This window comes from Faecalibacterium sp. An192 (assembly GCF_002160175.1).
Classification (GTDB): domain Bacteria; phylum Bacillota; class Clostridia; order Oscillospirales; family Ruminococcaceae; genus Faecalibacterium.
In genome coordinates, this window is record NZ_NFKB01000009.1 from 1 (window position 1) to 55268 (window position 55268).

The following is a 55268-nucleotide window of genomic DNA, read 5'->3' on the forward strand; positions in this document are numbered from 1 at the left end:
AATCCTTCGCGGCTGGCAGACCGTACTTACGCGACGTGACGCGTGGCTAGTATTCTAGGGCTATGCCCGCATATGAAAAACCCCCGGCTATGCCGGGGGATATTTATTCTGTGGGGGAAAGAGGGATTACTCAGCGTGGCAGCCGCCGTTGCCGGCGCAGCCGTGCTTTTCCTCGCTGCCGCAGGCGTGCTCGCCGCAGCTGTGGCCCTGCTCGTGGCCGTGATGGTCGCAGTGGACATCGGGATTGTAGCTGAGGGTGCCGTCCAGCAGAGCCTGGACCGCAGCGTCCGCCTGGCCCGACACGCCGCCGTACAGGCGGATGCCGGCCGAGGCCAGGGCGGCCTGTGCGCCGCCGCCGATGCCGCCGCAGATCAGGGCGTCAGCCTGCAGCTGGCTCAGCAGGCCCGCCAGAGCGCCGTGGCCCTGGCCGTTGGTGCTGACCACCTGGCTGCGCACCACCTGGCCGTTTTCCACATCGTAGACCTTGAACTGGGCGGTGTGGCCGAAATGGGGGAAAACAAAACCATCCTGATAGGTAACTGCAATTCTCATAGTCGTTTCCTTTCTGTTGTGAAAAGCCGGCGCCTCCCGGCGTCCGGCGGGAAGATGTGGTTCTCTGCTATTGTAGCACGGTTTGCCGCCGGATGCCAGTGCCTGGGTCTCATTCGTCGGAACAAAAGCCAAAAGGCGGCAAAAAAGGGGCCCGGCCCGGCGCTTGACAAGCGCGGCGGAATTGTGTATTTTTATTGAAAAAATACCGTGATGCCGGCGCCGGATCAGGCCGGAAGTGACTGCAAAAAACAGGGGATTGGCGGAAGAATGATGAATATATTGATATGCGACGATGAACCCGCCTTTGGGGAGCGGATTCAAAAAGCGGTGACCTCTTTTTTTGGAACAAAAGGGGTGGAAGTCCAGACCCGGGTCTGCACCCGTGCGGAGGAGGCAGAGGCCCTGCCGGATCTGGAACAATATCAGCTGGCGTTCCTGGATGTGGATTTGATCACCGCCAGCGGCATCCAGCTGGGCCGCACCCTCAAACAGAAAAATCACGACATCATGCTGGTGTATATCTCGGCCTATCTGGAATTTGCCACCCAGGGATATACCGTCAGCGCCTTCCGGTATCTGCTGAAGGAGTCGCTGCGCCAGACCCTGCCGGTCTGCCTGGAGGAAGTTTATACCGAATTGTTCATCAGACAGAAGGCCCTGGTGGTGGAGGTCAACCGGGAAGTGGTGCGGATTCCCTATGACCGGATTTATTCTCTGGAAAGCGAAGGCCGCCGGGTGATGGTCTTTGGAGAGACGCCCCATAAACCGCTGTGCATTTATTACGGAAAATTGTCCGAGCTGCCGGAGGAACTGTACCGCAGCGGATTCCTGCGGGTGGGCCGGAGCGCCGTGGTGAATATGCGCTATATTCACAAGATTCTGGGCTATAAAGTCCAGATGGAAAATCAGGTGGAGCTGAGCGTCAGCCGGGCCGGATACGGCGCGATCCGGGGCACCTATCTGGAGTGGAAAGGGCGATTTGGCAATGGATAAACAGTGGCTGATGTATCTGCCCTGCGCGGGGGAATTCCTGGCGGTGCTCCAGATTGAGGCGGCCATGCTGGGCCGCGGCAGATTGTCCTGCCGGCGGGCCGCCGCTCTGGCCATGGGTCTGTGGATGATCTCCCAGGTTCTGTGGGGGGATTATGTCCCATACTCCCCCTGGTCGCTGACCTTCAACGGGCTGCGGTTTGCGGCCGCGTCCCTGCTGTTCGGCGGGAAACTGCTGGAAAAGTTCTTTTCGGTGGTGGTCTGCGGGGTGACGGTGCTGGGCTATGAAAACGTCATGACCTCGCTGGCGGCCACATTCTGGGGCGTCCGGCTGGCGGACGTGTGGCCCATGCCCTTTTCCATCCTGGCCTATGACGTGGTGCTGAACCTGCTGGTCTGGCTTGCCGTCCGCGGGATGAAAAAGTTTGTGGTATACGTTGAGCCCCGCCAGCGGCTGGCGGCCGACATTTATCTCTGCGTGGCCGCCGCCATGAATGTGCTGCTGGCGGCCTTTGACCAGGTTTCGGATGAATACAGCTTTATGCTGCTGCTCTGCGTGGGGCTGCTGCTGTCGGTGGCGGTGTATTTTGTGCTGCTGACCATGTTCAGCGGCCAGACCCTGCGGGCCAGCCGGGCCCAGAGCCGGATGGAAATGGAACAGGAGCGGGCTGACGCCCTGATGGAGTCCTACCAGACCCAGCGGCGGCTGACCCATGAGTTTACCAACCACCTGGATGCAATCCACTTTTATCTGGAACAGCAGGACATGGAGGGGGCCCGGGCCTACCTGGCCAGCGTCTCCCAGAAGATTTCGGCGGGGACCGCGGTGGTGGATACCCACAACCCCCTGATGGATGCCCTCCTGAGCAAGGAATACCATCAGGCCACCGAAAAAGGGGTGATGCTCCACTTTGACCTGTGCGATCTGCGCGGCTTTCCGCTGCGGAACGCCGACCTGGTGACGGTGATGTGCAACCTGCTGGACAATGCGGTGGAGGCGGCGGTGCGGGCCGACCCGCCCCAGATCACCCTCCGCATCCGCCGCACCGGAGAGGAATATATTGTGTCGGTGCGCAACCGGGTGGAACAGGATCTGGACTGGCCCGGCGGCACCCTGCCGCCCACCACCAAAACCGGGCCCGGCCATGGCATGGGCCTGGTGAACGTCTGCAGCGTGCTGGACCGCTGGGGCGGCGAGTATACCCTCAGCTGCAGGGACCGGTGGTTCTGCTTTACCTTCACCCTGCCGGCCCCCGGCCCGGCAGAAGGGGAGGAGATCCGCCCGGCGGAGGCGGCGGGAACAGGAGGACAGCAAGGATGATTTTTTACTTTTCCGGCACCGGAAATTCCCGGTGGGCTGCGCAGCAGCTGGCGTCCTATACCGGGGACAAGGTCTGTGACCTGGCCCGGATGGACAATCTGCCCGACCTGCAGGGGGAGAGCCGCATCGGCCTGGTTTTCCCGGTGTATGCCTGGGGCCCGCCCCAGATGGTGATGGAATTTGCCCAAAACCTGCCCCGGACGGGGGCCTTCACCTTTGGCGTGGGGACCTGCGGCTCGGAGGCCGGCCTGGCCCTGAAAAAGCTGGCGGCGGCCTGCCCGCTGGACAGCAGCTACAGCCTGGTGATGCCCAACAACTATATTCTGGCCGAGGACGTAGAGAGCGACGGCGCCGTCCGGCGGAAACTGGCGGACGCATCCTGGCAGATGGAGCGGATGGCCAGGGAGATTTTGGCCGGTCAGAAGGTCTATCGGGTCAAAGAGGGGCCCATGGCCTGGATCAAGTCGGGGGTGGTGAACGCCGGATTCAACCGGTTCGCCCGGGACACCAAGCCCTTCCACGCCGATGACCGGTGCAACGGCTGCGGCCTGTGCGCCTGGAACTGTCCGGCGCACGCCATCACCGTCACCGACGGCCGGCCCCCGGTCTGGACCGGGAATTGCTGCCAGTGCCTGCGGTGCCTCCATGAGTGCCCCCAGCAGGCCATCCAGTACGGCAGCAAGACTCAAAACCGGGGCCGGTACACCATCTACAAGTATCTGGGCTGACCGGAAATCCACCAAAACGCCTGTCTTTGTGAAAAACAGGCCGCATTTTGGCCCCGCAGGGGCCCCGGCGGGGAAAACCGCTGCACCTGCCGGCTTTTTCAACGCAGATCCGCTGGAGGGTGGAATGCGGCCGGGAGGCAAATGCGCCTCCCGCAAACAAATGACACAAAAAGCGGGCTGAGAACCTTGTTTCTCAGCCCGTCTTTTTTGTGGAGCGGGGAAAAAGGCCGGCGCTCCTCGATTTTGTGTAAAGTCTTGGGGAAAAGGGCAGACCGCGCCTTTTACTGCTCCCACTGCGCCCGGATTTCTTCCAGGGCGTGGGTTTCCAGGCGGGAGACATAGCTCCGACTGATGCCCAGCAGCTGGGCGGTCTCGGACTGGGTCAGGGGCGGCTGGCCGCCCAGGCCGTAGCGCAGCAGCACCAGCTGGCGTTCCCGGGCGGGCAGCGCCTCGATGAGGCCCCGCAGGCGGGATGCGTCGTCTTTCTTTTCACAGGTTTCTTCCATGCAGGCGGTGTCCTGCAGCAGGTCGGAGAGGGTCAGGGCCGAGTCGTCTTTGCCGGTGTCGAGGGATTCCTGCAGAGAGACCGTCGGCCCGACCTTTTTTTCGCGCCGGAACTGCATCCGGATTTCATTTGCTATCCTCTCCCCAGAGAGCCGAATCGGGAGAATCGGCCCCCAAAGCGCCGGATTCCGCCAAATGTCCCGGATGACCGGAGGATTCGCGGGGATTCATCGACCCGGGCCCCACAGTTTCGACGGGGTTTGCCTCCGCGCCGGGGCCGGCGGTCCGCCCGTCCGGGGCCTCGTCCTCCGCGCCAAAAAACACCACGTGGGCCCACGTCCCGTCCCAGACCACCTTTTGCACCAGGGTGCGGAGGGCGGCCCGCTTTTGTTCCACCGACATCCGGTCCATGCTGTCCCGGAAAACCGCCAGCAGCTGCCGCAGCAGGTCCAGTTCGGCCGGGCTGAGGGTGTTCTGCGGGGGAGCGCTTTCCAGCTCCTGAATCCGGGACTGCAGCGCGGCGTCCTGGGCGTGGAGCTCCTCCAGACGCTCTTTCAGGTGGACCGAGGCGGCGCTGCCGCCGAAATCGGCCAGAGCGTCCAGCAGGGCGGTGATTTTGCGCCGGGTGAGAACCTGCTGCTGGCGCAGGTCCTCCAGCATAGGCGGGGATTCCTCCCGGCTGCCGGTGTACGGGCGCTTGCTCTTTTCCAGCAGGGTCAAAAATACGTCCCGGTCGCCCGCCAGCTGTTTGACCTGCTCCACCACGGCGGCGTCCAGCCGGCCGCCGCTGGCGTTGGGACAGCTGCACAGGTTCCGCTTGCTGTGCTCTTTTTGTTTGCACACATAGGCGTAGACCGGTTTGCCGTCGGCGGCCGGCCGGGACAGTTTGGGGTACATGCGGCTCCCGCACCGGCACCAGAGCAGGCCGGTGAGCAGCGCCTCATTGCTGCGGGGCTTGCGGTAGCTCTTGGCCTTGTTCCGCTCCAGAGATTCCTGCACCCGCACCCAGACCCGGCCGGGGATCAGGCCCGGATGCTGCCCCACCGACACAATCCATTCGCTGGGGGGCAGGTAGAGGGTGGCCCGGCCCTTTTCCTGGTCGGTGCGGTTGTAGGCCAGGATGCCCCGTTCCCCGTCAAAATCCCCGGCGGGGGAACACAGGCCGGCCTGCTTGTCCACAAAATACCGGTAGGCGTCCGGGTCGGCCAGGAGATACACGGGATTCTGCAAAATCCCCTTGATGGAAAACCGGGTGAAGTTTCGCCCGGTTTTGGTGTGGATCTGCCGGCGCAGCAGTTCCGCCTCGGTCATGGTGAGGGAATCGGTCTCGCTGTACAGCTGATAGATGGTGCGGACGATGTCCGCCTCCTGGGGGATCAATTTCAGTTTGCAGGCCCGCTTGGTCTTGCCGTCCACCGTCACGGTTTGGACCGCCTCGGAAGTGTAGCCGGTAGGGGTGGTGCCCCCCAGCCAGCGGCCGGTTTTGGCCAGCTCCTGCATATTGTCCCGGATGCGCTCGGCGATGGTCTCCCGTTCCAGCTGGCTGAACACCGACGCAATGTACATCATGGCCCGGCCCATGGGGCTGGAGGTGTCGAAGCTCTCCCGGATGGAGACAAAGTCGATCTGCAGCCGGCCCAGCTCCTGGATGAGGGCGGAAAAGTCGCTGATGCTGCGGCTGATCCGGTCCAGCCGGTAGACCACCACCGCCCGGAACTGCCTCTGCCGGGCGGCCTGCATCATTTTCTGGAAGCCGGGGCGGTTCAGGTTGCCGCCCGAGAAGCCCTCGTCCTCAAAGACCACCGCCCCGTCGGCGCAGCGGTCCCCGAAGGAGGTGCGGATATAGGCCCGGCACAGCTCCACCTGGTTCCCGACGCTTTCCCCCTTGCCGGTGAAGCGGGATTTCCGGGAATAGATGGCGATGACGTTGGGATTTGGCTGTTTCTGCATGGCGGAACTCCTTTCACTGGATGTTATATGCGGGGGAGGGACATCCCATGAAGGAGAGGCCAGGTAAGTCGGCAAAAGAAAATTTGGTTATTGGGATAAGGGGGTGAATACTCGGACATCCCCCAAAAGTTTGGTCTCGGAACCGTCGATTAGGATGGCAGAACGGTCTGTGACGGTGGCGTAAACGATTTTCCTGCGTTCATTCAGGACCCGCTGAATGGCCTGATTTTGCACATCGGTTCCTTCATAGTGGACTTCCAGATAAAAATCTTTGAGAAGTGGGAGTCCGCTATAGTAGGAAAATTCCGGATAGTCTGAATCCGGCGACAGATGGTATTCCTGCAGCTGAAGAACTGCGCCAGCGCTGTAGCCCATCATAATCCCCTGAAAAGAGAGCAGAGTGTTTCTCAAATCAAAGGCGTCAATCCGTTCCAGCATACGGTCGGGCAGCCCGCCCGGGAAATAGACGATGTCAGCTTGGCGAAGGAGTTCTGCGACTTGGGATGGAGTGTCGGTATAGTAGTTGATGATCCGGATGTTGGATTCGGGAATGCCGTAATGCAGGAAGGGGGTGACCATAGCATCGTAATACATGCCGCCATCTTTTCCGTATAAAGTATTCCAGTCTTTCAGGCAATGGACGGCGCTGTCGCGGTAAGAAAAGGCAAGGATAACCACCTTGTTTTCCGGGCGAATATAGCGGCGAAGCTCCGCTGAGAGGAAATCGGAGGAGAAATCCAGAATATCCAACAGAATATGTACCATGAGCGCCTCCTTTGGCGATATTGAATGCTCTGTGAAAAACAGTTGATTTTACTATAGCACAGATAGTGTCTGCAAACAATCTGCTTCCCAGTCATACCAGACAGGCCGTGCACAATAGGATAGAACCAGGCGAACAGGCGGGAGGCGGTGGGGATGAGACGGAGCGCACCCATGCGGGTGGTGGTACATGGCCCCGGCACCGGGGCGGGCCGGCAGGAACTGGCCCGGCGGGCGGCGGAAGTCCACGCCGAATTTGTGGCCGACGCCGTCCGGCGTCTGGACTGTCCGGCCCGGCAGAAGCTGGAACTGCTGCAGGCGGTGATGGACACGGTCCAGAGCGCCTGTCCCTCTGGACAGCCCGGGAAAACCCCGCCCCCTCGCCTCTGAACAGAAAAAGCCGCCCGGAACCCATCCCACAACGGGGAGAGGCCGGGCGGCTGTTTTGTTTGGAATAAACGGGTCAGCGGGAGCGCTTGTCGTACCAGGAGTTCCAGGTCCGGCGGGCGGGCTGGGGGTCCTTGCGCAGGGTGTAGACCAGCAGCACCAGCATCAGCAGGGCAAACAGGGCCATGACCGTCCCCTTGACCGGGGCGCTCTGGCTGTAAAAGAGGACGGCCACGCCGGCAAAAACGGCAATGAAGCCGCCCATAATCAAAATATAGAGAGCCCGGTTCTTTTCCCGCAGGCGGAACAGCACTTCACTCAGGAGAAACGAGGCCAGATCCATCAGCAATTCACCCATACACAGCGCTCCTTCCAACGTCTTTTTTTCATTCTAGCACAGATACGGGAAAAAGAAAAGAGAGGGGACGAATGTGCGTCAGTCACAGTGGAGCCAAAGGGGCGTTGTGAGGGGAAACGGGGCATGTTATAATAAGGCCATCCAACCCACGCGCGCACGCTGCGGCGGGCGGGGAATGCAAAGGAAACAGACCGGAGGAACGCCGTATGAACGTCATCTGTTTTGGGGATTCCAATACCTATGGCTACGACCCCCGCTCCTGGCTGGGGGACCGGTACGACCCCCAAAACCGGTGGGTGGACATTCTGGCCGGGAAAACCGGCTGGAACATCTCCAACCGGGGCCAGAACGGCCGGGAGATCCCCCGGCAGCCCGTTTCCTTTCCGGCGGACACCGGCCTGCTGGTGGTGATGCTGGGCACCAATGACCTGCTGCAGGGCTGCACCCCGGCGGAGGCCGCCGGCCGGCTGGAACGGTTTCTCACCGGGCTGGACCTGGAGCGGGAAAAGATTCTGTTGATTGCCCCGCCGCCGGTGACCTTTGGGGAATGGGTTCAGGACGAGCATTTGATGGACGCTTCCAAAGCGTTTGCCCGGCTCTGCCGGGAGCTGGCGGCGCGGCTGGGAATCCGGTTCGCCGATGCAGGGCTCTGGGGCGTGGGCCTGGCCTGCGACGGCGTCCATTTCACCGAGCAGGGCCACCGGGCCTTTGCAGAGGGTCTATACAAGGAGGTATTTCGATGAAAAAGCGCATTCTGCCTATGTTGTGTTCGGTGCTGATGATGCTCACCGCCTGCGGTGCCGCATCCTCCGACGCCTACAAGAAGATCAGCCAGGAAGAAGCCAAAGAGATGATGGACACCCAGGAGGTTCTGATCCTGGATGTGCGGGAACAGAGCGAATACGACGGCGGCCATATTCCCGGGGCCGTCCTGCTGCCGGTGGGCACCATCGACGAGGAGAGCGCCGCCGCCGTCATCCCTGAAAAGGACTCGGTGGTGCTGGTCTACTGCCGCAGCGGCAACCGCAGCAAAAAGGCCGCCAAGGCCCTGGCCGATCTGGGGTATACCGCCATTTATGACTTCGGCGGGATCACTACCTGGCCCTATGACATTGAGTCCTGACCGAAAAACCGAACAGGAAAACCACCGCCGCCCGGAGGGAAACCTCTCCGGGCGATTTTTGCACGTCGGGACGTCATGCGGGTTTCAAAAAAGAAAATATATTTTCATAAAAATGAGAAACTGAAATAATTACAAACATTTTACAGGGCCTTGGTCGCAGGATTTACATTCCTCTGGTAGACTGTGAATTGTTCCAAGAAGCGAAACAATTCATGGATATCATTGGGAGGTATCATGTATGACGTCCATCCATAAGCAAGCGGCCAACCAGTCGCAGAAGCTGATGATTTTTGTGCTGTCCATGGCCCTTTACGGCCTGGCTACCCTGTTCTCGGAGCTGATCCCCAAGTTTCAGGTGGGCATTGTGGAGTTCTCGGTGGAGTACTTCCTGTTCATCCCCCTGACGCTGGCCATGCTCTTTGACCCCATGTCGGCGGCCCTGGGCGCCGCCACCGGTGAGCTGGTGTTCAGCGAGATCATGCTGGGCCAGTTCGGCGGTCTGGGCGAAGTGGAGAAATTCATCACCGTCACCATCGGCGTCTACGTCGCCGGCCGTCTGGTCCGCGACCCCGCCAACCGCACCATGGTGGGTGCGGCGGCCATCGGCGGCACCGCCATCCAGCTGTTCCTGGGCATGGTGGTGGACATCCTGAAAGTTCAGCTGGCTGTGGATGACTTTGAGGCGGTGGCCGGCCTGCCCGAGAGCGTCTTTGCCACCGAGGGCTTCGCCTTCCTGAACGACCTGCTGTTCTCCGGCATCCTGTTCTGCCTGCTGCCCACCCTCTACCTGGTGCCCAAGCTCCACGGCAAGATCGAGCCCCTGCTGGGCATGGAGCCCCGCACCACCCAGACCGCCCTGGAACCCCTGGGCGCAAAAGCCATCCTGGGCTGCGCTGCGGCCTTTGTGGTGGCTGCCGTCACCCAGCTGCTGGCCAAGAGCGGCATGAGCCTGATCGACTGGGAGGCCGACTGGGCCGAGAGCTCCACCTCCATTGCGGTGGCCATGGTGGCAGCCGCTGTGGTTGTGGTGGCCGTGGTGCTGGCCATGCGGAAACGCACCGAACAGATCCCCGCAGAAAGAGGTTGAACCCATGCACGCGATAGAGATAGATCATCTGACCTATTCCTATCCAGGCGCAGAGCATCCCACCCTCAACGACATCACCGTAACCATTGAACAAGGGGACTTTCTCGCCATCGTTGGAAACAACGGCTGCGGAAAGTCCACTTTTTGCAAGACTCTCAACGGTCTGATTCCTCAGTTCATCAGCGGTGCGATGGAAGGGCGGGTCCTTGCCTGCGGGCTGGATACCCGGGAAACCGATGTGGGCACCCTGGCCCGCAAGGTCGGCTATGTGTACCAGGATTTCGAAAACCAGATCATCCGGCCCACCGTGCTGGACGATGCGTCCTATGCCTGCCAGAACTACGCCATGCCCGATTACCGCCAGCGGGGCCTGGACGCCCTGGAACAGTGCGGCCTGCGGGGCAGGGAAAACGATTTCATCTGGCAGCTGTCCGGCGGCCAGACCCATCTGCTGGCCCTGGCGGGGGCGGTGTCCCTCCAGCCCGACGTGCTGATTCTGGACGAGCCCATCGCCCAGCTGGACCCCGGCCACGCCGACCGGATCTACGCCGTCCTGCGGGAGCTGAACGAAACCTATCACAAGACCATCATCGTCATCGAGCACCACACCGAATACATTGCGGACTTCTGCAAGCATGTGATGCTGATGAAGGACGGCCGGGTCCAGTGGGTGCTGCCCACCGCCGACGCTCTGCAGCGGGTGGACGAGCTGCAGAGCTGCAACATCTTCCCGCCCCAGGTGACCATTGCCGCCCGGCGGATGCAGCAGGCCGGCGCCCTGGCCCCGGATGTGCTCCTCCCCACCACGGTGGAGGCGGGCCGGGCGGTCTTTGCCCCCAAGGCAGAGCCGGACCCCCGTCCGGCAGCCGTCCCGCACCCGGCCGGGCCTGCGGCGGCCGCCTTTGAAAAGGTGTCGGTGTCCTACCGCAGCGTCAAGGGCGCGCCCCACAGCGTCTTTTCGGGTCTGGACCTGGAAATCCACAAGGGGGACAAGGTGGCTCTGATCGGCTCCAACGGCGCCGGCAAATCCACCTTCATGAAGCTTCTGGTGGGCCTGCTGAAGCCGGAATCCGGCGCCGTCCAGCTGAACGGCGTCCGGCTCCACGACGTCAAGCCCGAAGCCCTCTCCCGCCAGATCTCGATGGTCTATCAGAACCCCGAGGACATGTTCATCAAGGACTCCATCGCCAAGGACATCGCCTACGCCATGGAGGCGCGGGGAGTGCCCGACGCCGCCCGGCGGACCGACGAGCTGCTGCAGCGGTTCCGGCTGAGCGACCTGCGGGACCGGGACGGCCGCCTGCTGTCGGGCGGACAGATGCGCCGGGCCAGCCTGGCCATCGGCATCGCCCTCAATCCGGGGATTCTCCTGCTGGACGAGCCCACCGCCAACCTGGACATCGCCACCCGCAAGGAGATTATGCGGACCCTGGAGGACCTGAAAGAGATCACCGAGACGGTGGTCATCGCCACCCACGATATGCAGCTGGTCTGCGAGTGGGCCGAGCGGATTATTGTGCTGTGCGGCGGCCGGGTGGTGGCTGACGGCACCCGGGATGAGGTGTTCGGCAACCGGGCCGTCCTGGAACAGGTGGGCATCCGCCCGCCCGAGATCTTTACCATGGGGCAGGCTCTGGACCCGCACGCTCTGTGCTATACCATCGATGATTTCCTGCGCTGTTTTGAGGGGAGGCCCGCTTGCTGTGAAAATGGTCGATAAACTGTCGGAAAACATCCTGGACAAATTCTCCATGGACTTTCTCCGCAATCAGGTGCTGAAAAACGCCTACGGCAACAACGATACCCTGGTGGCCGCCATGGACCCCCGGATTCTGATTGCCTGGTATCTGTTCTTCGGGCTGGTGCCCTGGTTTGTGAACAGTCTGCCCTTCCTGCTGGGGTGCTTTGTGCTGGTGACCATCACCACCGCCCTGGCCCATGTGGCAGGGCTGGTGCTGTTCCTGTTCGGTCTGGGTGTGTTCTCCCAGACGGGGTACCTGCTGGTGGTGACCTGGCTGTTTGGCGGCGACGCCTCCGCCATCGCTCCGCTGCTGGTGCTGACCCTCAAGGTGGCCACCGTCTCGCTGGCGTCGGTCACCGTCTTTTCCGGGATGGACCCCGACAAGCTGTCCCAGGGCCTGATGTGGTTCGGCTGCCCCGAGCGGCTGTCCTTCTCCATCTCCTACGCCTACCGGATGCTGCCCATCCTGATGGAGGAGTTTCAGAGCGTGCTGCTGTCCTACCGGCTGCGGGGCAACCCGCCGGAACACGACACCCTGGGGGGCAAAATCCGCTACCTGATCTATCAGGTGCGGATCATCGTGTACGCCTTTTATCCGCTGATGCTCAACACCGCCAAGCGCTCCCGCACCACCGTGGAAGTGCTGGAGATCAAGGGTTACCGCTACGCTGCCGTCAACAAAGAGGTCAAGCGGCTCAAGCTGTCGGTTCTGCGGGTCACCAACAATGACCTGCTGTTCCTGTCGGTCTCCTTCCTGTGGGTGGCGGTCACCATCCTGATCTCCACTTTGATCTGACGCCGGAGGTTTTCACCTATGTATATGGATTTTCACACCCACGGGAAGCTGGCCAAATACCTGCCCTTCTCCACCGAATACACCGACTGGCTTCTCAACGAGGCCAAAGAGGCAGGGCTGGACGCCATCTGCCTCACCGAACATTTCAACACCCAGCAGTTTGACACCCTCTACAGCTACATTGCCGACCGGGGGGACAAGGAAGGGGACGCCTACGTCATCGACGGGCTGAAGGTGTTCCCCGGCATGGAAACCGACATCGCCGAGGGGGGCCATGTGCTGTCCATCGGCCCCATGGAGGCCATCCGGGAGCTGAACCGCCGCCTGACCCCCTACAAGAGCAAAAATGCCTTTCTGCCGGCGGAGGAACTGTTCCGCCTGTTTGACCAGTACCCGGTGCTGGTGGGCGCCGGACACCCCTTCCGGGAGGGCGGGCACATCCCCGAGCTGTCCCCCGAACTGCTGGCCCGGTTTGATTTTCTGGACCTGAACGGCAAGGATGTGGCCGTGGACCAGGACCGCACCGAACATCTGACCTTCGGCCTGGGCCAGCGGCTGAACAAGCCGGTGGTGGCGGGCAGCGACACCCATCAGGCAGTGCAGTACGGCTGCATCCGCACCTGCTTCGAGGAGGAGTTCGACACCTTTGAGGAGCTGGCCCGGGAGATGAAGGCCGGCCGCTACCAGATTGTGATTCACCCCGACGCCGACATCAAGGTCAAGACCGCCAACGTCCTCAAGCGGGCCCTGAAGGAAATCCATGCCCTGGGCGGGGATTATGTGTCGGTGCTGCTGCGCAACGGCGGCGAGTCTCCCGCCGTCCTGATGGCCAAGGGGCACAGCGCATGCTGACCCTGGACAGCAGCGCCCTGCTGCAGGAAGCCGCCGCCCTGCTGCGGCAGCAGGGGCAGCTTCTCCACAGCCGCACCCTGGCCGGCCAGACCCGGGCCAAGGGAAAGACCGATTTTGTCACCGCCGTGGATACCCGGGTGCAGGAGAACATCCGGATGGCCCTGGAACAGCTGACCCCCGGCGCGGCCCTGATGGCCGAGGAAAAGGACAACGCCGCCGTGGACCTGAACGGCGCGGTCTGGGTGCTGGACCCGGTGGACGGCACCACCAACCTGATCCACGGGTTCCACCACAGCGCCATTTCGCTGGCGCTGGCGGTGGAGGGCCGGGTGGAGCTGGGCCTCATCTATGACCCCTACGCCGATGAACTGTTCACCGCCCGGAGAGGGAAGGGCGCCTTCTGCAACGGAGAACCCATCCATGTCAGCGGGGCGGCGGCCCTGGCCGACAGCCTCTGTTCGGTGGGCACCAACCCCGGCTGCCGGGACCAGGCCGACGCCGCCTTTGTCCGGATGCGCCGCATCTACGACCGGTGCCACGACGTCCGGCGGGTGGGGGCCGCTTCCATCGAGCTGTGCTATGTGGCCTGCGGACGGCTGGACGCCTATCTGGAACACGGCCTCAAGCCCTGGGACTACGCTGCCGGGATGCTGATTGTGGCCGAGGCCGGGGGCCGTGTGACGGATTTTGCCGGGGACGCCCCGTTGCTTGACGCATCCCGGTGTGCTATACTGGCTACCAACGGGCAGATTCATTCGGAGCTGCAATCCCTGCTGTAAAAGGAGCCATCCATGCCATTTTCCTTCCCTCAGATGCCGGACCGGCTGACGTCCACCGAGCAGTCCATTCTGGAATATATCGCCGCCCACCGGGACGAATTTCTCTGTATGACCATCGGACAGCTGTCCGATGCGCTGGGCATTTCGGAGGCCACCGTCTCCCGGTTTGCCCGCCATGTGGGCTGCGAGGATTTCCGGCATCTGAAGCGGGTGATTCTGGACCAGACGGTCCAGCGGGGCCCTGCCCAGAAGCTGACCCATACCCTGCAGACCCAGGAGGCCAGCCCGCTGGCCTACTGGCTGGAACAGCAGCGCTACAACCTCCAAAAGACCCAGGAGCTGCTGGACGAGGAGGGGTTCGCCCAGGCGGTGGAGGCAATCTGCCGGGCCCGGCGGGTCTTTCTCTACGGCAAAAACGCCTCCCGCGCGCCGGCCCAGCTGCTGGAATACCGTCTGCGGCGGATCGGGGTGGATGTGCGGCAGATTCCCTCGGCGGGCACCGAGCTGCTGGAAAGCCTGCCCGCCATGGGCCCGGAGGATCTGGTGGTGCTGTTCAATTTCGCCAAGCTGTCGGCCGAGGGCAGGGTGCTTCTGGACTACCAGAAAAAGGCCGGCTACCAGACCCTGCTGTTCACCAGCCGGGCCTATCACGAGATGCAGGACGCCCAGGCCAGCATCCGGCTTCTGGTCTACCGCGGGGAGGAAAACGCCCAGCATTCCATGAGCGCCCCGGTGGCGGTGGCGGAAGCCCTGACCCTGGCCGTGTCGGCCCGGATGGGCTCCGACGCCCTCCAGCGCCTGGAGGAAATCCGGCAGCTGAAGGACACCTACCGCCACAGCCTGTAACAAAACAAATCAAACCGCCGCCCGAAGGGGGAGACCTCTTTGGGCGACGGTTTTTTGAAAATGGACGGTGGAACGTCTCTCTACTGGAACTTAACCTATGGTCGAGACAGGGAAACCGATGCTCGGTTGAGAAGCCAGGGAGAAGGGTATACAATAGAGCCAGCAGCCAAAGCCCGCTGCAAAACCGACAAAGGAGCGAGACCGCTATGAAAAAGACACTTGGCGCATTGATTGCCCAGACCCGCAAAGAAAAGGGGATGACCCAGCTGGAGCTGGCTGAAAAAATGGGGGTCACCGATAAAGCCGTATCCAAATGGGAGAGGGACTTGTCCTGTCCCGATATCCAGTCTCTGCCGGTTCTGGCGGAAGTGCTGGGCCTCTCGCTGGAAGAGCTGATGCAGGGCAGGGGCGGCAGCCGGCCGGCTGAGGAGCAGACCGGCACGTTGATGGCGACCATTCTGCGGGCGGTGGCTCTGGCCATGGGGGTGGCAGCGGCGGTTCTGTCGGTGCTGGACGCCTTGGCGCCGAAGGATGCGGCGGCTCTGCTGGGACTGGGGTTGGCCTGTCTGGCGCTGGATGCGCTGCAGAACCCGGCTGCGAAAGGGGAACGAAGGAATTTTTCGGGCCGAGGCTGATGAAATCGGAAACAGAAAGGGGCGCGTGTATACAGCGCCTGTTTTTGCATACCCTGTGATGGAGGGATGCAATATGAATCACACCAAAATCAAGACCTATCTGTTCTGGATTCTGCTGGCCGAGGCCGCGGGCGGCCTGGCCGGCTGGCTGACCCGGGAGGATGTCCAAATCTACACCGACCGCATCGCCCAGCCGCCCCTGTCGCCGCCGCCGCTGGTGTTCCCGGTGGTCTGGACCATCCTCTATGCCCTCATGGGCATCAGTGCGGCCCGGGTTGCCCTGACGGCCGACACCCTGGAACGGCGGCACGGGCTGTGGATTTTTGGGCTGCAGCTGGCCATGAACTTTTTCTGGAGCATTCTCTTTTTCCGCTTCCAGATGTTCGGCCTGGCCCTGATCTGGCTGGCCGCCCTGTGGGGCGTCATCCTCTGGATGATCACCGTCTTTGCCCGGGTGGAACCGTTGGCCGCCCGGCTGCAGATTCCCTATCTGGTGTGGGTGGCCTTTGCCGGGTATCTCAACCTGGGGGTCTGGATTTTGAACTGAATCACGCCAAACCAAAACCGGAAAAGCCGGGCCTTTGGGGGCCGGGCTTCTCCGGTTTTTGCCTGTGAAGCGGGGGAGGTTTCCGGGGATGGCTTTGCCCGACCGGATACAGGAAAAAAGGCGGCGGCCCAAAGCGGGACGGTCCGCCGAAAAGCGCTGACTAGGGCGCGGAGGTAACCGGCCGCCGACGCGGAGGACAGGCTGTTTTTGTGGATTTTGCCACGGCAAAACCCCACAAATACCACAGCGAAAAATTGTATACTGTACTGAATCTGTGGGTTTGGAGGAAAGAGAAGCCAAAAAATCCGCCTTTCTTCCGCTGGACGTGCTATACTAAAACCAGCAGATTCTGCCTGTCCTTTGGGGCAGAGGGCGGGATCTGCGCCGGGATCAAACCCAAAATCTTCGATCAGCGAGGAGGATGTACCATGTTGATATCCCGCAGATCTTTTTTGAAGGGCACCGCCCGGGCCGGCGCCGCTGCGCTGCTGCTGACGCTCCCTGTGCCCGCCCGCGCCGCCAGCGACAAACAGATGTCCGCTGCGGACAGCGTGAAGATTCTCCAGGCCACCTCCGAGGACGCCTATCTGCAGATCAAACTTGACTCGGTTTCCCGCTCGGTCTACGGGCAGCAGGAGCCGTCCTGTCTGGTGCTGCTGGGGTTCTCGGTCACCAACCGGACGTCCGAGCCGGTGTGGCTGTATCATCTCCACGGCAATCCCTTTGGCGAGTACTACGACGGGTCCACCGGCATCAGCGGGACCTTCCAGGACCAGGCCTTCCAGGTCCAGATCACCCGCAGCGACGACATGGCCCAGGCTGACCAGACCACCGCGGACGGAAAGGTCTGCACCGCCTACGGCGTCAACCCGGGGGAGACCATCGAAGTGACCGCCACCGGCAGCATGAGCAGCGAGGCGGGCACTCTGACCCTCACCTTCACCCCGCCGGAACAGCACGGCGCCAATGCGGGTGCGCACGACACCACCCACACCTTCAAGGTGGAGTTTTCCCAGAAGTGCGATTCCAGCAGCCTGCAGATGGCGTACCTGTGACACGCCGGCAAAAAAGCCGAAACCCCTGAAACAGAATGCTCCCTCTCCGGCAGACGGCGCCGCCGCTGGCCGGGAAGGGAGCATTTTGCCTGTGCGGCCGCGAACCGCAAAAGGCGCGTGACGCCCCCAAACCCACAGCGAAAAAATCCGCCGTTCCCCGTCGGTCAGGGAAGGGCGGATGTTTCTGTGTATGGGCCCGTCAGAGGTCCGGGTGATCCTGGGGATCAGGGGCCTGGTGCTGTTTCCGCCACAGTTCCAGCTGGCGGTTGAAATCTGCCGCCTCTGCCTGGCGCTTGGCGTCAAAATAGAGCTGGATTAGGCGGTAAAAGATGAGATAGCACAGGCTGAAAGCCAGAATGCTCCATACGTTCTGAGGCACCCAACCCAGGCAGAGCCAGGCCAGGAAAACCAGCACATAATTCACGGCAACCGAGCAAAAACGATACTGGCGGCAAGTCCGGAAGGGGATCAGGGAGATCAGGTAGTCCACCGCCTCGATCCCCACCAGCAGGACAAAGATCAGGACCACCGGCCAGGAGGACGAGCCATAGTTGCCGGAAAGAATGTTCCGCAGGCAGCTGCACAAAAGAACCAGGGTGAACAGAACGCAGGCGGCGGACAGGCGGGACAGAATTTCCTTTTTCATACAGAATCTCCTTTCAGCTGGCGGCGCAGCGGCTCGATGTAGTTGCGGTTGATGATGAGGGACTCGCCGTTTTTCAGCATCGCCTTGAGCCGGTGGTTGAACAGAGGTTCCACATAGTCCAGAAAGGCGATGTTCAGGATGCAGCTTTTGCTGATCCGCGCAAAGCCGCTGCGGATCAGCTGAGGTTCCAGGGCGGCCAGGGTTTCATGGCAGGCGTAGACTTCCTTCTCCTGATAGAGAAAGGTTTTGCCGTCGATGGATTCCAGATAGCAGATGGTTTCCAGCGGGAGCTGGAACTGGCGGCTTTCCTGATAGCCGGTCAGGCAGAAGCCATACTGCCGGATTTGTCCCACCAGCTTTTGCAGCCGCTGGTCCAGACAGGCGCAGCGGATGGTGATTTCGGTCTCGCGGACCGATCCATCCTCTTGGATGGTCAGTTTCATGGTGAAAAGCTCCTTTCCTGAATCTCAGCAGGGCCCTGCCGCAGTGCAAGTATAGCAGACCTTCCCGCGCCAAAGCAACCGAATAAACCCAAGCTGCCCTCAGCCCCGCCCAAATGCCCCGCAACAAACCGCCGGACCTTCTGGAAGTCCAGAAAGCCCGGCGGGGAAGAGGATTTTTTCAATTCAGCAGGCCGAACAGCTGATGCTGGTGGGCCTGTACCACCTGACTGATTTGGTCGATATACTGGCGGACGGTCTCGTCGGGATGGGCGGCGGTCACGATGCCGAACCGGCTGCCCTCGCCCCAACGCAGCATCCGCACCGCGTCAAAATTGGGCCGGCGGTGGTAGATGCAGGGGGCCAGCATCAGGGTGGGCAGGCCGTAGGCGGAACTGGTGACGGTGCCCGGCTGGATCACAACCCCGCCCTGCTTGCCGGCCTGGTGGATGAGTTCGGTTTCATAGAGGGTCTCGCTGGCGGGAAAGGCGAAAATCCAGCGGCAGGACAAAGCGTCCTCCAGGGAGAGAACGTGCTGGGGCAGACTGTCGGGGACGTTGAAGGGAAAGCACAGCTCAGGCAGGCTGAGAAGGGGGGTGAAGCGCAGCCCCCGGGCTGCGATGTCGGCGTATTCCGGTTGAAAGGACAGGTCGGCTTCGCCGCTGTCCAAAGCCCGCCAGACGTCGGCACGGTTGGCGCAGAACTGCACCAAAGGCGAAAACTCCGCACACAGCTCGGGAGTCATGGCGAACAGTTCAAAGCAGAGGGTGGCCAGCACAGAGTCCTGACAGGCCAGAAACAGATGCCGGTGAGGTGGGCGGGATTCCTGCTGGATGGCCATGCCCTCCTTGACGGCGGTGTCGTACAGGCGCAGGATCTGTTTGGCTTTGGGGTAAAAGCTGCGTCCCGCCGCTGTCAGGGTTACCTGGCGGGCGCCGTGCTGGAACAGGGTGAAGTGCAGCTGGTTTTCCAGGGTGCGGATCTGCTGGGACAGGGCGGACTGGGAGATGAACAGGGCGTCCGCCGCCGCGGTGAAGCTGCCCAGCTCCACCACCTTGACAAAACCGGTCAGGGCTCGTTCGGTCATGGGGGCATCCTCCGTGGTTCATAAGGTTTTCCTAAAGTGTACTATAAAAACTATGATTTGTAAATCGGAGCGGGATTCGCTAAACTTGTTAAGAAAACCGCAATCCCTGCGGATGAGGAAGGTTTTTGAAGAAGGAACGAAGAAAAAGGAGTTCAGACCATGAAAAAGATTTCCCGCAAAGGTTTTCTGAAGATTGCCGCGGCCGCTGCCATGGGCAGCGTTACCGCCGGCGCCCTGGCCGCCTGCAATTCGGCCAGCTCGGCCGCCTCGAGCGCAGGCTCGGCAGCGTCCGGCGCCACTTACATCCCCGGTACCTATGAGGGCACCGCTGAGGGCATTTCCTCCACCGTCAAGGTCACCATGACCTTCAGCGAGACCGCCGTCACCGACGTGGTGGTGGATACCTCGGGCGAGACTGCCTCTTACGGCGCTGCTGCCGCCGACCAGCTGAAGGAGCAGCTGCTGGCCGCCGGTTCGGCTGAGATCGACGGCGTGTCGGGCTCCACCATCACCTCCGAGGCCGTTATGAAGGCCGCCAAGAGCTGCTTTGCCCAGGCCATGGGCGAGACGGTGGTGACCTCGATTCAGCTGCCCACCGGCGATGAGAACGACTGGCTGGGCACCGAGCCCGACATCGACGAGGACGCCATCACCGAGACCTGGGACACCGACATCGTCATCGTGGGCGCCGGCAACGGCGGCATGTGTGCCGCCGCCTTTGCCGCTCAGAACGGCCTGAACTTCCGCATCATCGAGCAGAACTCCGCCGTCATGGAGACCCGCCACTGGTACGGCACCATCGACAGCAGCGAGGCCAAGAAGCAGGGCGTCCCGCCGGTGGACCGCGCCGAGCTGCTGAGCGAAATTTCCCGCTCCATGGGCGGCCGCTGCGATCAGCGTGTGGTTAAGACCTGGATCAATGAGTCCGCCGCCATGCACGACTTTGTGTCGGGCATTCTGGAGAGCGCACCCTACAACTACACCTGCAACCTGACCCTGGGCGATGAGGCCAAGTGGCCCGACGACACTCAGATCAGCCAGACCAAGCTGATGTTCCCGGTCCAGCAGGTGGACTACAGCAGCGCCGAGAAGCCCCGCAATCAGGTGTTCCAGGAGTACATTGAGAGCCTGGGCTACTCCATCGACTTCAATACCGGCCTGGCCAAGCTGGAAAAGAGCAGCGACGGCCGCATCACCGGCGTCATCGCCCAGAGCACCGACGACGGCCACTTCATCCGCATCAACGCCGCCAAGGGCGTTCTGCTGGCCTGCGGCGGCTACGCCGGCAACCCCTACATGATGGAGCAGCTGGATCCCCTGGGCACCAGCGTCACCACCGCCTGCTCCTACGCCCCCGCCGACAAGGGCTATGGCATCCGCGCTGCCATCTGGGCTGGCGCACACCTGGATGCCGAGGCCGCTCCGGTTCTGTTTGACCGCGGCTTGGTGGCTCCCGGCGTCAACTCCGGCTATGTGGAGTCGCCCTCTTCCTTCGGCGGCAAGGCCTTCCCCGGCACCGTAGGCCAGTACAACCCCGGCAGCCAGCCCTTCCTGAAGGTCAACCGTCACGGCGAGCGCTTCATGAACGAGAGCCAGGAGTACGACAACGCTTCCCATGCCTCCTTCCAGCAGCCCGGCCATGTCTACGCCATGATCCACGACGCCAACTTCCGTGAGGATGTGGACCGCTTCCACACCATCGGCTGCTCGGCTCTGACCCGCTACATCCCCGGCATGATGGAGAGCCAGCTGGAAGAGTATGAGGTCCAGGGCCTCATCATGAAGGCCGACACCATCGAGGAGCTGGCCGACAAGATGGGCTTTACCGGCGCCGACAAGGATACCTTCATCGCCACCGTGGCCCGCTACAACGAGCTGTACGACATGCAGAAGGATGAGGACTTCGGCAAGCCCGCCAGCCGTCTGAGCGCCATCAAGACCGCTCCCTTCTACGGCTGCTGGCTGGGCGCTTCGCTGCTGTGCAGCCTGCAGGGCATCGCCATCACCGAGAACTGCCAGGCCAAGGACGACAACAACGAGCCCATCCCCGGCCTGTACGTCACCGGCGATATGTCGGGCAGCTTCTTCCAGAACAACTACCCCTGCGTCATGGGCGGCACTGCCTGTGGCCGGACCCTGACCTTTGCCATCAAGTCCATCAAACAGATGGCCGGCATCGACAACGTCTGATTGCACTACGGCTTTTTGAAAAACACATAAATCCCTGAAGAAAACCGCCTCCACAGGTCAAACTGTGGGGGCGGTTTTCGGTGGGGAATGAGTCGGTTGTTTAGTCTTTACTTTTAAGGTCGATTTTGCCTTTTGTGGCTACGGCAAGCACGACACAGACAGCGGTGCCGGCAATGCCTGCTACGCCTTTAAGCCCATTTCGAATCATTTGGGCTTGCTGGTTATGACAAGCTTCGCAGTATTTGTGCTTATAACCTTCGGGCAAAGGCTTTTGGCATTTTTTGCACAGACGAATTTCAGTTTTGTTCTTCATCACGATCACCTCCTGTGAGAAGCGATTCTGCAGAGCAGGGCAAAGAGTGAATATTCTCTTTAATGGATGGCAGTACTTTGGACCAATAGTTTTCTGGGGAGGGGTCTATCAGATCTAAGCGTTCTACCAAACCAGGCACTGAAAGATAGGTTTCCTGAAGGAAATCTGCATAGTACTGCAGGCTTTGACGGGCTGCCTGGTTTTCTCCCATTTCCTGATAAGCCATAGCCTCAGCCAGTGAAACCATATTAATAGCGCAAAGACTTTCACGGATTTCATTCATCCGAGCATTGATTTTGTCGGCTTTTTCACCGGCAAAGATTTTCTTCAGCAAGTTCTCAGGCTGTTCTGTAATGAAATGAATGTTGGTTTTTTGGCTTAGCATTAAGAGGTTTCGGCTGTCCTCCGCGTCGAATGCAATATGCATCAGAGCGGCTGACCGAAGTTCCGAATTGGCTAGTTTTACGGCCTGCAAAAATTTTTGCTGACAGCTGTATGCAGTGGCAAGACGGTCGTATTCCTGCCCTTGACGAACTTCTTCAACGGCAAGCTGTACAGCCTGGATTTGCTCAGCAATCTGAGCTATTTGCATTTGAGTGGAAAAGCTTGTCATGGCTTGTGTCAGATCTGGTGCCATATTTACACGCTGAAGCGGAATTTTAGCCACAGTTTTTTTGGTTTTGGGGTCTATCAGGGTAGCCAGAAGGGTGCCATCTTTTTTGGTCATGAGTTGTAAAACACCTTTGGCAAGCTGCTGCTTTTGTTCGTCTGTAAGCACTGCTTGCAGGGTGACATCCGGAATGGCAGCTTTTACAAGATGAATAAAAGATGGGGCCAAATACAGCATCTGCTCAATCTTTTTAAAAGTGGATTGGGCTTCTTTCAGCAAAGGCTGCGCAACAGGCGGAAGATGGGCAAATTGTGTTGCAGGTTCCGGTGTATAATCATTAAAGCCGCATGGTTCAACGACTTCAGATGCTACCTGGATGGCGTCGTCATGTATCATAGAAAACCTTCTTTCAAACATTGAACCAGTTGTTTGGGGTGGCTGATTTTCGGTATTAGAAATCTTGAGGTGTTTTTATAATATACCAAAACATAGATACTGTAAACAGGACTTGCGATTTTTTGACAGTGATAAGGTAATGTGCTGTTTCTGAAAGGAAATTTGGAGGGTACAGCCCCATTTGCGCCCGGCCCCCGGGCGTGTTACAATAAGGAAGAAAAGATTGCGGAAAGAGAGGAAACAAACGAGGATGGAAGCAAAAAACAGCAGCGACTTCACCCAGGGAAAGGTCTGGCGCAGCATTGTGGCCCAGGCGGTGCCCCTGACGGTGGCCCAGATGGTCCAGCTGCTCTACAATGTGGTGGACCGCATTTACATCGGCCACCTGCCGGATGTGGGGTCCATGGCCCTCACCGGCATCGGGCTGGCCTTTCCGCTGACCACCCTGATTTCGGCTTTTACTTATTTGTACGGCAACGGCGGCGCGCCGCTGTTTGCCATCGCCCGGGGCGCCCAGGATGACAAGCGGGCCGAGCGGATTCTGGGCCAGGTGGTGACGCTGCTGACGGTCAGCGCCGCGGCCCTGATGGCGGTCTGTTATCTGTTCCGGCGGCCGGTGCTGTATCTGTTCGGCGCCAGCGACGCCTCCTATGTCTACGCCGACGCCTACCTGAAAATTTACCTGCTGGGCACCCCCTGCACCATGCTGGCCACCGGCCTCAACGGCTTCATCAACGCCCAGGGCCACCCACGGGTGGGCATGGGCACCACCCTGCTGGGCGCGGCCCTGAACCTGGTGCTGGACCCGCTGTTTATCTTCGGGCTGGGGATGGGGGTCCAGGGCGCGGCCATCGCCACCGTCCTCAGCCAGCTGGCCTCGGTGGTGTGGGTGCTGCTGTTTTTCGCCGGGCGTCAGAGCATCTGCCGCATCCGGCGGGAAAACCTGCGGCTGCAGCTGCCCCTGGTGCGGGATATTCTGGGCCTGGGCATGTCGGGGTTCATTATGGCGGGCACCAACTGTCTGGTACAGGTGGTGTGCAATGCCACCCTGCGGGTCTGGGGCGGCGACCTCTATGTGGGCGTCATGACCATCCTCAACTCGGTGCGGGAAATCCTGTCTCTGCCGGTCAACGGCATCACCAGCGGCGCCCAGCCGGTGCTCAGCTACAATTTCGGCGCCCAGCGCTACAGCCGGGTGCGGGAGGGAATCCGCTTCACCGCCCTGCTGGGCGCGGGCTATACGGTGGCGGCCTGGGCGGTGGTCATCGCCATGCCCCATCTGCTGGTGTCCATCTTCACCAGCGATCCCGCTATGCTCCAGGCCGGCCAGGTGGCCCTGAAACAATATTTCTTCGGCTTCTTCTTCATGGCCTTTCAGTTTGTGGGCCAGGCCTGTTTTACCTCCCTGCGCTGCCCCAAGCGGGCGGTCTTTTTCTCGCTGCTGCGCAAGGCGGTGATTGTGGCCCCGCTGACCATCCTGCTGCCCCAGCTGGGCATGGGGGTGGACGGCGTCTTTTGGGCCGAGCCCATCTCCAACGCCATCGGCGGCCTGGCCTGTTTCATCACCATGTGGCTGACCCTCTACCGCCGCCTGCCTGCCCGGGACGGGGTGGAATTTGAGTGACCTTTCATCCAAACATGCAAAAAAGCAGGAGACTTCGGTCTCCTGCTTTTTTCTTTGGGCGAAACAGTTACCCCTCCGGTGCTGCCAGCCAGTGCTGCAGAAGGGCGGAGATCTCCTCATCGTGAGGGTCACATTAGCTGCGGCCCAGATTGGGCTGGGCCAGCAGCTCGGGGGCCAGATGGGCCCGGTAGGCGGCGGGGGACTGTCCGAAAGCCGCCCGAAACCGGCTGTTGAACAGCTTCAGTTCGGGGAATCCGTTGTCCAGGGCGACCTCGGTGAGGGTTTTGGAGGTATAGGTCAGGTCGTGGACCGCGTGCTGGAACCGGATGCGGGTGAGATACTCGTGAAAGCTGGTGCCGGTGTGGAGCTTGAGAAAGGTGGACAGATACGTCCGGTTGTACCCGGTGAAGGCGGCCAGGTCGTTCAGGGTGATCTTTTCGGCGTAATGGAGGCGCAGGTATTCGGTGATCTGCCGGGCGCCGGCGTCGGCGCCCTCCCCCTCCAGGGCACAGGGCACCATGGGGCCGGCGAAATGGCGGCAGAGCAGGGCGGTCAGCAGCTGGAGCCAGCTCTGGGCGCTGAGACTGGAAAAGCGGTCGTTCTGGATCAGCTCGGTGACGATGCCGGCGGCACACCGGCGGAGGGCTCCCGCCTGGGGATGGGGGTGGTCTGCGGTGACCACGCAGGGGGCCAGGGACAAACACTGGCCGGGTTTGGCGGCGAAGGGGACGGCGGAGGTGGAAAAGCGCAGGATCAGCGCCCGGGTGCCGGGCTGCCGGGCGCAGGAGGCATGGGCGCAGCCGGGGTTGGTCAGGAGCAGGTCGCCCGGGTCGAGGGCCCAAACTTCTTCCCCGCGGTTGAACACCGCTTTCCCCTGGAGCAGCAGAAACAGCTCGTATTCCTGGCGGTGCCAGTGATAGCGGTAATTCAGCATCTGGTGGATGTATGCCTGTGCCAGCACGGTGCCGTCCGGTGCGGTCATCTGGAGGGGAAAGGTCATGATACTGCCTCCTGTGTAAAATTTTTGGACACGCCCAACCTGAATTTTTTCCCGGTGCAAATTTTTAGATTTTGAGATCCGCCGCCTCTCCCGGCCCGGCGGGCGGGACGGCGGAATTTGTCCAGGCGGCACGGCTGGGAAAATCGACACTGGACGGCGATTTTCACCAAACCGGGACCGCTGCGCTATACAACCTGACGAATCTTTTTTTGGATGGCGGGCGAGCGGTTTCCCTGCAGGCTTTTGGTTTTTCTTTTTGGAGGATACCACAGTCCTGAAAGAATATCAACGACTTTTTCGGCCCGGGCTGGTATCCTGTAGGCAAAGCTTACCAGTTGCAACTGCGATCCCCGCTTCTGTTTCCAAAGGAGGATTGTACATGGACGTTAAATTGATCAGCTGCATTGTCATTTTCTGTTTGACACTGCTCAGTTACATTCTCAACCGCATCCCCATGTGGATCACATCCATGGTGTCGCTGGGCGCTCTCTACATCACCGGCTGTATGGACGCGCAGGCGGCCCTGTCCGGTTTTTCCAACACCAACACCGTGCTGATGGCCGGGATGTTCCTGGTGGCGGCCGGATTCCAGCGCACCAGCTTCGTGCAGAAAATGTGCGACCGGGTGATCCGGCTCAGCGGCGGTTCCTTCCAGAAAGCATACGCCGCTTACATCGTGCTGGCGGTTGTGCTCACCAACCTGATCTCCAGCCCGGTGGCCACCTTCGCCATCCTCTGCCCGCTGCTGGCCGCCCTGTGCGACCGCACCGGTACCAGCCGCTCCCGGGTTATGTTCCCCATGATGGTGGTCTGTGTGGGCTGCTTCGGGCTGCTGCCCTTTGCATCGGCGGTGCAGCAGGCCAGCCAGGCCCAGGGATTCCTGGACACCTACGGCTTTACCCAGACCATTTCGGCCACCGATTACTTCATCGGCAAAGCCCCTATGCTTCTGCTCTTGCCCCTGTGGGCCATCTTTATGGGGCCCCGGGTCACTCCCCAGCAGCCGGTGACGGCCATTTCCGGCGCGGGCACCGGCCCCCGCCGGGAGCGCAAACCCCTGACCCCTTTCCAGGACAAGGCGGCCATCTTCATCTTCTTTGCGGACATTCTGGCCATGATCTTTGCCGGGCCCCTGGGTCTGGAAACCTGGTTCATCGCCTTTGCGGGCGGACTGCTGATGGTCTGCTGCGGCGCGCTGGACCACCGCACCGCCCTGAAGGAAATCCCCTGGGACATGATCATGCTCTTTGTGGGCGCCCTGGGCCTGGGCACCGCTCTGACCGAGACCGGTGCCGGCACGGTGGTGGGCAACTGGCTGGCCGGCATCGTGGGCGGCACCACCAACAATTATCTGCTGGGCGCTTTGTTCTTCCTGGTGCCCTTCATCATCACCCAGTTTATGCTCAACCGGGCGGTCAACCAGATCTTCACCCCCATCTGTCTGCTGACCTGCCAGGCCCTGGGGGCCAACCCCATCGGCCTGATCCTGCTGGTGAGCGCCGGCAGCCTCACCGCCTTCCTGACCCCCATGGCTACCCCGGCGGTGGCCATGTGCATGGGCGAGGGCGGGTACGACCTGCGCTCCATCCTGAAATCCGGCTGGGCCATCACCATTCTGCTTTCGGTCGTGTACATTTTTTACACCATGACGGTGTATCCTGCGTTTTGATCTTGTGAGAAAGAGGTGCTTTCTATGATGTCCAACGAAGAAATGCTGCAGCGGGCTCAGGCCATGCGGGAGCGGGGTTTCCCGCCCATGGAACAGCCGCCCGAGCAGCGCCCTGTGACCGAAACGGTCCTGCATTTGCCCTCGGCCAACGGGCGCAGCGTGACGGTATACGAGATTCGCCCCCAGCGGGGCCTGCCGGAACATTGCCCCTTCTTCATCAACTACCACGGCGGCGGTTTCGTCAAGGGCCGCGCCGACCGGGACGGCGTCTACTGCGCCTGGCTGGCGGATCTCTTTGACGCCCTGGTCTGGGATGTGGACTACGCCCTGGCCCCGGAAGAACCCTTCCCGGCGGCGGTGGAGGACGCCTGGGCGGTGGCGCAGCAGGCATTTGAGCAGGCGGCAGAGCTGGGGGCAGACCCCCAACGGATTCTGCTGCTGGGCCACAGCGCCGGCGGCAATCTGGTGGCGGATGTCTGCCTGCTGGCCAGGGAGCGGGGGATTGTGAAGCCCGCCGCCGTCCTGATGGAATATTTCCCGGCGGACATGGCGGCCGACCCCATGGACAAGCTCAGCGAGGCCCAGCGGGCGGACGAAAAAGAAGCCCGCCGCGCCGAAATGGGCCGGATGTACAATCTGTTCTATACCCGGGAGCACGATCCCAGAGAAGTGCTGATTTCCCCGATTTTTGCCTCGCAGGAACAGCTGGCGGATTTCCCCGACGCCCTGGTGCTCTCGGCCGGGAAAGACAAGCTCTGCGAGGAGGACGAGCAGTTCGCCGCACGGCTGGCCGCCGCCGGCGTCACCGTGACGGCCCGCCGGTTCCCCAAGTCCCAGCACGGCTTTACCATCAATCGCGGCGGGGAATGGCGGGAGGCGCTGGCCCTCCATGCTGCCTTCTTTGACGCACACCTCAGACCCGGAAAGGAGACCACCTTATGAAAATCACCGACGTTCAGCTGCGAAAAGCGAAACATTACCTGTTTGTGCAGATCCACACCGACGAGGGAATCGTGGGCCTGGGCGAGGCGGGCAACTGGGCCTACCTCAACGCCACCGCCGCCGCCATCGAGAAGCTGGCCGGCTATCTGATCGGGAAAGATCCCTTCCGCATCGAGGACTTCAACCAGAATTTCATGCGGGCCCAGTATTTCCGCGGGTCGGTCATCATGTCGGCCATCTCGGCCATCGACATCGCCCTGTGGGACATCAAGGGCAAAAAGCTGGGCGTGCCGGTGTATGAGCTGCTGGGCGGCCGGGTGCGGGACAAGGTGCGGGTGTACGCCTCGCCCATGAGCAAGGAAACCGATCCCGAGAGCCTGGTGAACAGCTACCGCCAGCTCAAGGAGATGGGGTTCACGGCGGCGAAAATCTTCGTCAACGGGCCCATGCGCAGCCAGAAGGACGGCCGGGATGAATTTTTCTGCGGCCGGGTCACCGACGAGCTGGAAAAAGTCCGGCTCTGCCGCGAGGCGGTGGGCAATGACTTCGACCTGATCCTGGAGGTGCACCGAGGCATGACCCTGCCCGAGGCGGTGGCCTTTGGCCGGGCGGTGGAAGCCTACCGGCCCATGGTGCTGGAGGACCCCGTCCCGCCCGACAACTACGACACCATGGCGGAAGTGGCCTCCAAGGTGGGGGTGCCCATCGCCTCGGGCGAGCGGTTCACCAACCTGCGGGAGTTTGAGGTCCTGATGGCCCGCCACGCCGTCCAGTATGTGCGGCCCGACGTCTGCGCTGTGGGCGGCATCACCACCGCCAAGAAAATCTGCGCCCTGGCCGAGGCCCACGACGTGCTGGTGATTCCCCACAACCCCCTGGGCCCGGTTTCCACGGCGGCCTGCCTCCAGCTGTGCGCCTGCATCCCCAATCTGGGCATTCAGGAGCTGCCGGGCTTCTGCCTGAACGGGGCCGAGGACGCCATGGTCCGCAGCCCGCTGCGGTATCAGGACGGCTGCCTGCTGCTGCCCGATGCCCCCGGCATCGGCGTGGAGCTGGCCGACAATGCCGAAGAACTCTACCCCTCCAACGAGCGGGGCGGGGCAGCGGCCCGGCGGGCCTTCGACGGCTCGGTCAAGGACTGGTAAAAGCGGACAGATACCGCTGGAGGATGGGCCCGACTTCCGGGTCCTGACGGTCCAGATAATGGGGGTACTGCATTTTGGCGCGGCCGTCCGCCGGGGCCCGGGTGGCCTGGCGGTAGGCGGGAATGGTCATGTTGAAGTACCGCTGAAAAGTTACATTCAAGGCCCGCACGCTGGGGAACCCGACGGCCCCGGCGATCCGGGTGAGAGAAAGGCCGGTGTTGTGGAGCAGGTGAATGGCCTGCTGCAGACGCTTGCGGGCCAGATACTCGGAATAGGGGATGCCCAGCTGCTGGTGAAACAGGGCCGAGAGATAGGCCGGGTTTAAATCCAGCCGGGCCGCCAGCTCCTCCATCCGGATGGGCTGGGTGTAGTGTTCGTCGGTATAGGCGAAGATGTCCCGCAGGCGCTGGATTTGTTTGGGGTCGGGGGCCGCGTTTTTGCGGCTCTCCTGGGGCGGAAAGTGCCGCAGCAGCAGAGAACCCAGACAGTACTGGGCCCCCAGGGCCGCGCTTTGGCCGGCCTGGTCGCCGGTGGAAAGGCCGGTGTACAGGCTGGCCATATAGTACCGCAGCTGCACAAAGGGCAGGGCGGTGCGGTCGGCGGCGGTGCTGCAGCAGACAAAGCGGGGGATTTCCTCCCCGGGCCAGAGGCTCTCGGGCAGGAGATGGACCAGAAGCAGCCGGGTGCCCGGCTGGGCGGAAATGGTGGCGTGTCCCTGCTGGGGATTGACCACCACCACGTCGTCGGCCTCCAGCCGGCGGACCTGGCCGTCCCGGTAGATGTCCACCGCACCGCAGAGCACCGCCAGCAGCTCATAGGAGCTGTGCCAGTTGAACCGGAAAAAGCCCGGCTCGTAGATGTAGGATTCGATGTACACCGGGGCGGCCCCGGTGCGCAGCTGAACCTTCATGCTCTCTTTGGCGGCGTTGGTCTGATACAGCATCTCTCTGCTCCCCCTTGACGGCTGTTTTTTATAGCTTACATGGATTTGGAAAAATTTGCAATGCCTGCCCGGCAGGCAGATCAGGAGGAATGTTTATGAGTCCCACATTGGTTGTGATTCTGATGATCGCGCTGATCATCGGCTCGCTGTTTGTCAAGCGCGTGCCCATGCAGTATGCACTGTACATTGTGCCGGTTTTCTGCGCCCTGCTGCTGGGGTATAACTTCACCGAAATCGGCGATATGTTCATCAAGCAGGTCAACACCGCCATGCAGGCCGCCGGCTATATGTGCCTGTTCGCCATGATCTACTTCAATATGCTCAGCCAGACCGGCATGTTCAACACCCTGGTCAAAGGGCTGCTGCGGGTGACCCATGGCCGGATGAACATCTTCATCGTCATGGCCATGACCAGCCTGATTGCCGCCATCGGCATGCTGACGGCCACCGTGGTGACCGCCTATCTGATCGTGTTCCCCATCATGCTGCCCTTCTACAAAAAGATGAACTTTGACCGCTCGGCGGCCATGATCATCGCCCAGACCGCCATTGCCGCCATGTGCTTCCTGCCCTGGGGCATCGCCGTGGTCAACTCCTCCATGTATGCGGGCGTCAACGCCATGGAGCTGTCCCAGCGGCTGATCCTGGTGGCGCTGTGCTTCATCCCGGTCATCATCCTGCAGTGGATTTACTTCGGCTTCCAGCACAAGCGCGCCGGCGGCCTGATGACCATTGCGTGGACCGACGCCGAGGCCGCCGAGGCCCCGGAGGCCGCCGGCAAGGGCAAAAAAGAGGACTTCAGCCGTCCCAAGCTGTTCTGGTTCAACCTGATCGTCTTTGTGGTGGTCATCGCTCTGCTGTCCCTCAACGTCATGCCTGCTTACCTGGTGTTTATCCTGGCCTCCTTTGTCACCATCATTGTGGATTACCCCAACCCCAACGACTGCAAAAAGCTGCTGGCCCAGGCGGGCAACCGCTTCTTCAACACCCTGATGATGCTGATCGGCATCTCCTTCTTCATCGGCATTTTCCAGGGCACCGGCATGGTCCAGGCTTTGGCCGAGTCCACCGTCAACAGTGTGCCTGAGTTCCTGACCCGCTACATCCACATCATCCTGGGCCTGGTGATGGTCATTGTCATCCGCTTCATCCCCAACCGCATCTACAACTCGATGTATCCGGTTCTGGTGGCCATCGGCGCCCGGTTTGGCCTGGCCGGCACCGACGTCATCGCACCCTTTGTCTGCAATATGTCCCTGGCCACCGGTTCTTCCCCCTTCACCGCCACCACCCATGTGGGCACCAGCCTGCTGGATCTGGACATCAACGAGTACTGCAATAAGGCCGCAGTGATCCAGACCGTCAGCAACATCGCCATCCTGGTGCTGGCCATCCTGGTGGGCGCTATCCGCTGAGCGATCATCTTCTCCTAACTTTTTCCCTTGTCACGACAGCCCCTGGTCCTGCGGGACCGGGGGCTGCCGCGTTTTGTGCGGCTGTCACAAAACCAAAAACTTTGCGCACGCAATATTTTGATTGCGCGCGCAAAGAATATGTGCTGCAATAAAGGGGAAGGAAGTGAGAATGTATGGAAGATCTGGTGAAATGGCTGTCGGTGGGGTACCGGTACACCCTGATGCACATGGACCGTGTGCTGAAGCCCTACGGGCTGAACGGCAGCCAGTGTATGTATGTCATCCGCGTGTGTGAAAACCCGGGCATCACCCAGGACCAGTTTCTGCAGCTGTTCATGGTGAACCCCAGCAACGTCACCCGCAACATTGTGGCGCTGGAGAAGCTGGGCTTTCTGGAGCGGCAGAACAATGCCCGGGACCGGCGGACGTTCCGGCTGTTTCCCACCCGGCGGGCGGAGGAAATCTATCCGGACCTGTGCCGCCTGCGGCGCCAGTGGCAGGAATCCCTGCTGGAGGGGATGGACCCGGACCAGCAGACCGCCCTGCTGCAATCCCTGAAACAGGCCGCTCTGCGGGCGGTGGAACAAAACGAGGAGGAACTGAACAATGAACCAGACTGAAAATCCCCTGGGCAGCAGGCCGCTGCCCCAGCTGCTGCGTTCCTTTGCGGTGCCCAGCATTCTGGCCATGCTGGTCAGCTCGCTGTACAACATTGTGGACCAGATTTTTATTGGCCAGGGCGTGGGCTATCTGGGCAACGCGGCCACCAATGTGGCCTATCCGCTGACCACCATCTGTCTGTCCATCGCCCTGCTGATCGGAGTGGGCAGCGCAGCCCGGTTCAACCTGAGCCTGGGGGCAGGGGAGACGGAGGCGGCCCGCCGCGCCGTGGGGTCGGCGGTCACCATGATGCTGACCCTGGGCATCCTGTATGCGGTCCTGATTGAACTGTTCATTGTGCCCCTGCTGCAGGCTTTCGGCGCGACGCCGGACGTTCTGCCCTATGCGCTGGATTATACCCGGATCACCGCTCTGGGCATGCCCCTGCTGATCGCCATCAACGGCATGAGCAATCTGGCCCGGGCGGACGGCCGCCCCACCTATTCCATGCTCTGCATGCTGCTGGGCGCGGTCATCAATACCATTCTGGACCCCATCTTTATCTTTGTGTGCCGGTGGGGGGGCCGGCGCGGCCTGGGCCACCGTGATCGGCCAGGCGGCGTCCTTTGTGATGGCCATCGCCTATCTCAAGCGGTTCCGGAACATTCAGCTCACCGCGGCGGACTTCGGGTTCCACTGGGCGGAATGGAGGCGGATCGCCGCCCTGGGCATGAGCAACAGTTTCAACCAGCTGGCCATGACGGTGGTGCAGATCGTCCTGAACAACTCTCTGAAATATTACGGCGCTCTGTCCATCTACGGCAGCGAGATCCCGCTGGCCGCCAGCGGCATCATCATCAAGGTCAACGCCATCCTGACCAGCGTGATTGTGGGCATCTCCCAGGGCTCCCAGCCCATCATCAGCTTCAACTACGGCGCAGGGCAGTACAGCCGGGTGGGGGGCATCTACCGGCTGGAAATCCAGCTCAGCCTGATGATTTCGGCGGTGGGATTTGTGGCGTTCCAGTTCTTCCCCCGGCAGATCGTCTCCCTGTTTGGCACCGGCGACCAGCTGTATTTTGAATTTGCGGTCCGGTTCATGCGCTGCTATCTGCTGATGGTGATTGTGAACTGCGTGCAGCTGCTCTCCTCCAATTTCTTCGCCGCCATCGGCAAGCCGGTGCGGGGCGTGCTCCTCTCCCTGACCCGGCAGGTGTTTTTCCTGGTGCCGCTGATCCTGATTCTGCCCCTGTTCTTTGGGCTGGACGGCATCCTGTATGCGGCGCCCATTGCGGACTTTATCGCTTTTGTCACCTCCGCCGCCGTCATGCGGCGGGAGCTGCGTGGGCTGAAAAAGATGGAGAACGGGTGACCTTTTCCAAACGGACAGCCTGTCGGAGCGTTTCAAAGCCGGCATCGACAGCGGCTATATCTGTGCAGAAGAAGCAGCCAAGTACATTCAGGCATAATTTTACCAACCCGCAGCAAAAAGGGCAGAACCGGAAGGTTCTGCCCTTTTTTGCGGCAAAGTATGCTTTGGTGTAGGGGGTAAGAATATCGTCGATCAGGCCCTTGGGGGTGGTCCGATTCACAACAAACTCGCGGAATGCATCCAGCAGGCTCTTTTTGGGGCGTTCCTGCGCAAAGATGGTGCGGGTATGCGTAAATACTTCGTTGAATCGGTCCCGTCCTATCAGGTTTTCGAGAGCTTCCCAGCGGTCGGTGCAGCTTGTTTGTTCGGTTATTGATACACTGCACAGCAATCGTTTCCCCGGCGTCTGCACAAAGGCCAGGGGGAAGGGAGATCTGTAAGAGGACGGGGCAAACTGCGCCGCTTTCCCGGCAGAATAGAAGGGAAAAGAATACCGCCCGGAAGAACGGGCTCTTCCGGGCGGTATTTTGCCGCAATCGATGTTTTCTGTATGTTTATCGGTTATAGTTTTCGAATTGCTCGACGATCTCCTGTTCCGGTGCGGGAGTCAGCAGAGAAACCACCACGATCGCTGCGCAGGCGCAGAGAAAAGCAGGCAGCAGTTCATAGATGGCCCAGGCGCCGCCCATAGGAGCGATCAGGAACTTCCAGACAAAGACCATCACGCCGCCGGTCAGCACACCGGCCAGCGCGCCCCATTTGTTCGAGCGCTTCCAGAACAGGGCCAGCAGCATGGTGGGGCCAAAGGTTGAGCCAAAGCCGGCCCAAGCGAAGGACACCACCCGGAAGACCGAGCTGTTGGGGTCCCGCGCCAGGAACGCTGCCACCAGGGAGACCAGAATCATCACGACCCGGGCCACGGCCATGCCTTTCCGGCCGGTGAGATCCAGTTTGAGGAAGTCGCAGCCAATGTCCTGAGAAACAGAGGAAGAAGCCGCCAGCAGCTGGGAGTCGGCGGTGGACATGGTTGCCGCCAGGATACCAGCCAGGATGATGCCGGCCACCAGGGCGGGCAGGGCTCCATAATGGCTGATCAGCTGCGCAATATGGACGATGATGGTCTCGGAGTCCGGCAGAGACTCCATCACCCCGGCGTGGGTCATGCCGTTGCCGACCACGCCGATGACGATGGCCATTGTCATCGAGATGACCACCCAGGAGGAGGCCACCTGCCGGGAGAGTTTGAGTTTTTTCTCATCCTCGATGGCCATAAACCGGAGCAGGATGTGGGGCATTCCGAAGTAACCCAGGCCCCAGGCCAGCAGAGAGCAGATGGTCAGCAGCGTATAAGGGTTGGAGCCGCCGGTGGCAGGGTCGTAGATCCGATCCAGCGAAAGATAACCCGCCATGGACTGGGCGTTTTCCATGACGGCGGAGATGCCGCCCGCCTGGGTGGTCCCGAAGCCCAGCACCACCACCAGGGCAATGGTCATGATGATGGATTGGATCAGATCGGTGAAGGAAGCCGCCAGGAAGCCGCCCAGAACCGTATAGGCCACAATGACGCCAGCCGAAACCAGCATGGCGGCCAGATAGTCTACCCCGAACAGGGTGGAGAAGAGCTTGCCGCAGGCGGCAAAGCCGGAAGCAGTGTAGGGGATGAAGAAGATGATGATAATCAACGCGGCCAGGGCCGAGAGCAGATATCCGCGGTCCCCCCAGCGCTTGGAGAAGAACTGGGGCACCGTGATGGCGCCCAGCTTGTAGGAATAGCGGCGGATTCGCCGGGCCACGATCAGCCAGTTCAGATAGGTGCCGATCACCAGGCCGATGGCCGTCCAGCTGGCCTCGGCCAGGCCGGTGAGGTAGGCGACCCCCGGCAAGCCCATCAGCAGCCAGGAGGACATATCGCTGGCCTCGGCGCTCATGGCGGTGACCAGCGGCCCCAGCTTCCGCCCGCCGAGGTAGAAGTCGTCCACCGAATTGTTTTTCTTGGAATAGGCCACGCCCACCCAGAGCATTCCGCCCAGGTAGAGGACGATGGCCAGCAGAATGAATCCCTGTGCCATAGTTATATACCCCTTTCGTTCCCTCGTTCGCCGCCGGAGCCGGCCTCCCGGTCTGCTGTGCCGGCGGAACAATACGTTTATTATAGCACGGAGCGAAAAAGAATAAAATGCAGAACGGTGCATAGAATTTATTCTATACACTATTCTGCACTTTTTGGATTTTAAACAATTTATCGTTAAAAAATGCTGTATGTTTTTGTTTTTATAATTTGCACATTCTGCTGAATTATTTCTCGTTTTTTCGGAATCCCCCGAGAAACAGCGGCATCATGGTCCGCCCATACTGCTGAAGAGAGTAGCCGCCTTCGGACAAACACCAGTCATAGATCAGCGCCCGCTCGCACAGCGCGTAGACCCGCACCATCTCGCTGACCGTCACATCCTCCCGCAATTCTCCCCGCTGCTGGCCCTCCATCACGATCTTCCGGAGCAGTTTGTAATAAATGCGGTTGTGATCCAGAAGATGCTTGTCCCCCCCGGGTGACCAGCTGGGAGGAGTAGAGCCGGGCCAGCAGATCCAGTGAGATGGAGTTCTCCACCATCGCGAACAGCTCCCGGTTGAGGTACATCAGCTGGTCAAACCGGTTCATTTCAGGGTTCAGGGTGGAGGAAAGTTCCTCATACTTGTGGTCGAAGAGGTAGGACAGGGAGGACAGCAGGGCATCCTTCCCCTCGAAATAATGGTAGAACGACCCGCGGGAAGTACCCGATGCGGCGATGATTTCTTCCACGGTGGTGTCATCGTATCCCTGGCGGTAGAACAGATCCCAGGCCGCTTCAATGATTTTGCCTTTGGTGTTGTAGGTGTTTTTTCTGGCCATAGGGGCCGCCTTTCCCGCCGCGCCCGGCGGGGCGGCGCTGCATTTGTTTTTTCTTATTCTACCGAAGGCCGCCGCCCAAATCAAGCTGCTAACCCAAACCGATGAGAAAAGCGCGCAGACCCTCGGAGTGGTTTTTAAGATGGACCAAAAGAAAGGTCCGCCGTTTCATGCCGGTTGCTGGCGAGAAACGCGCGGATTTTCAATGCGCTGTTTGGTGAGGATAGCATTTTCAATGCAGCGGCTGGCATAGGTGGAAAAGCGGGCCTGGCGGGTGCTGTCGAAGGTGTTGACCGCCTTGATGAGGCCGATGGTGCCGATGCTGATGAGGTCGTCCTGGTCGCCGGGGAGGGCGTAGTACTTTTTGGCGATGTGGGCCACCAGGCGCAGGTTGTGGCGGATGATCTTTTCCCGGGCGGCGGGGTCGCCCTCCCGTAGCGCCTCAAAGGCGGCGGCCTCCTCCCGGGGGGTCAGGGGGCGGGGAAAGCTCCCGGATTCCAGGTGAAGGGCGAGGTAGAGGAAGCGGGCGGAGAAAAATTGGAGCAGGCTCAGCAGCATGATGAAAACCTCCCTTTTGCATTGGGCCGGAACGGGCCGTTTCTGCTTTCAATCTATGAGCAGAGGGGGCAAAATTTGCCCGGCGGGGGAGGGAGCGGGGCCCGGAGGCCGGGTTTGGGCGGGAATACGAATTTTTAAAGCTCGATTCTGTCTTTTGAATTGTAATTTGCTGGAAAAGCAGGTATAATAATGTATTGAGCAACGATTGATTGCGGGTTGCTGAGGATAGGAAGGAACGAAACCATGGATACAGAACAGACCCAGGCCCTGCAGGCAGCGGTGCGGCCGGAACGCGGCTTGCTGCTGATTGTGGACGACGACGAAATCAACTGCGCGATCTTGGAGAACCTGTTCGCGCCCTATTATGACACCGATACGGCCGAGAACGGCCGGGCCGGCCTGGAACGTGTGCTGGAGCGGCAGGACGACCTGTGCGCCATCCTGCTGGATGTGATGATGCCCGAGATGGACGGCATCCAGGTGCTGCGCTGCCTCAAGGAATACGGCCTTTTGGAAAAAATCCCGGTATTCCTCATCACCGCCGAGGCCAGCGGCGAGGTGATGAAAGAGGCCTATGCCCTGGGCGTGATGGACGTCATCGGCAAACCCATCATCCCCTATATGGTGCTGCGGCGGGTGCAGTCGGTGGTGGAACTGTTCCAGGCGCGGGAGCGGCTGAGCAACGTGGTGGAGCTGCAGCAGGCCGACCTGCTGGCCCAGGCCAAACAGATCATCGAGCTGAACAAGGGAATGATCGAGGCCCTGGCTGCCGCCATTGAATTCCGCAGCGAGGAGTCGGGGGACCATGTCCGCCGGATTCACGATATCACCACCTACCTGCTCACCCATACCCCTCTGGGCGATGGCCTGTCCCCCATCGAGATCAAACAGATTGCCCTGGGGTCCATCATGCACGACGTGGGCAAAATTGCGGTGCCCGACGCCATCCTCAACAAGCCCGGCAAACTCACCCCCGAGGAATTCGAGGTGATGAAGAGCCATACCGTCCAGGGCGCCCGCCTGCTGGAACAGATCCCCCAGCTGCGGGAAAACGGCGCCTATCCCTACGCCTGGGACATCGCCCGCCACCACCACGAGCGGTGGGACGGCCGGGGCTATCCCGACGGGCTGAAAGGGGACGAGATCTCCCTGGCAGCCCAAATCGTCTCCCTGGCGGACGTCTACGACGCCCTCAGCTGCAAGCGGGTGTACAAGGACGCGTTCCCCCGGGAAAAGGTGCTGGAAATGATCCGCAGCGGCGACTGCGGCAGCTTCAACCCCCGTCTGCTGGAATGCTTCTTCCAGGTGGAAGGAGAACTGGCCAAACTCTACCAACATCCCTGCAAGGAGGATTAAACCATGGATCAGGCAAAACTGGACAATCTGGCCCGGGGCGGCATCCAGGCCGCCGACGCCCTGGAGCGCTTTATGGGCAGCGACGCTTTGCTGGAGCGGTTTCTCAAGCGCTTTCTGGAAGATGCGACCTACAGCAGCCTCTGCCAGGCGGTGGAGGCCGGAGACTGGCAGCAGGCCCTGGCGGCCTCCCACACCCTGAAGGGGATGTGCGGCAATCTGTCCATGACCGAACTGTACGACCTGTTCACCCGTCAGGTGGCCCTGCTGCGGGAGGACAAGCCTGCCGACGCCGCCGCCCTGATGCCCGCCATTGAGGCGGCCTACCGCCGGGCGGCCGACGCCATCGGGCAGCTGTAATATGTGGTATTCAAAATACAAACCGGCCCGGCCCCGGAAAATCAACCGGGAAAAGTGGGTCAACCTGTGGAAAAAACTGCGCTATTATCTCTTTGCCACCCTGGTGCTGATTGCAGCGGGGATTGTGTTTTCTGCCTTTTTGCAGAAAGTCCTGCTCCAGAACCACCAGACCATTGAGACGTCCGCCGCCCAGCACTATGCCGCAGAGGTGGACGGCGACCTGAGCACCTACAAGGCCCTGATCTCCTACGGCACCTATATGCTGGACGCCCGGATGGAGGAAGGGGACTCGGACGAGGACATCATCTCCCGCATCAACCAGTACTGCATCCGAATCCAGACCATCCTGGGGCAGGACCAGGTGGACCCCTATGTGGTGTACAAGGGCAAAATCTACGCAGCCAACCCCTGGGAAGGGGACGAAACCTACGACTATCCCTCCTCGGTCTGGTACAAGGAAGCCATGGAGCACCGGGGCGAAGTGGTCTTTACCGACGTGTATACCGACTCCATCTATCACCGGGGGATCATCACGGTGGTGGGGGCCTGCCTCCACAGCGACACGGTGGTGGCGCTGGATATCTTCCCGGAAAATCTCAACATCCAGCCCAGCGGCGTGGTCCCGGCGGAGGGAACCTCGGTCTTTATCTGCGACACCAGCGGCAGCGCCGTCTACACCCGCACCGAGCTGGACGCCAGCCAGCAGCAGGTCTATGTGGACCGGATGCTGGCCTCCATCCAGGACGGAAAGGTGGGCCGCTATGACTCCTTTGTGCTGGGAATGGACGGGGTGCGGCGGGGCATCTACTACGCCGACACCGAAAACGGCTGGAAAGTCATCCTCACGGTGCCGGTGGACCGGATGCTGGGCCAGCTGACCCAGTTCATAGGAATCTATATCCTGATTATGCTGGCCTGGATCATCGGCTTTGCGGTGACCATCTGGCACAATCTGCGCCTGGACTCCATGGTGGAGCGATCCAGCGAGACCATCCGGGTCCTGAGCAACTCCTACTATGGGATATTCCGGGTCAATTACGAGGAGGACACCTACGAGATCATCAAGAGTTCCCCCTACACCAGGGGCCGGCTGGCCCGGGAGGGTCCTTATTCGGAATTTGTGTCCGCTATCAGCGGCCTGATGGACGCCGACACCGTCAATGAGTTCTGCAAGAGCTTTTCCTCCGAGAGTTTGCGGGCCCTGAACGCCGGCCATATCCGGGACTACGGCGGCGATTTTCTGGGCCGGTACGACAGCGGAGAAAAGTGGATCAACATCCGGGTCCTCTTTGACGAGGCCCTGGGCCCCGATGAGGCGGTCCTCTGCTTCCGGGAAGTGGACAAGGAAAAGCGCCGGGAAATCCAGGAGCGGAAGCTGTTGGAGGAGACCCTGGCCATCTCCCGCCGGAACGAAAAGTCCAAGCTGTCCTTCTTCAATAACATGTCCCACGACATGCGCACCCCCCTGAACGCCATTCTGGGGGTTCTGGACCTGCTGCGCCAGCACGCCGGAGATCCCCAGAAGGTGCGGGAATACGCCGACAAGATCTCCTACTCGGGCCGGCAGCTGCTGGACCTGGTGAACGATATTCTGGAAATGTCCCGGATGGAACAGGGCAAAATGACCCTCAACCACCAGGCCTTTGACCTGGAGGAGTGCGTCCAGGCCTGTGCCGATTCCTTCCGGCCCCAGGCCCGGCAGGAAAAGAAAACCTTCCAGGTCAGCTGCAAGCTCCAGGACAAGCGGATCATGGGGGACAGCACCCGGGTGACCCAGATGCTGAACAACCTCCTGTCCAACGCCTTCAAGTTCACCTCGGAGGGGGACACCGTCTCCCTGACGGTGCGCCAGATGGGCGGCCCGCCCACGCCCCAGTACCAGATTGTGGTGCGGGATACCGGCATCGGGATGTCGGAGGAATTTTTGCCCCAGCTGTTTGAGCCCTATATCCGGGAGACCCGGTTCTTCTCCCGCCAGGTGATGGGCACCGGCCTGGGCATGCCCATCGTCAAGAGCCTGGTCACCCAGATGAACGGCCAGATCTATGTGGACAGCAAGCTGGGGGAGGGGACTACCTTCACCATCACGGTGCCCTTCCTGACGGCGGCCGCCGCCTCGGCGGAGAACCAGCCGGCTCCCGCCCCCGCCGCCGAGAAAAAGCCGGAGGAACCCTGCTCCCTCAAGGGGAAAAAGATCCTGGTGGCGGAGGACAACGTCCTGAACATGGAGATTGCCAGCGAGATTTTGACCATGAACGGGCTGGAAGTGTTCCAGGCGTGGAACGGCCGGGAAGCGGTGGAACTGTTCCTGGCGTCGGCGCCCTTTGCCTTTGATGCCATCCTGATGGATATGCAGATGCCCCAGATGGACGGCTGCGAGGCCGCCCGGAAAATCCGGGCCGCCGACCGCCCCGACGCCGCCGATGTGCCCATTGTGGCGGTGACGGCCAACGCCTTCGCGGAGGACATCGCGGCCACCACCGCCGCTGGCATGAACGCCCATATCTCCAAGCCCATCGATTTCCGCATCCTCTGCGCCACCCTGAAAGACCTGCTGGAAAACCGGCCCGGCTCCGAAGGGGCGAAAAATCTGTGAAGTCTGTTTTTCCCGTATGGTTTGTGGTACAATGGGGCTGGGGACGGCCCGGCCGCGCCCCGACTGATTGATCCGGGAGGAACACCGAATGCTGAAACGACTGCGGGGCAATCACCCGCATCTGTACTGTCTCTTGTCCGTCATCCTGTTTATGGCATGTATGGCGCTGGGACTCAACCTCTTTGCCTTTCTGATGGCTCTGCTGGCGCCGGAGGGAGTGATCCGGCCCTTCATGACGGAGGAATATCTGCTGCAGGCCGTCAACGACCTGATCGGATTCCTGGTGGCGCTGGTGCTGCTGTGGCGCACCGGACGAATGAGAGTCCTGACCCACCGGGGAACCGGATTTCTGGACGGATTGCTGGTGGGCATGTTCCCCTTTGTGATGCTGAGCCTGAGTCTCAGCCTCAACGTGGGGATTGTGGGACCGCCGGAGGGCGCCGTACCCAAGGCGGCCTGGCGGGTGGTGGTCTTTCTGATCACCATGTTCCTCATCGGCCTGGCTGAGGAGGCCCTGTTCCGGGGCGTCATCGCCCAGACCCTGCTGGAACATTTCGGCTCTGACCGGGCCGGCGTCTGGAAGGCGGTGGTCCTGTCCGGCGTATTGTTCGGCGCGGGACACATGGTGAACCTGCTGGGCAGCGCTACCCTGGGCGTCCTGATCCAGTGCTGCATCACCATGGCTCTGGGCATGCTCTACGGCGCCATCTATTTCCGAACCGGCAATCTGTGGGTGGTGGTTTTCCTGCATATGTTCCAGGACGTGGCCGCCCTGATCCAGTCGGGCCTGTACGACGGCGTGGGCGGCGTCAGCGAGGTGGTCAGCACCTACGACCCCAGCATGCTGATCAGCGTCCTGATCTACCTGATCCCCACCATCTTCCTGCTGCGCAAAAAGCGCATCCCCGAAATCCCCCTCTTCTCTCCCTACTTTTCTGAAGAAAAGTAGGCAAAAGACTTTTCACTGGGTACCATGAAGTTTGCGGGTCTCCGGTCGTTCCGCGGAGCCGTTCCGCTCGTGCTCGTTCGTTACGTTTGGGGCTGTGCCCCGGTACGATGCGAAGCTCCGCGTAGCCTGGTTTTCTCACTTGGTACACCATGAAACCCCATCCATAAAAATAACCCCCGCCCATCTTCCGGGCGGGGGTTTTACTGTGTACCATGAAGTTTGCGGGTCTCCGGTCGTTCCGCGGAGCCGTTCCGCTCGTGCTCGTTCGTTGCGTCTGGGGCTGTGCCCCGGTACGATGCAAAGTTCCGCGTAGCCTGACTATTGATAACCCGGCACACGCAGAAAAAACTATACAATGTAACCCCTGTCTCAGAGCGAGACAGGGGTTATTTTTACTTATATACTTATAGGTTTTTGGAGCGTACCGGGCGGGAGGTCAGGCTGTACAAGACTTTGGACTCACCGGGCCGCAGGCCGGGAACCTTATAAAGAGCCTGAAACCTTGCCGCCGGCAGGGCTTTGTGAAGACTACAGCGGTTTGCGGTACCAGGTGAAGCTTTTTGCTAAGCTTTTTCACGAAAAAGCGTCGTAGTCGATGGGGAGGGTGGGCAGGCCGTTCAGGTCCAGGCCGGCGGTGTGGCCCGCTATGTACTCGTAATACCCCTGGGACGCAATCATGGCGCCGTTGTCGCCGCAGAATTTCAGCTGGGGCAAAAAGACCTGGGCGCCCAGCTTCTGGGCTCCGTCGTTCACCAGCTGGCGCAGACGTCCGTTGGCCGCTACGCCGCCCGCCAGACATATCTGCTGCGCGCCGGTGTCGGCGGCCGCCAACAGCAGCTTTTCCGCCAGAATGCCGTCGATCCGCTCCTGGAAACTGGCCGCCAGGTCGGGGACGTTGATCTCCAGACCCTTCATCCGGGCCTGGTTCACCTCGTTGAGGACGGCGGTTTTCAGGCCCGAAAAACTGACGTTGTACTTGCCCTCCACATGGGGCACCGGCAGACGGTAGGCGTGGGGATCGCCGGTCCTGGCCGCGGCGGCGATGCTGGGCCCGCCCGGATAGGGCAGGCCCAGGGTCCGGGCCACCTTGTCGAAGGCCTCGCCGGCGGCGTCGTCCACCGTCCGGCCCAGAACATGGAACCGGGTATAATCCTCCACCTGGACGATGTGGCTGTGTCCGCCCGAGGCCACTAGGCACAGGAACGGCGGCTTCAGCTCGGGATGGGTCAGGTAGAGGGCCGCAATGTGTCCCCGCAGATGATGCACCGGGACCAGCGGTTTGCCCGCCGAATAGGCCAGGCCCTTGGCAAAGTTGACCCCCACCAGCACCGCACCGATCAGGCCCGGGGCAAAGGTCACCGCCACGGCGTCCACCTGGTCGATGGTACAGCCGGCGTCCGCCAGAGCCTTGTCCACCGTGGCGCTGATGTACTCACAGTGCCGGCGGCTGGCAATCTCGGGCACCACGCCCCCGTAGAGGGCCTGTTCTTTGACGCTGGTGGAAATGACGTTGCTTTTCAGCAGGCGGCCGTCCTCCACCAGGGCGGCGGCGGTTTCATCACAGGTGGATTCAATTCCCAGTATAACCATGTTCGCGTTTGTTCCTCCGCAGTATGATGTGTTGGGGGCTGTTAATGGGCCTCCAGCCAGGATTTGCCCTGGCGGACGTCGGTGTCCAGCGGCACTGCAAACTGGACGCAGCCCTCCATTTCTTCTTTCAGGATGCGGGCGGCCTGCTCGGCTTCGGCCTCGGGGGCCTCCACAATCAGCTCGTCGTGGACGGTGAGGATCAGCCGGCTTTCCAGCTTTTCATCCCGCAGCCGCCGCCAGACCCGCACCATGGCCAGCTTGATGACGTCCGCCGCGGTGCCCTGAATGGGGGTGTTGCGGGCCATCCGCTCTCCGCTGGTGCGGACCGCAAAGTTGGAGTTGGACAGCTCGGGCAGGGCCCGCCGCCGTCCAAACAGGGTGCTGACATAGCCTTTCTCCTTGGCGTCAGCGATGGTCTGCTCCATATAGCTGTCCACCTTGGGGAAGCTGGCCAGATAGTTTTTCAGGAAGGCGCCGGCCTCCTTCACCGAGACCCCCAGGTCCTCCGACAGGCTGAATGCGCCCTTGCCGTACATGATGCCGAAGTTGATGGCCTTGGCGGCGGTGCGCAGCCGGGGGGTCACCTCCTCCAGGGGGATGCCGTAAATCTTGGCGGCGGTGCTGCGGTGGATGTCCTGACCGCTGCGGAAGGCCTCCTGCATGTGCTCGTCCCCGGTGATGTGGGCCAGAATCCGCAGCTCAATCTGGCTGTAGTCGGCGTCCACAAAGACGCAGCCCGGCCTGGCCACAAAGAAGCTCCGCAGCTGGCTGCCCAGCTCGGTGCGGATGGGGATGTTCTGCAGATTGGGGTTGTCCGACGACAGGCGGCCGGTGCGGGCCTCGGTCTGGTTGAAGGTGGAGTGAATCCGGCCGTCGGGACCGATCACCTTCAGCAGGCCCTCCACATAGGTGGAGTACAGCTTCTGGTAGGAGCGGTACTGCAGAATCACGTCGATGAGGGGATAGTCGGGCCGCAGCTTTTGAAGGGTGGCGTTGTCGGTGGACCAGCCCCGGCTGGTCTTGCGGCCGTGGGGCAGGTTCATCTTGACAAAGAGCATGTCTCCCAGCTGCTTGGGACTGTTGGGGTTGAAATCGGGGTCCTCCACCTGGCTGCGGATATAGGACAGGGTGCTGTCGATTTTCTCCCGCAGCTGGACGCCGAACTGCTCAATCCCCGCCCGGTCCACCAGGACGCCGGTGCGGGTCATGTCGGCCAGCACCTGGGCCAGGGGGAACTCGATGTCGTTGTAGAGGGAATCCTCTCCCAGCCGGGTGATTTCCTCCTTCATCTTGGCAAACAGCCCCGCCAGATAGGGGGCGTCGGGCCATTCCTCACAGGTGAAGGCGGGGGCGATCTTGTAGGACTCGGCCAGGGCGGCGATGCTGTACTTGGCCGCCGAGGCGTCCAGCAGGTAGGCCGCCAGCTTGCCGTCCCAGGTGATGGAGGCGCCCCAGCCGCCCTGTTCCATGGCGGCGGCATAGAGGGGGGCCGCGTCGAACACCTCGGCGGCGACGGCGGGGTCATCCAGCAGCCGGGGCAGGTCGCTGTCGGTCAGAGGATAGACGGCGGCGTCCTGGACGGCGTACCAGTGGGCGGGGCGCTCCTCCACAATGCGGTTGCCCTTTTTGCCGTAGACCGCCGGCCGGGCCGCCAGCAGATACAGGCCCTGGGGATGGGCGGGCAGCTCCGACACCTGCCCGGCGGGCAGGGGAGCGGATTCCTCCGCGGGGCCGTCCTGGGCGGGGAGAACGTGTTCCAGACCCAGACGGGGGATCAGGGCCCGGATTTCCAGGTCCAGCATCAGGCGCACCGCCGCGGCCTTGTCGCCCTCACCCGGCGCATAGTGGTCGGGGTCGGTGTCGATGGGGGCGTCGGTGCGGATGGTGCCCAGGGTGTAGCTGAGCTCGGCGTCGGCCTTGTAGTCCAGCAGGTTGGCCCGCTGGCGGGGCTTGATGGCGGGGTCGTCGATGTGTTCGTACACCCCCGCCAGGCTGCCGAACTGCTGAATCAGGGCCAGGGCGGTTTTTTCGCCGATGCCCTTGACGCCGGGAATATTGTCCGACGAGTCGCCCATCAGGCTCTTGACGTCGATGAGCTGCCGGGGGCTGACCCCATACTGGGCCTGCACCGCCTCGGGGTCCATGACCCGGGTCTCGCTGTGGCCCCGGGACGTGGTAGCCAGCAGGACGGTGGTGGTATCGCTCACCAGCTGCAGGTTGTCCCGGTCTCCGGTGGCCAGGTAGCAGGTCTCCCCCCGCTGGTCACAGGCGGCGGCCAGGGTGCCCAGAATGTCGTCGGCCTCCCAGCCCTCGGCCGTCACCAGGCGGTAGCCCAGGTCGGTGAGGAGCTGGCGCAGAAGCGGCATCTGGGAGGCCAGCTCCTCCGGCATCCCGTGGCGGGTGGCCTTGTAGCCGTCGTACATCTTGTGGCGGAAGGTGGGGGCCGGCAGGTCAAAGGCGATGGCCACCTTGTCGGGCTGATAGGTCTGGGTCAGGGAGAGCAAAATGTTCATAAAGCCATAGATGGCATTGGTATATTGCCCCTCTTTGGTGGTCAGCACCTTGATACCGAAAAAAGCGCGGTTGGCGATGCTGTTGCCGTCAACGACCATTAAAGACATTGCATGAATCCTCCCTGTATGTGCAGCCCGCGTGCAGGCGGGCTGTGCGTCTGTCGCACCTTTACTTCTCAGTATACCACAAAAAGACCGGTGGGAACAAGACCAGGCTCCCGATACGCAAAAATACCCCGCCCGGACAGCCGGGCGGGGCGGGGATCAGTTGGTGGTCTGGATGGCGCCCACCGGGCAGGACTCGGCGGCGCTCACCGCCTGGGGAACGTCCTCCGGGGGGATTTCGCCGGGGATGGCCACCGCCAGGGTGCCGTCCATGGAAAAGACCTCGGGGCAAAGGCCGGCGCACTGGGTGCAGCCGATGCAGAGATTGGGATCAACAGAGGCTTTCATGGTCTCGCTCCTTTTTCGAGTGAATTTTCAAAGGGGGCGGCGGGCCGCCCTCACCCTCACAGTCTGCCCCAAACCGGGCCGGTCTATACTTTCGCCCGGCGGTATGCTACAATACAGGTATTCACACCGGAAAGGACGGAACAGGATGAACATTCAGATTTTCGGCACCACCAAGTGCTTTGACACCAAAAAGGCCCAGCGGTATTTTAAAGAGCGGGGCATCCGCTTCCAGATGATCGACCTGAAAGAGAAGGGGATGAGCCGGGGCGAGTTTGACAACGTGGCCCGGGCGGTGGGCGGCTGGCAGAACCTGGTCAACCCCGCCGCCAAGGACAAACAGACCCTGGCCCTGCTGGACGCTTTGATCGACTGGCAGAAAGAGGACAAGCTGTTTGAAAACCAGCAGCTGCTGAAAACCCCCATTGTCCGCAACGGCCGTCAGGCCACCGTGGGCTATCAGCCCGAAGTCTGGGCCAAGTGGGAGTAAGTGAGGTGTATCGGAGAATGCAAACAGGCTGGACCGTTCGCCCCAAAGATGTAGCTGCAAGGCGCAGGAGCGCCGCACTCCTTTGTGGAATGCAAGCGACTGCAACGCGGCAGATGCGCTTTGGGGCAGAAGGAGACAGCGTGGAGGCATTTTCAGATACACCTCAAGCCGTCAGGGCGGCCAGAGCCTTCAGGAAGGCGTCCACATTGGCCTCGGGGGTGGCCCAGCTGGTCACCAGGCGGATGCAGGTGTGGCCGGCGTCGGGCTTGGAGGAGAACTCAAAGCCGAAATCCGGCTTGAGGGCCTCCACCACCGCGTCGGGGAAGATGGGGAACTGCTGGTTGGTGATGCTGTCGCAGAAGAAGGGATAGCCCAGGGCGGCGATGCCGGCCTTGAGTTTCAGGGCCATCTGGTTGGCGTGGTCGGCCAGGGCCACATAGCGGCCCTCCTGGAACAGCTGCTCAAACTGGATGCCCAGCAGCCAGCCCTTGGCCAGCATGCCGCCCCGCTGCTTGATGTTGTAGCGGAAATCGGGCTTGAGGGCCGGGTTCAGGATCACCAGGGCCTCGCCGAACAAAGCGCCGTTCTTGGTGCCGCCGATGTAGAAGGCGTCGCACAGCCGGCCCAGGTCGGTGAGGGAGGGGCCGCCGGCGGCCAGGCCGCTGGCCAGCCGGGCGCCGTCCAGGTACAGCCACAGGCCCAGCTCATCGCAGACGGCCCGCAGGGCCTCCACCTCGGCCAGGCTGTAGACGGTGCCGATCTCGGTGGTCTGGCTGATGTAGACCAGCTTGGGCTTGACCATGTGCTCGTCGGGATGGGATGCCACCGCGGTGCGGATGGCGTCGGGGGTCAGTTTGCCGTCCACGGCGGGGCAGGCAATGCACTTGTGGCCGGTGGCCTCGATGGCGCCGGTCTCGTGGACGCAGATGTGGCCGCTGGCGGCGGCGATGGCCGCCTCATAGGGACGCAGGAAGGCCGCAATGGCGGTGGCGTTGGTCTGAGTGCCGCCCACCAGCAGGTGGACGTCGGCGTCGGGACGGCCGATGGCCTGGCGGATCAGATCATGGGCGCGGGCCGAGTGGGGGTCGGTGGAATAACCGGGGTTCCCCTCGGTGTTGGTGGCGGCCATGGCCTCCAGAATGGAGGGATGGCAGCCCTCGCTGTAATCGTTGGTGAAACGGATCATACGGTAACACTCCTTTTTTATGCAGTCGGCATAAGGCTATTATAGCATGCCGGGCGGCCCTGGCAAGAGGCGGCTTCGACATCATTTCACAAAATTACCATAGCCAATCTTTTGCGCCATGAGGCACAATGTGCTATACTATACGGAGAGTCATTGCACAAACCGGCCCCACCGGGCCGAAAACGATTTGTTGGAAGGCAGGAGACAGACACAACATGAGAACCTATGTCACCCCGGAGGAACACGCACGCATCCATCGCCGCCGCCGCCGTCAGGCGCTGGGGCTGGTGATGCTGGTGCTGCTGGTCATCGGGATTTTTACGGTGCTGGGGGCGGGCTACCGGCTGGTGGCCGGCCTGTTTGACAACACCGAACAGATGAAAGAATACGAGGACAAGCTGGAAGGTCTGGTGCTGTTCGACCCGCTGCCCTTCGAGGGCATCGAGAACATCGACGACCTGACCCTGCGTGAGGCCGCCGTCTGGGGCTGCATCTACAGCATCCAGGAGACCCAGGGCAACTTTGACAACTACGCCCACGACCCCACCACCGAACAGCTGCTGCTGCCGGCGGTGGAGGTGGACGCCTATCTGGCCCGGCTGGTGGGCCCCTCCTTCCAGCTGACCCACCGCAGCTTTGACATGGACGACATGACCATCGTCTTTGACGAGGCCACCCAGTGCTACAGCATCCCGGTCACCGGCGGCGTGGGCTACTATCGCGCCGACGTGGTCAAGATGTTCAAGGAGGACGGCAAGCTCCACGTCACCGTGGGCTATATCCCCACCAGCACCCAGGACGACCTCATCAGCACCCAGTCCGACACCCCCACCAAATATATGGACTATATCTTTGAGCGGACCAGCGGCAGCTGGTACCTCACCGGCCTGACCGAGAGCGCCACCAAGCCCGAACAGGCAGCCTCCTCCCAGGCGGCCAACTCGGTGGTGATGATGGACCCCGAACAGCTTCAGGACGCCATCCGCTCGGGAGTCAACCCCAACGCCGATTCCAGCAGTTCCGCGTCCAGCGGGGCCGCATCCAGTGAAGCGGCGTCCAGCGAGGCCGCCAGCAGCGAAGCCGCCGCCAGCAGTGAGGCCGCTTCCAGCGCCGGCAGCGAGGCTGCCTCCACCGACGCAGCCGCCTGACCCCACACAGCCGAAACACCCCGGGCCCCGGCCCGGTGAGACAAACAAGACGCTCTGCCGAAAGATGGCGGAGCGTCTTGTTTTTTTTGTGGAGAGGGGATTATTTCAGGTCGAAGCGGACCACCACCAGCCGGTACCACAGATAGGGCACCATGTTCCAGATCATCCACAGTTCCATCAGCAGGTAATGGGGCAGGTCCCGCAGGCGGAAAGGCCGCTTGCCCAGCCGGCCCTCCCGGAGAATGGCAAAGGCCTCGTGCATACCCTTGTCCCAGGCGTCCCCAAAGCCCTGTTTGTGGAACTTATAGTATTTCAGCAGGTAGCCCGCCAGCAGGGGCAGGGCGTTGACCAAAAGCATCAGGGCGGGCTCGTTTTTGAGGGGGAGAAGGATGCTGTTGCGGCCGCTCTGCTGGCTCTTGAAGGCGTTGTACCGCACCGCGCCGGTGCTGGCGCCGCAGATGTGGTAGCAGCGGGCCGCGGGGCACAGGATATTCTTGTAGCCGGCATTATTGGCCCGCCAGCTCAGGTCCACGTCCTCGAAGTAGGCGAAAAAGTTCTCGTCAAAGCCGCCGATCTCGTCCAGGATGCTCTTGCGGTAGAGGGCCGCACCGCCGCAGGCCGAGAAAATCCGTTTCTGTCTGGTGTAGCGGCTGGCGCGGCGGCCGTCGCCGGTCTTGCAGGCAAAGCCCATCCAGGTGACGTAGTCGCCGGCGTCGTCGGCCAGTTCCCGGTCAAAGTGGCGGATCATCAGGCTCTGGACCGCGAAAATCCGGCGGTCGCTGTCCGCCGCACGGATCAGCTCGGCCAGCCACTGGGGCTCGGCGAAGGCGTCGTTGTTGAACAGCACCACATATTCGCTCTGGGCCCGGGCAATGCCCTGGTTCACCGCGTGGGAAAAACCGGTGTTGTGGCCGTTTTCGATCAGGGTGAAGTTGGGCCGGCTGCAATAGCTGCGGGCCTGGTCCAGGCTTTCGTCGGTGGAACCGTTGTCCACCACAATGAGTTCAAAGTCCTGCTCGGTCTGGGCGTAGATGGATTCGATGGAATCTTTCAGCCAGCCTTTGCCGTTGATGTTGGGGATGACGATGGTTGCTTTCATGGGCCGCTCCTGTTTCCGGGGCCGCGGGGGCGGCCGGGTCTTGTCACACAATCAAACTACATTATAGCACACTTTCCCCATAAAAAACACCTGCTTTTCTTCAGAAAAGCAGGCAAGTTCCTTTTTCGAGAAAAAGGAACCAAAAAGCTTTCAACTGGTACCGCTGACTGCTGTGGGCTTCACAAGGCCCTGCCGGCGGCAAGGTTCCAGCCTCTTTAGAAGGCTCCCGGCCTGCGGCCCGATGCGATGCAAAGCCCGTTTTAGCCCACTTTCCTCATTTGGTACGTGCTGAAAAATCAATGATAAAACCCCCGCCCTCCCGGAGTGGGAGAGCGGGGGTGAGGGTCAGCCGGTTTTCTTAAGTGTAAGAGGCGGGTTGCCGCTGGCGGTGTTGTCCAGATACTGCCAGTCTCCGCCCTTCAGCGCCTCGTTCATAGCATCCATGGCGCTCAGAGTTTCCCCGACCGATTCTGTCCATTCGACAGTGCTGCCGTCCACCTTGGTGGCATTGATATCGCTTTCAGGCCATCCTATTCCGCAGGTTGGGCCGGTGCCGCTCCAGTAGCAGGCGGTGACGGTGCCGCCAAAGACGGTGCCGCCAAAGGAGAAGGTTAAGTTATACCCCACCACGCCGCCAGCTCTGTTGCCGGAGACGGAGCCGTTTGCATGGTAGCAGGCGGTGACGGTGCCGCTGTTGCTGCCCACCACGCCGCCGGCGTTGTAGCCGCTCACAGAGCTGGTGGAGCAGCAGGCGGTGACGCTGCCGCCGTTGTTCCATCCCACCACGCCGCCAGCGAAGTTATCATCCTTATCCTTGAGTATTACACTGCAGGTGGTATAACAGCCGGTGACGTCGCCGCCATTCTGGCCCACCACACCGCCGGCGTTGCAGGCGGAGATAGTGGAATGAACGCTACCACCCTCCACATGGCAATTTTCAATGAAGCCATCGTTAAAGCCCGCCACTCCACCGATACAGCCGGGGCTGATCGGGGTACCGATGCCGTCTCCGCTGTCATCTTCGTAGGTGCTGGTGACCTTGGGGCTATTCAGGGTCAGGTTCTTCACCGTGCCGCCCTGGATATAGCCGAACAGACCGGCATATTCATAGTTGCCACTGACGTTCAGCCCATCAATGGTGTGTTCCTGGCCGTCAAAGGTGCCGGTGTAGGGGTTTTGTTCGGTACCGATAGGAATCCAAGTGTCATCGAGGGTGACATCACAGTTCAGGGTGATATTGACGGAAAGAATGGTATTTGCCTTGGGCCAGTTCAAATCTTCGACCAGCTTTTGCAGACCTTCCGAGGTATTGATGGTGTAGTTTTGATCGTCTACCTTGGTATAAGGATCTTTTGACGGAGCAGGCTCATCATCTTCGTCCTCGTCGTTGTCGTCGGGCTCATCCTTGTCGTGGCTGCCGGCCTTGAGCACCTCCACATCCACCGCGATGTAATAGCCGCCCTCGGCCTCGATCATGGAGACATGGGCGCGGTAGCTGCCGTCATCGGGCAGGGAGGAAAAGACTCGGTTCCACTCGGTGAAGGCCGACCGGGCGGCGGCTTCGGGGTCGCTGCCGGGCTGGAAGGTGAGGGTCACGCCGTGCTGGCCCTGCTGGCCGTCCCCCAGATTGTTAAAGGTGATGCTGCCGCCCGAGAGGCTTAGGTTTTCCACCAGGGCGGCCAATACCTCCTCCTGGGTGTCGCCGGCCGCGGCGGCTTTTTTCAGGGCGGCGGTGAGGGCGGGGTCCACCTCCACCGTGACATTGTTGTACTGGCCGCTGAGCAGGTCGGCGATCACCTGGGACAGGGCCTTGCTGCCGCCGCAGCCCGCCAGCAGGCTCAGCGCCAGCGCCGCCGACACCAGCAGCGCCGTCAGCTTTTTCATACAGGTCATGGGTTCCTCCTTTGGTTTGCGTCCGAAAAGGTGTACCTTTCCGGATGGCCTCTTAAATCCGGTCTAATACTTTGGTATAATTGATGCTCCGCCCAATTTTTGGTATAATAAATTTCACAAAAAGCACAAAAACCCCCATCCGGAAAAGTACACTTTCCCGGACGGGGGTTTCGCTGTGTACCATGCACTTTCCGGGTGTTCGGCACTTCCGCAGAGTCTTTACACCACTCTTGCGCTTAGCCCATTTTCACCAGGGCGAACCCTGCCGGCACACAAAAAAGCCCGCAGCTTTGGGCTGCGGGCCGGAAAAGGGAGAGGGGGACTCCCGGAGAGGTCAAGGGGTCAGGTTCAGGCGGCCAGAGCGTCCTGGATGGAGGTCAGGACGGCGTCGGAATCCTCACAGCAGACCAGCACCACCTCGCCGGAGGGGACGGTGGTGACGGTGGCTGCCTTGGCGATCTCGTACTGGTCGGCCAGGTAGTTCTGCATCGACTTCTGCTGGCTGGTGACGTAGTCCTCCAGGGCCTGCTTGACGGTGTCGGTCTTGCCCTCGGCGGGCTTGACGATGGCCACCGCATAGCTGCGGACGTTCATCAGGGACACCGAGGCCGACAGGCTCTCATAGTCGCCCTCCGACAGGCCCAGCATGGGCAGGATGAAGTTTTCGGCCTGGGCCTGCAGGTCCTCGGTGGTGGCCTCCTCGCTGTAGCCGTCGGTGGCGGAGAAGTTGCCGTCCTTGTCGATGTTGAGGATGAGCATGGTCTCGTTGTCCTCGTCGTTGCGGGCGTCGTGGATGATCTGGCTGTAATCCTTGGGCTCCGAAACGCTGGAGGAGGAGCTGGCGCCGCAGGCGGCAAAGGCAAACAGGGCCATGGAAGCGGCAACAGCGGCAATCAGAATCTTTTTCATAAGTCTTTATTTCCTTTCATGTTAAAACGGTTTGATTGAAACACAGGGGAGCGGTGCTTTCCCACAGGATGGGCCGTCCGGGGGCATTTTATGCGCCCCGCAAGTCCCCTGTGAAGTCCTGTCACATGCTATACGAACAGCCCCGGGGGAAAATTGCGGTCGTTCAAAAAGGGTTTACAATTTCTTACAAACCCCGCCCGCGCCGGCAAAAAAGACCTCCTCCGCCCCTTGCGGGGCCGGAAGAGGTCCTTGAAAACAGCTCGGAAAGTCCGACGGGTTACAGCTGCAGGGATTCCAGCGGGCCGTGATCCACCGGGGTGGACAGAATGATCTGGGTGCAGGTGCTGCCCAGCTTCTGGAACTGGAGAATCAGCTGTTCCAGCTGCATCATGCTGCCGCAGCTGACCTTGATGAGGAAGGTATACTCTCCGGTGACGTGATAGCACTGGAGCACCTCTTTGCTGTTCTGCAGCAGGCTGAGCAGACCTTCCCGCTCCGACGGCGCCACCGACAGGCTGATGAGGGCATCCACATACAGACGGTTGGCGGGGCGGTTCAGGACCACAGTATAGCCCCCGATGATCCCGTCGGATTCCAGCTTGTGAATCCGGCTGGAAACCGCCGGGCTGGTGAGGGAGACGTGCTCCGCGATTTCCTTGACGGGCATCCGCGCATTGCGCGCCAGAAGGGAGAGGATCTTACGGTCCAAATCATCCATGGTTCGATTACCTCCATCGATCTATTCCCGGTGAATTCCGGTGAAATAGATAAAATTTTCTTTTAATAAAGTTTTCAGTTGTAAAAAATCACAAACTTGGGCAAAAATGTGAAACAGTCTGATTCCAGGTTTAATTATATAAAGTTTTACCGAAAAAGTAAAGTGAAATGATAAGGCATTTTGAAAATTTACAATTTGACAATAAATCGGATTTGGGTATAATACAAATCACAGGGCCGCGCTGCGCCGTGGTGCGCGCCGGGCCGTTCCAATGAGATTTACTGCTTTATATACTTTCCCACCCCTCTATACACAAAAACCCGCTGCCAGGCGGGTTTTTGTGTTATACGGGGGTTTTCTGCCGGTGGAAAACGAAACAGCTCCCTCGCCCGGGATGACGGGCAGGGGAGCTGTTTTTGATTGCAGGGAAATCTTAAACCAGATAGTTCTCGAAGACGTGGAGGTCCTCCCGCTTGACGATGCCTTCCAGATACAGGCCCTCGGGGCGGTATTCCTCGGTCAGGACGCTGCCGCGCTCCCGCATGGGGGCGGCCAGGCCCAAAGCGTCATAGGGCAGCAGCACCCGGATGGTCCGCACCCGGTCGCTGAGCAGCTGGTCCAGCCGCTGGAGCAGGCGGTCCAGGCCCAGGCCGGTCTTGGCGCTGGTGAGGAGGATATCGGGGTCGAAGGCGGCGGCCCCCGGCTTGTCGCACTTGTTGTAGACGGTCAGGCGGGGGATGTCGTCGCAGTCCAGGCTGTCCAGAACCTCCTGGGTCACCGCCAGCTGTTCCTCCCGCAGGGGGTCGGCGGCGTCCGCCACCTGGACGATGACGTCCGACCAGGCCGCCTCTTCCAGGGTGCTCTTGAAGGCCTCCACCAGGTTATGGGGCAGCCGGGACACAAAACCAACCGTATCCACCAGCAGCACCGCCATGCCGCTGGGCAGCACCAGCTTGCGGCTGGTGGGGTCCAGGGTGGCGAACAGCATATCCGCCTCGGCCACGCTGGGGCCGCACAGGGCGTTCATCAGGCTGGATTTGCCCACGTTGGTGTAGCCCACCAGGCTCACCACCGGCATCCCGGTCTTGGCCCGGGCCCGGCGGCTCTCGCCCCGGCGCTTTTCCATTTCGGCCAGACGCTCGGCCAAAGTGTCGATGCGGGCGT

The 55268-nt window shown here is 61.1% G+C and carries 53 protein-coding genes and 1 pseudogene (1 of these 54 running past the window's edge); 29 read left to right on the forward strand and 25 right to left on the reverse strand.

Features of this window, described 5'->3' with window-relative positions:
• Positions 1 to 126: 126 nt before the first annotated feature.
• Positions 127 to 552, reverse strand: coding sequence for a NifB/NifX family molybdenum-iron cluster-binding protein (locus tag B5F27_RS04390; RefSeq protein WP_087364988.1), 426 nt, complete (start codon positions 550 to 552; stop codon positions 127 to 129).
• Between the two features lie 267 nt (positions 553 to 819).
• On the opposite strand from B5F27_RS04390, the gene B5F27_RS04395 reads away from it, so the two are divergent.
• Genes B5F27_RS04395 through B5F27_RS04405 form a run of 3 tightly spaced genes read left to right on the forward strand, consistent with a single transcriptional unit; the run spans position 820 to position 3591 of the window.
• Positions 820 to 1545 (forward strand): LytTR family DNA-binding domain-containing protein, encoded by a 726-nt coding sequence (locus B5F27_RS04395; protein WP_242962074.1) that lies wholly within the window; start codon positions 820 to 822, stop codon positions 1543 to 1545.
• Entirely contained in the window at positions 1538 to 2863 is a 1326-nt protein-coding gene (locus tag B5F27_RS04400) for a sensor histidine kinase (protein ID WP_087364990.1), read from the forward strand. Before B5F27_RS04395 ends, B5F27_RS04400 begins: the two co-directional genes overlap by 8 nt.
• On the forward strand, positions 2860 to 3591 hold the full coding sequence (locus B5F27_RS04405; protein ID WP_087364992.1) for an EFR1 family ferrodoxin: 732 nt from the start codon (positions 2860 to 2862) through the stop codon (positions 3589 to 3591). Before B5F27_RS04400 ends, B5F27_RS04405 begins: the two co-directional genes overlap by 4 nt.
• 281 nt (positions 3592 to 3872) lie before the next feature.
• On the opposite strand, the gene B5F27_RS04410 is transcribed toward B5F27_RS04405, so the two are convergent.
• The 3 genes from B5F27_RS04410 to B5F27_RS04420 form a co-directional block, all read right to left on the reverse strand.
• Positions 3873 to 4214, reverse strand: coding sequence for a sigma-70 family RNA polymerase sigma factor (locus B5F27_RS04410; protein WP_087364994.1), 342 nt, complete (start codon positions 4212 to 4214; stop codon positions 3873 to 3875).
• A gap of 7 nt (positions 4215 to 4221) precedes the next feature.
• A complete protein-coding gene (locus B5F27_RS04415; protein WP_087364996.1) occupies positions 4222 to 6045 on the reverse strand; it encodes a recombinase family protein in 1824 nt (607 codons plus the stop codon).
• A gap of 87 nt (positions 6046 to 6132) precedes the next feature.
• Positions 6133 to 6810 (reverse strand): Type 1 glutamine amidotransferase-like domain-containing protein, encoded by a 678-nt coding sequence (locus B5F27_RS04420; protein ID WP_087247356.1) that lies wholly within the window; start codon positions 6808 to 6810, stop codon positions 6133 to 6135.
• Between the two features lie 153 nt (positions 6811 to 6963).
• Between B5F27_RS04420 and B5F27_RS04425 the strand changes: the two genes are divergently transcribed.
• Entirely contained in the window at positions 6964 to 7197 is a 234-nt protein-coding gene (locus tag B5F27_RS04425) for a hypothetical protein (protein WP_087364998.1), read from the forward strand.
• A 73-nt stretch (positions 7198 to 7270) separates the two neighbouring features.
• On the opposite strand, the gene B5F27_RS04430 is transcribed toward B5F27_RS04425, so the two are convergent.
• Positions 7271 to 7552, reverse strand: coding sequence for a hypothetical protein (locus B5F27_RS04430; protein ID WP_087365000.1), 282 nt, complete (start codon positions 7550 to 7552; stop codon positions 7271 to 7273).
• A 206-nt stretch (positions 7553 to 7758) separates the two neighbouring features.
• Between B5F27_RS04430 and B5F27_RS04435 the strand changes: the two genes are divergently transcribed.
• From B5F27_RS04435 to B5F27_RS04485, 11 genes are all read left to right on the forward strand, one after another.
• Positions 7759 to 8295 (forward strand): GDSL-type esterase/lipase family protein, encoded by a 537-nt coding sequence (locus B5F27_RS04435; protein ID WP_087365002.1) that lies wholly within the window; start codon positions 7759 to 7761, stop codon positions 8293 to 8295.
• Positions 8292 to 8675, forward strand: coding sequence for a rhodanese-like domain-containing protein (locus B5F27_RS04440; RefSeq protein WP_206422990.1), 384 nt, complete (start codon positions 8292 to 8294; stop codon positions 8673 to 8675). Before B5F27_RS04435 ends, B5F27_RS04440 begins: the two co-directional genes overlap by 4 nt.
• Before the next feature lie 238 nt (positions 8676 to 8913).
• Complete coding sequence (locus B5F27_RS04445; RefSeq protein WP_087247364.1) at positions 8914 to 9762, forward strand: cell division protein FtsQ; 849 nt, start codon at positions 8914 to 8916, stop codon at positions 9760 to 9762.
• A 4-nt stretch (positions 9763 to 9766) separates the two neighbouring features.
• The gene (locus B5F27_RS04450; RefSeq protein WP_087365004.1) at positions 9767 to 11482 is read left to right on the forward strand and encodes an energy-coupling factor transporter ATPase; all 1716 of its coding nucleotides are present in this window, start codon (positions 9767 to 9769) and stop codon (positions 11480 to 11482) included.
• Entirely contained in the window at positions 11472 to 12299 is an 828-nt protein-coding gene (locus B5F27_RS04455) for an energy-coupling factor transporter transmembrane component T (RefSeq protein WP_242956789.1), read from the forward strand. Before B5F27_RS04450 ends, B5F27_RS04455 begins: the two co-directional genes overlap by 11 nt.
• Positions 12300 to 12317: 18 nt before the next feature.
• Positions 12318 to 13151 (forward strand): PHP-associated domain-containing protein, encoded by an 834-nt coding sequence (locus tag B5F27_RS04460; RefSeq protein WP_087365006.1) that lies wholly within the window; start codon positions 12318 to 12320, stop codon positions 13149 to 13151.
• Positions 13145 to 13930, forward strand: a complete 786-nt coding sequence (locus B5F27_RS04465) for an inositol monophosphatase family protein (RefSeq protein ID WP_242962076.1) — start codon at positions 13145 to 13147, stop codon at positions 13928 to 13930. Before B5F27_RS04460 ends, B5F27_RS04465 begins: the two co-directional genes overlap by 7 nt.
• Before the next feature lie 12 nt (positions 13931 to 13942).
• Entirely contained in the window at positions 13943 to 14776 is an 834-nt protein-coding gene (locus tag B5F27_RS04470) for a MurR/RpiR family transcriptional regulator (protein WP_087247371.1), read from the forward strand.
• A gap of 206 nt (positions 14777 to 14982) precedes the next feature.
• Entirely contained in the window at positions 14983 to 15411 is a 429-nt protein-coding gene (locus tag B5F27_RS17390) for a helix-turn-helix transcriptional regulator (protein ID WP_087365008.1), read from the forward strand.
• Between the two features lie 73 nt (positions 15412 to 15484).
• A complete protein-coding gene (locus B5F27_RS04480; RefSeq protein ID WP_087365010.1) occupies positions 15485 to 15958 on the forward strand; it encodes a TspO/MBR family protein in 474 nt (157 codons plus the stop codon).
• A 428-nt stretch (positions 15959 to 16386) separates the two neighbouring features.
• On the forward strand, positions 16387 to 17013 hold the full coding sequence (locus B5F27_RS04485; RefSeq protein ID WP_087365012.1) for a twin-arginine translocation signal domain-containing protein: 627 nt from the start codon (positions 16387 to 16389) through the stop codon (positions 17011 to 17013).
• 199 nt (positions 17014 to 17212) lie between these two features.
• Here the strand turns inward: B5F27_RS04485 and B5F27_RS04490 are convergent, their stop codons facing one another.
• The 3 genes from B5F27_RS04490 to B5F27_RS04500 all read right to left on the reverse strand — a co-directional run bounded on the left by B5F27_RS04490 (position 17213) and on the right by B5F27_RS04500 (position 19186).
• Entirely contained in the window at positions 17213 to 17659 is a 447-nt protein-coding gene (locus tag B5F27_RS04490) for a hypothetical protein (RefSeq protein ID WP_087365013.1), read from the reverse strand.
• Positions 17656 to 18102, reverse strand: coding sequence for a LytTR family DNA-binding domain-containing protein (locus B5F27_RS04495; protein ID WP_087365015.1), 447 nt, complete (start codon positions 18100 to 18102; stop codon positions 17656 to 17658). Before B5F27_RS04495 ends, B5F27_RS04490 begins: the two co-directional genes overlap by 4 nt.
• A gap of 178 nt (positions 18103 to 18280) precedes the next feature.
• Positions 18281 to 19186: a LysR family transcriptional regulator gene (locus B5F27_RS04500; RefSeq protein WP_087365017.1), complete on the reverse strand. Its 906-nt coding sequence runs from the start codon at positions 19184 to 19186 to the stop codon at positions 18281 to 18283.
• 159 nt (positions 19187 to 19345) lie between these two features.
• On the opposite strand from B5F27_RS04500, the gene B5F27_RS04505 reads away from it, so the two are divergent.
• Positions 19346 to 21376 (forward strand): FAD-binding protein, encoded by a 2031-nt coding sequence (locus tag B5F27_RS04505; protein ID WP_087365020.1) that lies wholly within the window; start codon positions 19346 to 19348, stop codon positions 21374 to 21376.
• Positions 21377 to 21476: 100 nt separating this feature from the next.
• Here the strand turns inward: B5F27_RS04505 and B5F27_RS04510 are convergent, their stop codons facing one another.
• Both B5F27_RS04510 and B5F27_RS04515 read right to left on the reverse strand, forming a co-directional pair.
• Positions 21477 to 21689: a hypothetical protein gene (locus B5F27_RS04510; RefSeq protein ID WP_087365022.1), complete on the reverse strand. Its 213-nt coding sequence runs from the start codon at positions 21687 to 21689 to the stop codon at positions 21477 to 21479.
• Positions 21673 to 22695 carry a hypothetical protein gene (locus B5F27_RS04515; RefSeq protein ID WP_206422991.1) on the reverse strand — a complete coding sequence of 341 codons (1023 nt, stop codon included), beginning with the start codon at positions 22693 to 22695 and terminating at the stop codon, positions 21673 to 21675. Before B5F27_RS04515 ends, B5F27_RS04510 begins: the two co-directional genes overlap by 17 nt.
• Before the next feature lie 250 nt (positions 22696 to 22945).
• Here B5F27_RS04515 and B5F27_RS04520 point away from each other — a divergent pair, with 250 nt between their 5' ends.
• On the forward strand, positions 22946 to 24319 hold the full coding sequence (locus B5F27_RS04520) for an MATE family efflux transporter (RefSeq protein ID WP_087365026.1): 1374 nt from the start codon (positions 22946 to 22948) through the stop codon (positions 24317 to 24319).
• A 133-nt stretch (positions 24320 to 24452) separates the two neighbouring features.
• Here B5F27_RS04520 and B5F27_RS04525 read toward each other — a convergent pair whose 3' ends face one another.
• Positions 24453 to 25319 (reverse strand): AraC family transcriptional regulator, encoded by an 867-nt coding sequence (locus B5F27_RS04525; protein ID WP_087365028.1) that lies wholly within the window; start codon positions 25317 to 25319, stop codon positions 24453 to 24455.
• Positions 25320 to 25698: 379 nt separating this feature from the next.
• On the opposite strand from B5F27_RS04525, the gene B5F27_RS04530 reads away from it, so the two are divergent.
• Genes B5F27_RS04530 through B5F27_RS04540 form a run of 3 tightly spaced genes read left to right on the forward strand, consistent with a single transcriptional unit; the run spans position 25699 to position 29075 of the window.
• Positions 25699 to 26988 carry an SLC13 family permease gene (locus B5F27_RS04530; protein ID WP_087365030.1) on the forward strand — a complete coding sequence of 430 codons (1290 nt, stop codon included), beginning with the start codon at positions 25699 to 25701 and terminating at the stop codon, positions 26986 to 26988.
• Positions 26989 to 27012: 24 nt separating this feature from the next.
• On the forward strand, positions 27013 to 27930 hold the full coding sequence (locus B5F27_RS04535) for an alpha/beta hydrolase (protein ID WP_087365032.1): 918 nt from the start codon (positions 27013 to 27015) through the stop codon (positions 27928 to 27930).
• Positions 27927 to 29075, forward strand: a complete 1149-nt coding sequence (locus B5F27_RS04540; protein ID WP_087365034.1) for a mandelate racemase/muconate lactonizing enzyme family protein — start codon at positions 27927 to 27929, stop codon at positions 29073 to 29075. The genes B5F27_RS04535 and B5F27_RS04540 overlap by 4 nt, the downstream gene beginning before the upstream one ends.
• On the opposite strand, the gene B5F27_RS04545 is transcribed toward B5F27_RS04540, so the two are convergent.
• The gene (locus B5F27_RS04545) at positions 29062 to 30018 is read right to left on the reverse strand and encodes an AraC family transcriptional regulator (protein ID WP_087365036.1); all 957 of its coding nucleotides are present in this window, start codon (positions 30016 to 30018) and stop codon (positions 29062 to 29064) included. The genes B5F27_RS04540 and B5F27_RS04545 overlap by 14 nt on opposite strands.
• A 95-nt stretch (positions 30019 to 30113) precedes the next feature.
• Between B5F27_RS04545 and B5F27_RS04550 the strand changes: the two genes are divergently transcribed.
• The 3 genes and pseudogenes from B5F27_RS04550 (at position 30114) to B5F27_RS04560 (ending at position 33405) form a co-directional block, all read left to right on the forward strand.
• A complete protein-coding gene (locus tag B5F27_RS04550; protein ID WP_087365038.1) occupies positions 30114 to 31433 on the forward strand; it encodes an SLC13 family permease in 1320 nt (439 codons plus the stop codon).
• 173 nt (positions 31434 to 31606) lie between these two features.
• Complete coding sequence (locus B5F27_RS04555) at positions 31607 to 32053, forward strand: MarR family transcriptional regulator (protein ID WP_087365040.1); 447 nt, start codon at positions 31607 to 31609, stop codon at positions 32051 to 32053.
• Positions 32040 to 33405, forward strand: a pseudogene (locus tag B5F27_RS04560) (MATE family efflux transporter). Before B5F27_RS04555 ends, B5F27_RS04560 begins: the two are co-directional and overlap by 14 nt.
• Here B5F27_RS04560 and B5F27_RS16465 read toward each other — a convergent pair.
• The 4 genes from B5F27_RS16465 to B5F27_RS04575 form a co-directional block, all read right to left on the reverse strand.
• Positions 33359 to 33796: a hypothetical protein gene (locus tag B5F27_RS16465; RefSeq protein WP_144066480.1), complete on the reverse strand. Its 438-nt coding sequence runs from the start codon at positions 33794 to 33796 to the stop codon at positions 33359 to 33361. The pseudogene B5F27_RS04560 and the gene B5F27_RS16465 overlap by 47 nt on opposite strands.
• 163 nt (positions 33797 to 33959) lie before the next feature.
• Complete coding sequence (locus tag B5F27_RS04565; RefSeq protein ID WP_087365042.1) at positions 33960 to 35474, reverse strand: sodium/proline symporter; 1515 nt, start codon at positions 35472 to 35474, stop codon at positions 33960 to 33962.
• A gap of 320 nt (positions 35475 to 35794) precedes the next feature.
• A complete protein-coding gene (locus B5F27_RS04570) occupies positions 35795 to 36295 on the reverse strand; it encodes a helix-turn-helix domain-containing protein (protein ID WP_343214628.1) in 501 nt (166 codons plus the stop codon).
• Between the two features lie 165 nt (positions 36296 to 36460).
• Positions 36461 to 36850, reverse strand: coding sequence for a sigma-70 family RNA polymerase sigma factor (locus B5F27_RS04575; RefSeq protein ID WP_087365044.1), 390 nt, complete (start codon positions 36848 to 36850; stop codon positions 36461 to 36463).
• 243 nt (positions 36851 to 37093) lie between these two features.
• On the opposite strand from B5F27_RS04575, the gene B5F27_RS17395 reads away from it, so the two are divergent.
• The 4 genes from B5F27_RS17395 to B5F27_RS04595 all read left to right on the forward strand — a co-directional run bounded on the left by B5F27_RS17395 (position 37094) and on the right by B5F27_RS04595 (position 42108).
• Positions 37094 to 38206, forward strand: coding sequence for an HD domain-containing phosphohydrolase (locus tag B5F27_RS17395; RefSeq protein ID WP_087365046.1), 1113 nt, complete (start codon positions 37094 to 37096; stop codon positions 38204 to 38206).
• 3 nt (positions 38207 to 38209) lie between these two features.
• Positions 38210 to 38563 carry an Hpt domain-containing protein gene (locus B5F27_RS04585; protein WP_087247417.1) on the forward strand — a complete coding sequence of 118 codons (354 nt, stop codon included), beginning with the start codon at positions 38210 to 38212 and terminating at the stop codon, positions 38561 to 38563.
• A 1-nt stretch (position 38564) separates the two neighbouring features.
• Positions 38565 to 41159: a hybrid sensor histidine kinase/response regulator gene (locus tag B5F27_RS04590; RefSeq protein ID WP_087365048.1), complete on the forward strand. Its 2595-nt coding sequence runs from the start codon at positions 38565 to 38567 to the stop codon at positions 41157 to 41159.
• An 88-nt stretch (positions 41160 to 41247) separates the two neighbouring features.
• Positions 41248 to 42108, forward strand: a complete 861-nt coding sequence (locus tag B5F27_RS04595; RefSeq protein ID WP_087365050.1) for a CPBP family intramembrane glutamic endopeptidase — start codon at positions 41248 to 41250, stop codon at positions 42106 to 42108.
• Between the two features lie 573 nt (positions 42109 to 42681).
• Here the strand turns inward: B5F27_RS04595 and tsaD are convergent.
• The 3 genes from tsaD to B5F27_RS04610 all read right to left on the reverse strand — a co-directional run bounded on the left by tsaD (position 42682) and on the right by B5F27_RS04610 (position 46664).
• The gene (gene tsaD, locus B5F27_RS04600; RefSeq protein ID WP_087365052.1) at positions 42682 to 43698 is read right to left on the reverse strand and encodes a tRNA (adenosine(37)-N6)-threonylcarbamoyltransferase complex transferase subunit TsaD; all 1017 of its coding nucleotides are present in this window, start codon (positions 43696 to 43698) and stop codon (positions 42682 to 42684) included.
• A gap of 41 nt (positions 43699 to 43739) precedes the next feature.
• Positions 43740 to 46319 carry a DNA polymerase I gene (gene polA, locus B5F27_RS04605; RefSeq protein ID WP_087365054.1) on the reverse strand — a complete coding sequence of 860 codons (2580 nt, stop codon included), beginning with the start codon at positions 46317 to 46319 and terminating at the stop codon, positions 43740 to 43742.
• Between the two features lie 156 nt (positions 46320 to 46475).
• Positions 46476 to 46664, reverse strand: coding sequence for a ferredoxin (locus B5F27_RS04610; RefSeq protein ID WP_087248879.1), 189 nt, complete (start codon positions 46662 to 46664; stop codon positions 46476 to 46478).
• 145 nt (positions 46665 to 46809) lie between these two features.
• On the opposite strand from B5F27_RS04610, the gene B5F27_RS04615 reads away from it, so the two are divergent.
• On the forward strand, positions 46810 to 47151 hold the full coding sequence (locus B5F27_RS04615; RefSeq protein WP_087248877.1) for an arsenate reductase family protein: 342 nt from the start codon (positions 46810 to 46812) through the stop codon (positions 47149 to 47151).
• 163 nt (positions 47152 to 47314) lie between these two features.
• Here the strand turns inward: B5F27_RS04615 and B5F27_RS04620 are convergent, their stop codons facing one another.
• A complete protein-coding gene (locus B5F27_RS04620) occupies positions 47315 to 48337 on the reverse strand; it encodes an aminotransferase class I/II-fold pyridoxal phosphate-dependent enzyme (protein ID WP_087365056.1) in 1023 nt (340 codons plus the stop codon).
• Positions 48338 to 48552: 215 nt separating this feature from the next.
• Here B5F27_RS04620 and B5F27_RS04625 point away from each other — a divergent pair, with 215 nt between their 5' ends.
• Complete coding sequence (locus B5F27_RS04625; protein ID WP_087248873.1) at positions 48553 to 49485, forward strand: Ice-structuring protein; 933 nt, start codon at positions 48553 to 48555, stop codon at positions 49483 to 49485.
• Positions 49486 to 49585: 100 nt separating this feature from the next.
• Here B5F27_RS04625 and B5F27_RS04630 read toward each other — a convergent pair whose 3' ends face one another.
• From B5F27_RS04630 to hflX, 5 genes are all read right to left on the reverse strand, one after another.
• Positions 49586 to 50584 (reverse strand): glycosyltransferase family 2 protein, encoded by a 999-nt coding sequence (locus B5F27_RS04630; RefSeq protein ID WP_087248871.1) that lies wholly within the window; start codon positions 50582 to 50584, stop codon positions 49586 to 49588.
• Positions 50585 to 50929: 345 nt separating this feature from the next.
• Complete coding sequence (locus B5F27_RS04635) at positions 50930 to 52477, reverse strand: GLUG motif-containing protein (protein WP_087365058.1); 1548 nt, start codon at positions 52475 to 52477, stop codon at positions 50930 to 50932.
• Positions 52478 to 52825: 348 nt separating this feature from the next.
• Positions 52826 to 53386 carry a DUF4358 domain-containing protein gene (locus tag B5F27_RS04640; protein WP_087248867.1) on the reverse strand — a complete coding sequence of 187 codons (561 nt, stop codon included), beginning with the start codon at positions 53384 to 53386 and terminating at the stop codon, positions 52826 to 52828.
• 277 nt (positions 53387 to 53663) lie between these two features.
• Positions 53664 to 54104, reverse strand: a complete 441-nt coding sequence (locus B5F27_RS04645; protein WP_087365060.1) for an Lrp/AsnC family transcriptional regulator — start codon at positions 54102 to 54104, stop codon at positions 53664 to 53666.
• A 433-nt stretch (positions 54105 to 54537) separates the two neighbouring features.
• Positions 54538 to 55268, reverse strand: the 3' portion of a protein-coding gene (hflX, locus tag B5F27_RS04650) for a GTPase HflX (RefSeq protein WP_087248863.1). The gene runs 532 nt beyond the window's last position; only the last 731 of its 1263 coding nucleotides appear in the window; the start codon falls outside the window, past its right edge — the gene reads right to left on this strand; the stop codon is at positions 54538 to 54540.

Coding starts and splice junctions, on each gene's coding strand:
- B5F27_RS04390 (WP_087364988.1), bottom strand. CDS start 552: ATGAGAATTGCAGTTACCTATCAGGATGGTTTTGTTTTCCCCCATTTC.
- B5F27_RS04395 (WP_242962074.1), top strand. CDS start 820: ATGATGAATATATTGATATGCGACGATGAACCCGCCTTTGGGGAGCGG.
- B5F27_RS04400 (WP_087364990.1), top strand. CDS start 1,538: ATGGATAAACAGTGGCTGATGTATCTGCCCTGCGCGGGGGAATTCCTG.
- B5F27_RS04405 (WP_087364992.1), top strand. CDS start 2,860: ATGATTTTTTACTTTTCCGGCACCGGAAATTCCCGGTGGGCTGCGCAG.
- B5F27_RS04410 (WP_087364994.1), bottom strand. CDS start 4,214: ATGCAGTTCCGGCGCGAAAAAAAGGTCGGGCCGACGGTCTCTCTGCAG.
- B5F27_RS04415 (WP_087364996.1), bottom strand. CDS start 6,045: ATGCAGAAACAGCCAAATCCCAACGTCATCGCCATCTATTCCCGGAAA.
- B5F27_RS04420 (WP_087247356.1), bottom strand. CDS start 6,810: ATGGTACATATTCTGTTGGATATTCTGGATTTCTCCTCCGATTTCCTC.
- B5F27_RS04425 (WP_087364998.1), top strand. CDS start 6,964: ATGAGACGGAGCGCACCCATGCGGGTGGTGGTACATGGCCCCGGCACC.
- B5F27_RS04430 (WP_087365000.1), bottom strand. CDS start 7,552: ATGGGTGAATTGCTGATGGATCTGGCCTCGTTTCTCCTGAGTGAAGTG.
- B5F27_RS04435 (WP_087365002.1), top strand. CDS start 7,759: ATGAACGTCATCTGTTTTGGGGATTCCAATACCTATGGCTACGACCCC.
- B5F27_RS04440 (WP_206422990.1), top strand. CDS start 8,292: ATGAAAAAGCGCATTCTGCCTATGTTGTGTTCGGTGCTGATGATGCTC.
- B5F27_RS04445 (WP_087247364.1), top strand. CDS start 8,914: ATGACGTCCATCCATAAGCAAGCGGCCAACCAGTCGCAGAAGCTGATG.
- B5F27_RS04450 (WP_087365004.1), top strand. CDS start 9,767: ATGCACGCGATAGAGATAGATCATCTGACCTATTCCTATCCAGGCGCA.
- B5F27_RS04455 (WP_242956789.1), top strand. CDS start 11,472: ATGGTCGATAAACTGTCGGAAAACATCCTGGACAAATTCTCCATGGAC.
- B5F27_RS04460 (WP_087365006.1), top strand. CDS start 12,318: ATGTATATGGATTTTCACACCCACGGGAAGCTGGCCAAATACCTGCCC.
- B5F27_RS04465 (WP_242962076.1), top strand. CDS start 13,145: ATGCTGACCCTGGACAGCAGCGCCCTGCTGCAGGAAGCCGCCGCCCTG.
- B5F27_RS04470 (WP_087247371.1), top strand. CDS start 13,943: ATGCCATTTTCCTTCCCTCAGATGCCGGACCGGCTGACGTCCACCGAG.
- B5F27_RS17390 (WP_087365008.1), top strand. CDS start 14,983: ATGAAAAAGACACTTGGCGCATTGATTGCCCAGACCCGCAAAGAAAAG.
- B5F27_RS04480 (WP_087365010.1), top strand. CDS start 15,485: ATGAATCACACCAAAATCAAGACCTATCTGTTCTGGATTCTGCTGGCC.
- B5F27_RS04485 (WP_087365012.1), top strand. CDS start 16,387: ATGTTGATATCCCGCAGATCTTTTTTGAAGGGCACCGCCCGGGCCGGC.
- B5F27_RS04490 (WP_087365013.1), bottom strand. CDS start 17,659: ATGAAAAAGGAAATTCTGTCCCGCCTGTCCGCCGCCTGCGTTCTGTTC.
- B5F27_RS04495 (WP_087365015.1), bottom strand. CDS start 18,102: ATGAAACTGACCATCCAAGAGGATGGATCGGTCCGCGAGACCGAAATC.
- B5F27_RS04500 (WP_087365017.1), bottom strand. CDS start 19,186: ATGACCGAACGAGCCCTGACCGGTTTTGTCAAGGTGGTGGAGCTGGGC.
- B5F27_RS04505 (WP_087365020.1), top strand. CDS start 19,346: ATGAAAAAGATTTCCCGCAAAGGTTTTCTGAAGATTGCCGCGGCCGCT.
- B5F27_RS04510 (WP_087365022.1), bottom strand. CDS start 21,689: ATGAAGAACAAAACTGAAATTCGTCTGTGCAAAAAATGCCAAAAGCCT.
- B5F27_RS04515 (WP_206422991.1), bottom strand. CDS start 22,695: ATGATACATGACGACGCCATCCAGGTAGCATCTGAAGTCGTTGAACCA.
- B5F27_RS04520 (WP_087365026.1), top strand. CDS start 22,946: ATGGAAGCAAAAAACAGCAGCGACTTCACCCAGGGAAAGGTCTGGCGC.
- B5F27_RS04525 (WP_087365028.1), bottom strand. CDS start 25,319: ATGACCTTTCCCCTCCAGATGACCGCACCGGACGGCACCGTGCTGGCA.
- B5F27_RS04530 (WP_087365030.1), top strand. CDS start 25,699: ATGGACGTTAAATTGATCAGCTGCATTGTCATTTTCTGTTTGACACTG.
- B5F27_RS04535 (WP_087365032.1), top strand. CDS start 27,013: ATGATGTCCAACGAAGAAATGCTGCAGCGGGCTCAGGCCATGCGGGAG.
- B5F27_RS04540 (WP_087365034.1), top strand. CDS start 27,927: ATGAAAATCACCGACGTTCAGCTGCGAAAAGCGAAACATTACCTGTTT.
- B5F27_RS04545 (WP_087365036.1), bottom strand. CDS start 30,018: ATGCTGTATCAGACCAACGCCGCCAAAGAGAGCATGAAGGTTCAGCTG.
- B5F27_RS04550 (WP_087365038.1), top strand. CDS start 30,114: ATGAGTCCCACATTGGTTGTGATTCTGATGATCGCGCTGATCATCGGC.
- B5F27_RS04555 (WP_087365040.1), top strand. CDS start 31,607: ATGGAAGATCTGGTGAAATGGCTGTCGGTGGGGTACCGGTACACCCTG.
- B5F27_RS04565 (WP_087365042.1), bottom strand. CDS start 35,474: ATGGCACAGGGATTCATTCTGCTGGCCATCGTCCTCTACCTGGGCGGA.
- B5F27_RS04570 (WP_343214628.1), bottom strand. CDS start 36,295: ATGGCCAGAAAAAACACCTACAACACCAAAGGCAAAATCATTGAAGCG.
- B5F27_RS04575 (WP_087365044.1), bottom strand. CDS start 36,850: ATGCTGCTGAGCCTGCTCCAATTTTTCTCCGCCCGCTTCCTCTACCTC.
- B5F27_RS17395 (WP_087365046.1), top strand. CDS start 37,094: ATGGATACAGAACAGACCCAGGCCCTGCAGGCAGCGGTGCGGCCGGAA.
- B5F27_RS04585 (WP_087247417.1), top strand. CDS start 38,210: ATGGATCAGGCAAAACTGGACAATCTGGCCCGGGGCGGCATCCAGGCC.
- B5F27_RS04590 (WP_087365048.1), top strand. CDS start 38,565: ATGTGGTATTCAAAATACAAACCGGCCCGGCCCCGGAAAATCAACCGG.
- B5F27_RS04595 (WP_087365050.1), top strand. CDS start 41,248: ATGCTGAAACGACTGCGGGGCAATCACCCGCATCTGTACTGTCTCTTG.
- tsaD (WP_087365052.1), bottom strand. CDS start 43,698: ATGGTTATACTGGGAATTGAATCCACCTGTGATGAAACCGCCGCCGCC.
- polA (WP_087365054.1), bottom strand. CDS start 46,319: ATGTCTTTAATGGTCGTTGACGGCAACAGCATCGCCAACCGCGCTTTT.
- B5F27_RS04610 (WP_087248879.1), bottom strand. CDS start 46,664: ATGAAAGCCTCTGTTGATCCCAATCTCTGCATCGGCTGCACCCAGTGC.
- B5F27_RS04615 (WP_087248877.1), top strand. CDS start 46,810: ATGAACATTCAGATTTTCGGCACCACCAAGTGCTTTGACACCAAAAAG.
- B5F27_RS04620 (WP_087365056.1), bottom strand. CDS start 48,337: ATGATCCGTTTCACCAACGATTACAGCGAGGGCTGCCATCCCTCCATT.
- B5F27_RS04625 (WP_087248873.1), top strand. CDS start 48,553: ATGAGAACCTATGTCACCCCGGAGGAACACGCACGCATCCATCGCCGC.
- B5F27_RS04630 (WP_087248871.1), bottom strand. CDS start 50,584: ATGAAAGCAACCATCGTCATCCCCAACATCAACGGCAAAGGCTGGCTG.
- B5F27_RS04635 (WP_087365058.1), bottom strand. CDS start 52,477: ATGACCTGTATGAAAAAGCTGACGGCGCTGCTGGTGTCGGCGGCGCTG.
- B5F27_RS04640 (WP_087248867.1), bottom strand. CDS start 53,386: ATGAAAAAGATTCTGATTGCCGCTGTTGCCGCTTCCATGGCCCTGTTT.
- B5F27_RS04645 (WP_087365060.1), bottom strand. CDS start 54,104: ATGGATGATTTGGACCGTAAGATCCTCTCCCTTCTGGCGCGCAATGCG.